This window comes from Nocardioides antri, from assembly GCF_008373765.1.
GTDB lineage: Bacteria > Actinomycetota > Actinomycetes > Propionibacteriales > Nocardioidaceae > Nocardioides > Nocardioides antri.
Genome location: NZ_VUJW01000007.1, coordinates 2,501 through 54,639 on the forward strand (window position 1 = coordinate 2,501; position 52,139 = coordinate 54,639).

The window sequence follows — 52,139 nt, forward strand, 5'->3', positions numbered from 1 at the left end:
TAGCCCCGTAGACGTAAGACGATGACTCCGTGAGTGTTTCCCAAGTAACATGCCACTCCTGGAATGGTGTGTGAATCTGGCGGGACCACCCGTTAAGCCTAAATACTCCTCGATGACCGATAGCGGACCAGTACCGTGAGGGAAAGGTGAAAAGTACCCCTGGCGGGGAGTGAAATAGTACCTGAAACCATGCGCCTACAATCCGTCAGAGCCCTTTGGGGTGATGGCGTGCCTTTTGAAGAATGAGCCTGCGAGTTAGCGGTGTGTGGCGAGGTTAACCCGTGTGGGGTAGCCGTAGCGAAAGCGAGTCCGAACAGGGCGGTTGAGTCGCATGCTCTAGACCCGAAGCGGAGTGATCTATCCATGGGCAGGTTGAAGCGCCGGTAAGACGGCGTGGAGGACCGAACCCACTTCAGTTGAAAATGGAGGGGATGACCTGTGGATAGGGGTGAAAGGCCAATCAAACTCCGTGATAGCTGGTTCTCCCCGAAATGCATTTAGGTGCAGCGTTGCGTGTTTCTTGCCGGAGGTAGAGCACTGGATAGCCGATGGGCCCGACCAGGTTACTGACGTTAGCCAAACTCCGAATGCCGGTAAGTGAGAGCGTGGCAGTGAGACTGCGGGCGATAAGGTTCGTAGTCGAGAGGGAAACAGCCCAGACCATCGGCTAAGGCCCCTAAGGGGCGGCTAAGTGGAAAAGGATGTGGAGTCGCAGTGACAACCAGGAGGTTGGCTTGGAAGCAGCCACCCTTGAAAGAGTGCGTAATAGCTCACTGGTCAAGTGATTCCGCGCCGACAATGTAGCGGGGCTCAAGCCGCCCGCCGAAGCCATGGCATCCACACATCAACCCAAGCCCAGTCCCTTGTGGATGGCGGTTCAGGGGTGTGGGTGGGTAGGGGAGCGTCGTGTGTCGGGTGAAGCCGCAGAGTGATCTAGCGGTGGATGGCACACGAGTGAGAATGCAGGCATGAGTAGCGAATCACGGGTGAGAAACCCGTGCGCCGAATGATCAAGGGTTCCAGGGTCAAGCTAATCTGCCCTGGGTAAGTCGGGACCTAAGGCGAGGCCGACAGGCGTAGTCGATGGACAACGGGTTGATATTCCCGTACCGGCGAAATGGCGCCCATGACGAGCCCGGTGATGCTAACCACCCGAAGCGCCCGCGACCGATCCCTTCGGGGTGAGGAGCGGGTGTGGAGCGTGGGATCCGATCCGGTAGTAGTCAAGCGATGGGGTGACACAGGAAGGTAGCCCAACCACGCCGATGGTAGAGCGTGGGTAAGCATGTAGGACGTGACCTAGGCAAATCCGGGTCACCGCCGCGAGGCAAGTCTGAGATGTGATGCCGACCCCTTTGGGGGGAAGTGGGTGATCCTATGCTGTCGAGAAAAACCTCTAGCGAGCCATGAGCCGCCCGTACCCCAAACCGACTCAGGTGATCAGGTAGAGAATACCAAGGCGATCGAGACAACCATGGTTAAGGAACTCGGCAAAATGCCCCCGTAACTTCGGGAGAAGGGGGACCCGGAGCGTGTACCCACTTGCTGGGGAAGCGTGAAGGGTCGCAGAGACCAGGCCCAAGCGACTGTTTACTAAAAACACAGGTCCGTGCGAAGTTGTAAGACGATGTATACGGACTGACTCCTGCCCGGTGCTGGAAGGTTAAGAGGACGGGTTAGCGCGCAAGCGCGAAGCTCAGAATTTAAGCCCCAGTAAACGGCGGTGGTAACTATAACCATCCTAAGGTAGCGAAATTCCTTGTCGGGTAAGTTCCGACCTGCACGAATGGAGTAACGACTTGGGCGCTGTCTCAACCATGGACTCGGCGAAATTGCACTACGAGTAAAGATGCTCGTTACGCGCGGCAGGACGGAAAGACCCCGGGACCTTTACTATAGTTTGGCATTGGTGTTTGGTTCGGCTTGTGTAGGATAGGTGGGAGACTGTGAAGCCCCGACGCCAGTTGGGGTGGAGTCAACGTTGAAATACCACTCTGGTCGTACTAGATGTCTAACCTAGGGCCATGATCTGGTTCAGGGACAGTGCCTGATGGGTAGTTTAACTGGGGCGGTTGCCTCCTAAAATGTAACGGAGGCGCTCAAAGGTTCCCTCAGCCTGGTTGGCAATCAGGTGACGAGTGTAAGTGCACAAGGGAGCTTGACTGTGAGACAGACATGTCGAGCAGGGACGAAAGTCGGAACTAGTGATCCGGCACCACCATGTGGAAGGGGTGTCGCTCAACGGATAAAAGGTACCCCGGGGATAACAGGCTGATCTTCCCCAAGAGTCCATATCGACGGGATGGTTTGGCACCTCGATGTCGGCTCGTCGCATCCTGGGGCTGGAGTAGGTCCCAAGGGTTGGGCTGTTCGCCCATTAAAGCGGCACGCGAGCTGGGTTTAGAACGTCGTGAGACAGTTCGGTCCCTATCCGCCGCGCGCGTAGGAAACTTGAGAAAGGCTGTCCCTAGTACGAGAGGACCGGGATGGACGAACCTCTGGTGTGCCAGTTGTACCGCCAGGTGCAGGGCTGGTTAGCTACGTTCGGAAGTGATAACCGCTGAACGCATCTAAGCGGGAAGCACGTTTCAAGATGAGGTTTCCCCACCCCTTTGAGGGTGTAAGGCCCCCAACAGACTATTGGGTTGATAGGCCGGAGGTGTACAGCAGCAATGCCCAGCCGACCGGTACTAATAGGCCGAACACTTGCCACACAAACCCCCAACACAACCAACAAACACGTTGGCACGTGCACCAGGGTCACTGTGTCCAGGCAATGACAACACACAACAACAACGACGACACCGTCACACCGCAAACAACGCGTCCACAATCCAACCCCACCCACCCCACACCCCCTCCAAGGGCGGCCACGGGACCGGGCAACAGGGGTTCATAAAGTTACGGCGGCCATAGCGACAGGGAAACACCCGGACCCATCCCGAACCCGGAAGTTAAGCCTGCCAGCGCCGATGGTACTGCAACCGCGAGGCTGTGGGAGAGTAGGACGCCGCCGGACATACTTTGGTAGAGGCCACCCCTCTGGGGTGGCCTCTACTCTATTTCGACTACGCTGCCGAAACGGCTGCGAGGCCGTCCGAGGTCGGCGTGGTCGCGAGTTTTCCCATCTGAAGAGAGTGAGTCGTCGTGGCAGAGCAACGACGGAACAAGCCGGGCGCATCCGGATCGGGTCGCGCCGGCGGACAGCGCCGTACGACCGGCGGATCCGGCCGCGCCGGGGGCCGTCCGCGCACAGGCGCCGGTGACGACAAGCGTCGCGACGGCCGTTCGGCCGGTCAGCGCCGTCCGGACCACGCCAAGGGCGCCCCGTCGCGATCAGCGAAGGCGGCCCCCACGGAGCGCACCGCCTCGCAGCAGGTCTACGACGGTCCGCCGCTGCCGGACGAGATCACCGGCAAGGAGCTGGCGGCCGACGTCCGGGCGCAGCTGAGGAGCCTCCCGGAGAAGCTGGCCCAGCGGGTCGCTCGCCACCTCGCTGCTGCGGGTGCGGTGATCGACGAGGACCCGGAGACGGCGTACCAGCACGCCCTGGCGGCGCGGAGTCGCGCGCCGAGGCTGGCGGTCACCCGCGAGGCGGCGGGTGAGGCGGCGTACGCCGCTGGTCACTACGCGGAGGCGCTGGCAGAGCTGCGCGCGGCGAAGCGGATCAACGGCGCGACGGCGTACCTCCCGATCATGGCGGACTGCCATCGTGCTCTGGGCAACGCGAAGCGTGCGATCGAGCTGGCGAAGAGCCCGTCGGTCGCGAAGTTTTCCGCCGCGGCGAAGGCCGAGATGACCATCGTCGAGGCTGGCGCTCGACGCGACCTGGGTCAGTTCGACGCTGCCCTGCGCACCTTGGAGCTGTCTCCGCTCAACAACAAGAGCCGCGAGTCCTGGGTGGTGCGCCTGCGCTACGCCTACGCCGACACCCTCGAGCAGGCAGGTCGCGAGCGCGACGCCCTGTCGTGGTTCCACCGGACGAACGCGATCGATTCCGAGGAGATCACCGACGCCTCGGACCGCGCGGCGGCGCTCGAGCGGCGGCTGGGGGACTGAGCGAGAGCGGCTCAGGCGTTCTCGCCCTGGCGGTCCTTCTTTTTCTTCTCGTCCTTGGGCTCGTCCTGCTCGTCGTCGCCGGGGCGGTCCCCGGTCTCGTCATCAGGCTCCGGGGTTTCCTCGACGGTGCCGGGAGTGTGGTCGGCGAAGCTGAGGGTCGCGCCCTCCAGGCCGGCCTCCTTGGTGCCGGACCGGATTCCCTCGCGGAACGAGATCTCGATCCTCCCGATCTCGACCGTCGCCGGCTGGTCCGCTGACACCACCAGGACGATCGAGTCGCCGTCGGAGAACTCGGCGTCCTCGGGGTCCACCAGCTCGGGGCACCAGCCGCTCGCGTCGGTGGTCACGCTGAGTGAGCCGTCATGGCAGACCTGGGGCGTCACCTCGACGTCCCCGTCGGCCTCGACGTCGACCGCGACCTCGGAGATCGTCAGTGTGCGCCCGAAGTCGTCGCCCACGGCCAGCATCCCGACGTAGACCTCCTGACCGACGACGCCCTTCGCTTCGGCGGTGCGGTCGGTCGTGGGCAGGTCGTCGGGGGTGCGGAGGAACCAGACGACCCATCCGACGACGAGGATGACCGCGCCGACGATGGCGGCGATCCGCCACATCTTGGAGCGCTTCGCGGGCTGCGAGCGCCGCGGGACCTCGAGCGAGCTGGACGACATGGTCGAACCTTAGGACACGCAGGTCGCTTGCGAGGGGCACGTGTCAGACTCGGCGCCATGCTGCGCCGCGAGCCACCCCGCCGACCCACCCTCGAGGGGAACGTCGCCGTCCGCGAGGGACGGCGGCTGAGCTTCGCGGAGTACGGCTCGCACCGTGGGCCTGCGATCGTCTGGATGCACGGCACGCCGGGCGCCCGGCGCCAGATCCCGCTCGATGCGCGGGCGTACGCCGAGGAGCACGGTCTGCGGATCATCGGCATCGACCGCCCAGGGATCGGGTCGTCGACGCCGTACCTCTATCCGAACGTGCTCGACTGGACCGCTGACCTGGAGCTGCTCCTCGACGCGCTCGGGATCGACGACGTCCGGGTGATCGGGCTCTCCGGAGGCGGCCCGTACGCACTCGCAGCCGGAGCCGGCCTGCCCACCCGCGTGCGGGGCGTCGGCGTGCTCGGCGGGGTTGCACCGACTCGCGGGGACGACGCCGTCGACGGCGGCGTGATCCAGCTAGCGGTGCGCTTCGCTCCGCTGATCTCCGTCGGTCGGGTGCCGCTGGGCGTCGCGCTCACGACGGCGATCCGCACGGTCAGGCCGCTGGCGGGCGCGGGGCTCGACCTCTACGCGCGGGTCCAGCCGCCCGGCGACCGCAACCTGCTGTCGCGTCCGGAGTTCAAGGCGATGTTCCTCGACGACCTCCTCAACGGAAGCCGGTTCCAGACCTCGGCCCCGCTGGCCGACCTGGTCCTCTTCACGCGGGAGTGGGGGTTCCGCCTCGCGGACGTCAAGGTCCCGGTGCGGTGGTGGCACGGCGACGACGACCACATCGTCCCGTTCCGGCACGGGCAGCACGTCGTCGAGCGCCTCCCCGACGCCACGATGTCGGTGATCGACGGCGAGAGCCACCTCGGTGGTCTCGGGATCGCCGCTGCGGTGCTCAGCGAGCTGATGGCGCTGGATTCGATGTGATTTCCGCCCGGCCGCGCTGACTACTGGTGCGCAGGCGCCTCATGGGTCACAATAGGTGTCATAACAACACATGTGTCACTTCGCTCCTACGGGATCGTCCTGACCTCCGAAGAGAGTCCGCTGGGGAAGGCGTAGCTCGCGCCGGAGGAAAGGCAGATCGAGGAGAGTCGTGGTGACCACGAGCAACAGTGCAACCAGGGGCGTTTTCTACGTCCACTCTGCGCCGTCCGCGTTGTGCCCTCACATCGAGTGGGCCGTGGGCGGCGTCCTCGGCGTGCCCGTGAACCTGAACTGGACGCCGCAGCCAGCGCAGTCGGGGTCCTACCGCTGCGAATTCTCCTGGTCCGGCAAGGCGGGATCGGCGGCCGCGATCGCCTCGGCGCTGCGCGGCTGGCTCCACCTGCGCTTCGAGGTGACCGAGGAGCCCACGGCGTCGACCGAGGGCGCGCGGTTCTCGTCGACGCCCGACCTCGGAGTCTTCCACGCCGTGACCGGCATCCACGGCGACATCATGATCCCCGAGGACCGGCTCAAGGCCGCCGTGGTCCGCGCCGCCCTGGGCGAGACCACGATCGAGAACGAGATCGACAAGCTTCTCGGCAAGCCCTGGGACGACGAGCTCGAGACGTTCCGCTACGCCGGCGAGGGCGCTCCCGTCCGCTGGCTCCACCAGGTCGTCTGACGCACGTCGAGGCGCTCTTGTCTCCAAGAGCCGGCTCGAGGTGTTCTGCCGGCCTGATCTCGCGCCTGTCGGCGAGGATCAGAGGGGGATGTTGCCGTGGTGGCCGCGGCGGACGCCCTCGGTCTGCACTGCGTCGGTGATGGCGCGCGCGATGGCGGAGCGGGTGACGTCGGGCGCGACGACCTCGTCGACCACGCCGATCTCGACGGCCTTGTCGACGCCGCCGGCGATCCGCTCGTGCTCGGAGGCGAGCTCCGCCTCCACCCGCGGGCGGAGGTCAGCGGAGACCTCGGCGAGCTTGCGACGGTGGAGGATCCGAACGGCGGCCAGCGCGCCCATCACCGCGACCTCGGCGCCCGGCCAGGCGAAGACCTTGGTCGCACCGATCGAGCGGGCGTTCATGGCGATGTAGGCGCCGCCGTACGTCTTGCGGGTAACCAGGGTGACCCGCGGAACGACGCACTCGCCGAAGGCGTGGAGGAGCTTCGCTCCGCGGCGTACGACGCCGTCCCACTCCTGGCCGACACCGGGCAGGTAGCCGGGCACGTCGACGACGACCACCAGGGGCACACCGAACGCATCGCACATCCGCACGAAGCGCGCCGCCTTCTCGGCGGAGAGCGAGTCGAGGCACCCACCCAGCCGGAGCGGGTTGTTGGCGACGACGCCGACGGTCCGGCCCCCGAGGCGGCCGAGCGCGGTCACGATGTTCGGCGCCCACCGTGCGTGCAGCTCCAGCATGGTGCCGTCGTCGACGAGGCCCTCGATGAGCGGGTGGACGTCGTAGGCCCGCTTGGTGTTCTCGGGGAGGTGGTGCGCGAGGTCGCGGTCCTCGACGTGGTCGAGCACCAGGCTGCCCTGCGAGCCGAGCAGGCCGGCCAGGGTGCGGGCACGGCCCAACGCCTCCTCCTCGGTCTCCGTGACCACGTGGACGACGCCGGAGCGGCGACCGTGCGGCTCGGGGCCACCGAGCCGCAGCATGTCGACGGCCTCACCGGTCACCGACCGCACGACCTCGGGGCCGGTCACGAAGATCCGGCCCTCCGGGCCCAGGATGACGATGTCGGTCATCGCGGGACCGTACGCCGCGCCGCCTGCAGCGGGGCCGAGCACGACCGAGATCTGGGGGATGACCCCGGAGGCCTGGGTCATCACGTGGAAGATCCGGCCCACCGCGTGCAGCGACAGGACGCCCTCGGCGAGGCGCGCCCCGCCGGAGTGCCACAGACCGATGATCGGGACCCGGTCGGTCAGGGCGCGGTGGTAGGCGTCGACGACCACCCGACAGCCCTCGTCGCCCATCGCTCCGCCCATGACGGTCGCGTCGGAGCAGAACGCCACGACCGGCGTGCCGTCGACGGTGCCGACAGCGGCGAGCATCCCGGAGTCGTCGTCGGGGCTGATCAGCTCGAGGGTGCCGTCGTCGAGCAGGGCCGTCAGCCGGTGGACGGGGTTGCGCGGGTCCTCCGCGCGCGGCAGCTTGGCCGGCTTCGCCGGGACGTCGGGACGATTCTCGAGGGCAGTCATCAGCGCACTATCCGTTCGATCCGAACGCGACGGCGACGTTGGCGCCGCCGAAGCCGAACGAGTTGTTGAGGCCGACGATGTCGCCGAGCGGGAGGTCCCGCTGCTTGGTGGCGATGTCGAGGTCGACCTGGGGGTCGAGGTCGTCGAGGTTGATCGTGGGCGGCGCCAGCCGGTGGTGCAGGGCCAGGACCGTCGCCACCGCCTCGAGCGCACCCGCGCCACCGAGCAGGTGGCCGGTCATCGACTTGGTGCTGGTCACGACGACGTCGGTCGCGTGGCCACCGAGCGTGGCGTGCAGCATCAGCGCCTCCGCGACGTCGCCCTGCGGCGTCGACGTGGCGTGCGCGTTGACGTGAGCGACGTTGGCGGGGTCGATGTCGCCGTCGGCGAGCGCGCGGAGGATGGCCCTCGCGCCGCCGCGTCCCTCCGGGTCCGGCTGCGCGATGTCGTGGGAGTCCGCGGTGATGCCGGTGCCGAGCACCTCGGCGTAGATCCGGGCGCCGCGCGCAAGCGCGTGCTCCTCCGACTCCAACACGAGCGCGCCGGCGCCTTCACCGAGCACGAACCCGTCCCGGCCGGTGTCCCACGGGCGCGACACGGTGGTGGGGTCGCCGGTGTTCTTCGACAGCGCCATCATGTTGGCGAACGCGGCGACCGGCAGCGGGTGGATCGCTGCCTCGGTGCCGCCGGCCAGCACGACGTCGGCGCGGCCGAGCCGGATCTGGTCGGCCGCGAGCGCGATCGCCTCGTTGCCGGACGCGCACGCCGACACCGGGGTGTTGACGGCGGCGCGCGCGCCGATCTCGAGGCTGATGGTGGCCGCCGGGGCGTTGGCCATCAGCATCGGCACGGCGAGCGGCGAGACCCGGCGGGGTCCCTTCGCCAGCATGGCGTCGTAGTTGCTGAGGAGCGTCTGCACTCCGCCGATGCCGGACGCCATCGCGACACCCACCCGGTCGCCGTCGAGCTCGCCCGCCTGCTGCGGCACGTCGAGGCCCGAGTCCTTCCAGGCCTCCATCGCCGCGATCAGGGCGAACTGCGACGACCGGTCGAGTCGGCGCGCCCGGATCCGGTCCAGGATCTCGGTGGGCTCGACCGCCGCCGTACCGGCGATGCGGACCGGGAGGTCCGCGAACGCAGGGTCCTCGATCGGGCGCACGCCGGACTCGCCGGCGAGCATCCGGTCCCAGGTGGTGGCGGTGTCACCGGCCAGCGGGTTGGTGGTGCCGAGGCCGGTGACGACGACGCGGGTGCGGGCGGTCACGATCAGGCAGCCGCGCTGGCGCGCTCGATGTAGGCGACGGCGTCGCCGACGGTCTTCAGGTTCTTGACCTGGTCGTCGGGGATGGTGACGCCGAACTTCTCCTCGGCCTCGACGACGACCTCGACCATGGAGAGCGAGTCGACGTCGAGGTCGTCCACGAAGGACTTGTCGAGCTGGACGTCGTCGGCGTCGACGCCGGCGACCTCGTTGACGATCTCGGCAAGGGCTGCGCGGATCTCTTCGGTGCTCATCTGTTCTCCTGCTTCATCTACTGGGTTGGGGGTGGGTGGTTCAGGGGACGGTGACGACCTGTGCCGCGTAGGACAGGCCGGCGCCGAAAGCGACGAGGAGGGCGACGTCACCCGACTTCGCCTCGCCGTCGCGGATCATGCGCTCGAGGGCGAGCGGGATGGAGGCCGCGGACGTGTTGCCCGCGTCGATGATGTCGCGGGCGATCCGGACGTGGGCCGGGAGCCGCATCGCGCGGGCCATGGCGTCGGTGATCCGGTTGTTGGCCTGGTGGGGGACGAAGCAGTCGAGGTCGTCGACGGTCACGCCGGCCCGGTCGAGGGCCTGCTGCGCGACCTTGGCCATCGAGTACGACGCCCAGCGGAAGACCTCGTTGCCCTGCATGACCAGGTGCGGCATCACGGGCTTCTCGGAGGCGAGGACATCGCGCCAGTCCTCGCGGGTGCGGATCAGGTCGAACTTCTCGCCGTCCGAGCCCCAGACGACCGGGCCGATCGCCGGAACCGTCGACGGTCCGACGACGGCAGCGCCGGCGCCGTCGGCGAAGATGAACGCCGTCCCGCGGTCGGTGGTGCTGGTGATGTCGGAGAGCCGCTCGACGCCGATGACGAGCACGTAGCGGGCGCTGCCGCCGCGCACCAGGTCGGACGCGAGCGCGATGCCGTGGCAGAAGCCGGCGCAGGCGGCGGAGATGTCGAACGCCGCGGCCTGGTCGGTGCCGATCTCGTGGGCGACGGCCGTCGCTGCGGACGGCGTCTGGAGCAGGTGGCTGACGGTCGCGACGATCACGCAGTCGACCTGGCGCGGGTCGACGCCCGCCTGCTCGAGCGCCCCGCGGGACGCGGCCACCGACATGGCGATGACGGTCTCGGAGTCGTCGGCGAACCGGCGGGTCTTGATGCCCGACCGCTGCTGGATCCACTCGTCGCTGGAGTCGATCGCCTCGACGATCTCGGCGTTCGGCACCAGGCGTGCGGGGCGGTAGGCGCCGATACCGAGGATGCCGGCGTACGCCGCGCCCTGCTCGGTGTGCAGCGGGCGGCCGGTCGTGCGGTCGGAGCCCGTCACGCCGCGCCCTCGGGGTGGAGGCGCAGCAGCGGCTGACCGGGCGCGACGAGGTCGCCGTCCTCGACGAGCCACTCGACGACCTGGCCGCCGTGCGCCGAGGTGACCTTGATCCGGTCGCGGAGGCTGGCGACGTCACCGATCGGGACGCCGGGGGCGAGCAGGTCGGCGGCGGCCGCCTGCTCGTCGCGGTGGAACACGCCCTTGACCGGCGAGACGACCATCCGCCAGGTGGGAGAGGTCTCCATCGGCGACTGCTCGGCGTGCTTGTCGCAGAACGCGCGGGCGTCGTCGAGCTGGTCGGGGGAGTCGAGCGCGAACGTCTCGACCGTCATCCCGAGGCCGCGGAAGTAGCGCTTGGCGATGCCGGTGAGCGTGCCCGCCGGCGGCATCTCGAGGATGCCGGTGACACCGAGGTCGGCCATCGACTCCAGGCACAGGTCCCAGCGCACGGGACGGGCGATCTGGCCGACGATCCGGCTCAGCACCTCGGCCCCGTCGTGGACGACGCTGCCGTCCCGGTTGGAGATCACCCGGGTGCGCGGGTCGTGCACCGAGACGGAACGAGCGAGCCCGGCCACGTGGTCCACCGCCGGCGCCATGTGTGCGGTGTGGAACGCACCAGCGACCGAGAGCGGACGCAGCTTCGCCTTGGGGGGAGGGTCTGCGGCGAGCGCCGCGAGCTGCTCCATGGTGCCGGCGGCGACCACCTGGCCGGGCCCGTTGTCGTTGGCGGCGACCAGCCCGTGGCGCTCGAGCGTGTCGAGCACCTCTTGGCGGTCCCCGCCGAGCACTGCGGTCATCCCCGTGGGCGTGGCCTTGGCGGCAGCGGCCATCGCCTTGCCCCGCTCGCGGACCAGCACCATCGCCTGCTCGGCGCTGATCACTCGCGCGCCGGCCGCTGCCGCGATCTCACCGACGCTGTGGCCGGTGACAGCACCGAGCTTCGTGTAGGCGTCGGCCGGGTGCGGGAAGAGCTCGAGCGCGGCGACCAGGGTCGCGCCGACGAGCAGCGGCTGTGCGATCGCGGTGTCCCGGATCTCTTCCTCGCCCGCCTCGGTGCCGTAGTGGGCGAGGTCGAGACCGGCGACGGTGGCCAGCCAGTCGAGCCGGGCGGCGTAGGTCGGGTCCTCCAGCCAGGGGCGGAGGAATCCAGGGGTCTGTGCACCCTGTCCGGGGGCAACGATCACGAGCACAGATCCAGCGTGCCTCGCCAGGCGGCCCGATCGCGCCTCCGACGCTGACGAACTCGCCCCCGGTGGTTTGTGGGATCCCTACAAACGACCCAGGGCGAGCGCCAGCTGCAGGGTGAGCGCGTCGCGGGGCCGGGACGGCGTCAGCCCGGTCAGGTCCGCGACCTGGCCGAGCCGGTAGCGGACCGTGTTGGGGTGGACGAAGAGCGCCCGCGCGGTCGGCTCGATCGCCGCCCCGTGGGCGAAGTACGCCGACAGCGTGTCGACCAGCGTCCCGCGCGCCTGGGCCAACGGCTCGAAGACGCGCTCGACAGCCTCCATCCGCGCCCACTCGTCACCGGCCAGGATCCGCTCGGGAAGCAGGTCCTCGCTCAGGACCGGACGTGGAGCCTCCGGCCAACCGACCGCGGCGCGAAGCCCGGCGCTCGCGGCCTGGGCCGACAGGTAGGCGTGACCGAGGTCGGCGGCCACCGGACCCACCACCACCGGTCCCTCGCCGAAGTGGGCGACGATCACTCCTGCGGCCTTCTCCGGGTCGCTCACACCACCCAGGATCACCACCAGGCGATGGCCTTGAACGGCGCCGAGGGCGTCCATCCCGGCCGCCTGCGCGGCATGGCGTACGGCGTCGACGACACCCGCCTCGCTCTGTCCGTCGGGGACCGCGCCCAGCACGACGGCGACGTTTCCGCGCGCGCCCCAACCGACCGCACTGGCCCGGGAAAGCACGTCGTCGTCGGTCTCGTCCCGGAGGACGGCGTCGACGACGAGCGCCTCCAGCCGGGCGTCCCAGGCGCCGCGCACCTCGGCGGCGCGCGCATAGACCTCGGCGGCGGCGAACGCGGCCTCCCGGCCGTAGCGGAGGACCGCGTCGCGCACGTCGGTGAGGTCCTCGGGGTCGATGATGCTGTCGAGGTTCTGCTCGACGACGTCGAAGCTGAGGCGGAGCAGGTCCACCGTCTGGTGCAGCGTGATGATGCCGGCGAGGGCCCGGGGGGCCGGCGCGAACAGCGACGCCTCCCGGGTCTGGCTGAAGGAGAGCGAGGCTCCCTCCTGCTTGTACCAGTCGATGAAGTCGCGGATTCCGGCCTGCACGATCAAGCCGATCCAGGACCGCTCCTCGGCGCCGAGCTCGGCGAACCAGGGGAGGTCGGACTCCATCCGGGTCGTCGCAGCGGTGCTGAGCCGACCCGACGCTCCGCGGAGCTGACGGACGATGCGCGTCCGCGGGTTCGGGGGCATGCCCAGAGCCTACGGATCGTCCCGCCCCTACCGGGAGGGGTGCGTGATCAGGGATTTACAGGCGGTGCCTGTCTCGGTCCGGAGCGCGCGTGGTTGAATCCTTCACCTGCGTTTGGCCATCGGGCGAGGGGGAGCACCATGCCGAAGGACGCGACTGCGCCGGGAGACGTCCAGTTCGTCACCGTGCACGGCAAGCGACGGGCGTTCGTGAAGACGGGGTCAGGGCCGGTGCTGCTGCTGCTGCACGGCCTCGCCTGCGACCGCACGACCTGGGACCGGGTGATCCCGATCCTGGCCAAGAAGTACACGGTGATCGCGCCGGACCTGCTCGGGCACGGTCTCTCCGACAAGCCCCGTGCCGACTACACCCTCGGCGGCTACGCCAACGGGATGAGGGACCTCCTCACCATCCTGGGGATCGACAAGGTCACCGTCGTCGGCCACAGCTTCGGCGGCGGCGTGGCGATGCAGTTCGCCTACCAGTTCCCCGAGCGCACCCAGCGGCTGATGCTGGTGTCGAGCGGTGGCCTGGGCTCCGAGGTGACGCCGCTGATCAAGCTGATCCAGGCCCCGGGCTGGGAGGGGCTGATGCGGGTCCTGACGATGCCCGGCATCCGGCACCTCGAGACCACGACCCTGCGCGCGCTCTCGTCGCGCGGCGGGCCCCTCCGCAAGTACACCCGCGACCTCCACGAGGCCGCCACCATCGTCGAGTCGTGGCGGGATCGCCACACCCGGTTCGCGGTCCGGCACCTGGTGCGCGCGGTCATCGACTGGCGCGGCCAGATCGTCACGATGTCCGACCGCGCCTACCTGAGCGAGTCGATGCCGATGGCCGTCGTGTGGGGGAGGGACGACCAGGTGATCCCGGTCCGGCACTCCAGCAACGTGGCAGCGCTGGCACCGAACGCATCCGTCACCGTGCTCCCCGACAGCGGGCACTTCCCGCACCGCGACCACCCGGAGGAGTTCGCCCGGTTGCTCGACACGTTCGTGTCGTCGAGCGCGCCGTCGGTCTACAACCGTGCGAAGTTCCGCCGGATGCTGCGCCGGGGCACCGCGGAGGCGCCCACCACGCTGGTGAGCGCCGACACCGCCTGAGCGGGTGACTCAGGCGTCGCCGCCCTCCTGGAGGACACCGGAGACCGCGGTCGGGTCGTCGATGCGGTACTGCGTGAACGCCTTCTCCACCACCGCGCTGTCGATCTCGCCGGCGTCGGCGAGCGCCTGCAGTGCCTGGACGACGACCGACTGCGCGTCGATGTGGAAGAACCGTCGCGCCGCCGGGCGGGTGTCGGCGAAGCCGAACCCGTCGGCGCCGAGCACCCGGTAGTCCTCCGGCACCCAGCGGGCGATCTGCAGCGGCACCGCGCGCATGTAGTCCGACACCGCGACCACCGGCCCCGAGGAGCCGGCCAGCCGCTCGGTGACGTACGGCGTCCGCGAGGTCTCGGAGGGGTGCAGCAGGCTCCACTCCTCGGCCTCGACGGCGTCGCGGGCGAGCTCGTTCCACGAGGTGACCGACCAGGTGTCGGCCGCCACGCCCCACTCCTCGCGCAGCATCCGGGCCGCGTCCTCGATCCACGGCACCGCCACGCCCGAGGCGAGCAGCCGGACCCGCGGGCCGTCGCCGTCCGCCGTACCGATCTGGTGGATGCCGCGCAGGATGCCGTCGACGTCGACGCCCTCGGGCTCGGCCGGGTGGCTCACCGGCTCGTTGTAGACGGTGAGGTAGAAGATGACGTCCTCTCCCTGCCCCTCCGGGCCGCCGGTGCCGTACATCCGCTCCAGGCCGCTCCGCATGATGTGGGAGATCTCGTAGGCGTAGGCCGGGTCGTAGTGCACGACCGCCGGGTTGGTCGCCGCGATGAGCGGCGAGTGGCCGTCGGCGTGCTGCAGTCCCTCGCCGGTCAGCGTGGTGCGTCCTGCGGTCGCGCCGATGAGGAAGCCGCGGGCGAGCTGGTCGGCCATCGCCCAGATCGAGTCGCCGGTCCGCTGGAAGCCGAACATCGAGTAGAAGATGTAGAACGGGATCATGTGCTCGCCGTGCGTGGCGTAGGCGGAGCCGGCCGCCGTCGCCGAGGCCATTGCCCCGGCTTCGGAGATGCCCTCGTGCAGCATCTGGCCCTGCGGCGACATCTTGTACTGCAGCAGCATGTTGCGGTCGACGGACTCGTAGGTCTGGCCGGCCGGGTCGTAGACCTTGGCCGAGGGGAACATCGCGTCCATGCCGAACGTGCGGTACTCGTCGGGCGCGATCGGCACGATCCGGTGGCCGATCTCCGGGTCCTTCATCCAGTCCTTGAGCAGGCGGACGAGTGCCATCGTGGTCGCGATCTTGTTCTTGCCCGAGCCCTGCTTGAGCTCGGCGTACGCCTTGTCGCCGGGCAGGGTCAGCGGCGTCGAGCGGACCACCCGGCGCGGCAGCGAGCCCCCGAGCGAGCGCCGACGCTCGAGCATGTACTCGATCTCCGTGGAGTCCGCACCGGGATGGAAGAACGGCGCGGTGCCCGTCTCCTCGTAGGTCGACTCGAGCTCACGGTCGGAGATCGGCAGGTAGAGCCGGTCGCGGAACTTCTTGAGGTCCGCCATCGTCAGCTTCTTCATCTGGTGGGTGGCGTTCTTGCCCTCGAGGGCGTCGATCGTCCAGCCCTTGATGGTGTGCGCCAGGATGACCGTCGGCTGACCCGTGTGCTTGGTCGCGGCGTCGAACGCGGCGTACACCTTGCGGTAGTCGTGGCCGCCGCGCGGCAGCTTCTCGATCTGCCGGTCGCTCATGTGCTCGACCATCTTGCGCAGCCGCGGGTCGGGCCCGAAGAAGTGCTCGCGGTTGTAGGCGCCGTCCTCGACGGAGAACGTCTGGAACTGGCCGTCGGGCGTGGAGTTCATCTGGTTGACGAGCACCCCGTCGACGTCGCGGGCGAGCAGCTCGTCCCACTCGCGGCCCCAGATGACCTTGATGACGTTCCAGCCGGCTCCGCGGAAGTTCGCCTCGAGCTCCTGGATGATCTTGCCGTTGCCGGTGACCGGGCCGTCCAGCTGCTGGAGGTTGCAGTTGATGACCCACACCAGGTTGTCGAGCTCCTCGCGGGCGGCGATCCGGATCGCGCCGAGCGACTCCGGCTCCGCCATCTCACCGTCGCCGAGGAACGCCCACACCGACTGCTCGCTGGTGTCCTTGATGCCGCGGTTCTGCAGGTAGCGGTTGAACCGCGCCTGGTAGATCGAGTTGATGGCCGTGAGGCCCATCGACACTGTGGGGAACTCCCAGAAGTCCCGCATCAGGCGGGGGTGGGGGTACGACGGCAGGCCCACGCCGACGCCGTGCTGGACCTCCTGCCGGAACCGCGAGAGCTGCTGCTCGTCGAGCCGGCCCTCGAGGAACGCGCGGGCGTAGATGCCGGGGGAGGCGTGGCCCTGGATGTAGACCTGGTCGCCACCGCCGGGGTGGTCCTTGCCGCGGAAGAAGTGGTTGAAGCCGACCTCGTAGAGGCTCGCGGACGACTGGTAGGTCGCGATGTGGCCGCCGACCTCGAGGCCCTTGCGGTTGGCGCTGGAGACCATGACGGCGGCGTTCCAGCGGATGAACGCGCGGATCCGGCGCTCGACGTCCTCGTCGCCGGGGAACCACGGCTCGCGCTCCGGCGGGATCGTGTTGATGTAGTCGGTGCTGCGCAGGGCGGGCACGCCGACCTGCTTCTGCCGTGCGCGCTCGAGGAGTCGGAGCATGACGTAGCGGGCGCGCTCGCGGCCGCGCTCGTCGAGGAGCGCGTCGAACGAGTCGATCCAGTCCTGCGTCTCGTCCGGGTCGATGTCCGGGAGCTGGGTCGGCAACCCCTCGTGGATCACCGCCGGGGCGGGCTGGCTGGGGGTGTTGGCAGTGGGGTCTGCGTCTCCGGTCACCCCGCCATCGTGGCACCTAACAGGCGCCTGGAAAATCTACCCAGCGGTAGCCTGCCGGCGGACGACGCCTTGCGTCGCTGCGCCAACTCCGCTGGACTACTCCCACACATCGGGGATCGACCCCGGCGAAGGCAAAAGACTGGAGGACACCCGTGAGCGCGACCGCGGACGGCGGGACCGATTCGAGCGGACCCGCTAGCCGGCTCGGATTCAAGGCGGGCATGGTCGTCCAAGAGCTCGGGTGGGACCAGGACACCGACGACGGGCTGAGGATCGCCATCGAGGACGCCATCGACGGCGACATGGTCGACAGCGACTACGGCAACGTCGTGGAGGCGGTCGTGCTGTGGTGGCGCGCCGAGGACGGCGACCTCGTCGACGGGCTGTTCGACTCGATCACCGACCTCGTCGGAGGCGGCACGATCTGGCTCCTCACGCCGAAGGTCGGCCGTCCCAACGCCGTCGACCCGGCCGACATCGCCGAGGCGGCGCCGATCGCGGGGCTCGCCCTGACGACGACGGCGTCGGTCAGCGCCGACTGGGTGGCGACCAAGCTGATCGCGCCGAAAACCGTCGGATGACGCACGCTGCGTTGTCAGCCGACGACAAGGCTCGCGCCATCTCCTGAGCACCCTCCAGCAGACCCCGGCCGACGTTGTAGCGTCGCTCCCATGGGATCGAAGTCCTCGCGGGTGCGCGACGCCGCCGTCAGCCTGAAGACCCTGACCGCGGCCGGCATCGTCCGGCCCTACGGTCCGCGCACGCTCGCCGGCATGGCGAGCACGCTCCGAAAGTGGGGGACCACGCCGGCCGGCGGGTTCAAGACGCTGGCGCTCCGCAACCCCGACGGGGTGGCGATCATCGACGAGCGGGGCAGGGTCACGTTCGGCGAGCTGCACCGGCGTACCAACGCACTCGCGCGCGCCCTCGAGGCACGCGGCGTCGGTGAGGGCGACGGCGTCGCCATCATGTGCCGCAACCACCGCGGCTTCATCGAGGCATCGATCGCCGTCAACAAGCTCGGTGCCGACGTGCTCTACCTCAACACCGCGTTCGCCGGCCCCCAGCTGGCCGACGTCGTCGCCCGTGAGGAGCCCCGCGTCGTGGTCTACGACGAGGAGTTCGCCGGACTGCTCGAGACCGTCGACATCGCCGAGCGGGTGATCGGCTGGACCGACGGCGACGCCGGCGAGGACACCATCGAGGGGTTGATCCGCTCCGCGGACTCGGACGCCGACCTGACGCCGCCGTCCCACACCTCGCGCACGATCATCCTCACCTCCGGCACGACCGGCACCCCGAAGGGTGCGCCGCGTCCGCAGGGCGGCATCCCGGCCGCGGTGTCGCTGCTCTCGCGGATGCCGTTGAAGTCCGGGTGGACCTGTCACATCGCCGCGCCGCTCTTCCACACGTGGGGCTTCGCGCACTACCAGCTGGCGATGCTGCTCGGCACCACGATGGTCCTGACCCGCAAGTTCGACCCCGAGCACGCCCTCGAGCTGCTGGCCGACAACGAGTGCGACTCGTTCGTCGTCATCCCCGTCATGCTCCAGCGCATCCTGGCCCTCCCGGACGAGGTCCTCGACCGGCACCCGCTGCCGCGGCTCAAGGCCGTGGCCTCGTCGGGCTCGGCGCTGCCCGGCGACGTGCCGACCCAGTGGATGGACCGGTACGGCGACAACCTCTACTCCATCTACGGGTCGACCGAGGTCGCCTGGGCGAGCATCGCCACTCCCGAGGACCTCCGAGCCGCGCCCGGCACGGCCGGCGGCATCCCGCACGCCACGGTGGTGAAGATCATCGACGCCGACGGCAAGGAGGTCCCGACCGGTGAGTCCGGCCGGATCTTCGTCGGCAACGACCTGCAGATCGAGGGCTACACCGGCGGCGGGACCAAGGAGGTCGTCGACGGCCTGATGTCGACCGGTGACGTGGGCCGGTTCAAGGACGACGGCCGGCTCTACGTCGAGGGCCGTGACGACGAGATGATCGTCTCCGGCGGCGAGAACGTCTTCCCGAAGGAGGTCGAGGACTGCATCTCCCGCCTCGACGGGGTCGCCGAGGTCGCCGCGATCGGCGTCGACGACCCGGACTACGGCAAGCGGCTGCGGGCGTTCGTCGTCTGCGCGGACGGTGCCGACCTCTCGGAGTCCGACGTCAAGGACTGGGTGAAGTCGAACCTCGCCCGCTACAAGGTGCCGCGCGAGGTCGTCTTCCTCGACGAGCTGCCGCGCAACGCCACCGGCAAGGTCCTCAAGCGCGAGCTCGCCGAGGTGGACGCTTCGTGACCGACGCCGGTCTGGCACTCGGCGGTCCCGCTCCCGACTTCACGTTGCGGGACCAGTTCGGGCAGGACGTCACCCTCTCGTCGTACCGCGGGACGAAGGCGGTCCTCCTGCTCTTCTACCCGTTCGCCTTCAGCAACGTCTGCACGGGCGAGATGAGCGCGATCCGCACCCGCCTCGACGAGTTCCTCACCTTCGACACCGAGGTGCTCGCGATCTCCTGCGACCCGATCTACGCGCTGCGGGCGTGGTCCGACGCGGACGGGCTCAACTTCCCGCTGCTGAGCGACTTCTGGCCCCACGGCGAGGTGACCCGCTCCTACGGCGTCTTCAACGAGAACGACGGGGGAGCGCTGCGTTCGTCGTACGTCGTCGACCGGGACGGCAACCTCGCCTGGGCCGTGCACCACGCCCTCGCCGACGCTCGCGACATCGACGAGCACCTCAAGCAGCTGCGTGCCGCCGCGGACTGACCGGCGGAGGGGCGGTCGGACAGCGTCTAGTCCTTTCGGATCATTTTGCTTGCTTTCCCTTGGTCCGCCGTTTGCCTGTCGCTAGAGTTCCACTCGTTGAACCGCTGGTGACCCGAGACGCCAGCGGTTCGACTTGTTTTCAGGCCGACCACCATTGCAGGTGGTCCGATGCCGGACGGTAGGCTCACGGCCGCTGAATCCGGGCGTATAGCTCAGCGGTAGAGCTCCTGCCTTACAAGCAGGCGGTCACAGGTTCGATCCCTGTTGCGCCCACCGGTCCGTGCGGGGCTGGCCCTGGCCGGGTCAGTCGCCGACCAGCTCTGCGACCTTGCGGGCGATGGCCAGCTCCTCGTTCGTCGGTACGACGACGACCGCGACCCGCGACGACGGCGCGCTGATCACCGCGGGGCCTCCGCCGGCCTCTCGGTTGCGGTCGGCGTCCACCTCGATGCCGAGCGCGTCAAGCCCGGCCAGCGCGTCCTCGCGCAGGCGCGCGACGTTCTCACCCACGCCGCCGGTGACCACCACGGCATCGGCGCCGTCGAGCACGGCGAGATAGGCACCCACGTACTTGCGGATGCGATGGCAGTAGACGTCGTAGGCCAGGCGGGCTCGGTTGTCTCCCGCGTCGATCGCGGCGACGAGGTCGCGGAAGTCGTTGGTGCCGGCGAGGCCCTGGAGGCCACTGCGGTGGTGGAGGAGGTCGTCGAGCCGGTCGGCGTCGTAGCCACCGTGCCGAAGGAGATGGAGCAGGACGCCCGGGTCGAGGTCGCCGCCCCGGGTGCCCATGACCAGGCCCTCCAGCGGCGTGAGGCCCATGCTGGTCTCTACCGGCCTGCCGTGTCGTACGGCGGCGGCGGACGCGCCGTTGCCGAGGTGCAGCGTGACCTGGTCGATGTCCTGGAGGTCGCGGCCGAGGACCTCGGCGGCGCGCCCGGCGACGTACTCGTGGCTGATGCCGTGCATGCCGAACCGGCGGATGCCCTCGGCGCTCGCGACGTCGTGGTCGATCGCGTAGCTGGTCGCGACCTCGGGAAGGTCGGTGAAGAAACCGGTGTCGAAGACGGCAACCTGGGGGAGGTCCGGGTAGGCGGCCAGGGCGCGCCGGATGCCCTCCACGGCGGGAGGGTTGTGGAGCGGCGCGAGCCTGCCCAGGTCCTCGATGTCGACGAGCACGTCCTCGTCGAGGAGTGTCGGACCCGTGTGGCGCTCTCCGCCGTGGACGACGCGGTGCCCGACGGCGGTCAGCCCATCGGAGAGACCGGCGGCGCCGATCGCCGCGACCACCTCCCGGAAGGCGGCGTCCCAGCCGCCACGGTCGATCCGCTCGACGTGGTCACCGAGCAGCTCTTCACCTGACGGGAGACGGACGACCTGGTACTTCAGGGACGAGGAACCCGCGTTCAGGACGAGGACCACCTCGGATCGGGTCATGGAACGACCTTACGAGCATTGCTGAGGCGACCGCCGGTCGCCGGGCTCCACCTGGGTCACCCCGCATGAGCTCCTGAGACCGGATGACGTCACTGGTTGGTTCCCTGGTGCGCCCACCGACCGGAGAGCTCCGCCGCCCCGGGACGGGGAGCTCCGTCGTCCTGGAACAGCGTGGGGTGTGCCGCCTCGACCCTCCGCCACCGCCGCCCCTGGTCGACCATCAGCAGGGCGAACACTCCGACTGCGACGACCGTGGCTCCGACGCCGATCAGCGGCGGCTCAGAGGTGCGGCCGACCTGGGCGACCAGCGCGTACAGCACCCCTGTCACGACCGACGTCAGGGCCGCGACCGCGGTTGCGGCGTGCGACATGTGGTGCCAGCGGCTGTGCTGCTGGCCCGCCTGCCGCATGACCGCGTGGGGGTCGTCGCCGGCCGGAAGCAGCCAGTACGACACCGCGGCCGGCTCGATGGTGAAGTAGAACGCCCGGATGCGGCCGATGGCCCGGGCGTAGAGCGCGTCCTGGACGGTGAGGTCCGCGAGTCGCACGTAGGTCGTCAGACCGAGCGCGAGAACCGCGGGGAGCAGGGAGAGGGCGAACACGGTGAAGGTGCGCCCGAGCCCCTCGAGCTCGGCCACCAGCGCAAGGGCGACGACGGCGCCCGTGAGCGCGGCGAGGAACAGCTGGCTGCGACCGTTCGCCTCGAGCACCGTCGAGGATCGCGCTGACTGCAGGGTGTAGTGCTCGGTCGTCAGCGCCGACAGCAGCGCGGGATTCGTGGTGGTGGCGCCCTGGTCGTTGCCTTCGGTGGGGTTCATCACTGCTCCGTGGGTCTCGTGGCTTGGCGACTCGAGCCCGACCTTGTCGGTGACCGCTGTCCGACGGCTGTCCCGGTGATGTCGGTCCGAGCCGGGACAGCCTCCGGACAGGACGACCTCGGACAGTTGCTGCGTCAGAACCCGCATCGACCAAGGAGAGAGCAGCAGTGAGCCAGATGACCTTGTACGTCGGCGGCATGCGCTGCCGGCGCTGCGTTCGGGAGGTCACCGCACGGTTGCGGGACGTCCTCGGGGTGGAGACGGTCGCCGCCGACTCCGGATCCTCCACCGTCCGCCTCAGCGGAGCGATGACCGTGGAGGACGTGCTCCGGGCGTTCGTCGGGATGACGTACGAGCCGAGGGTAGTGGCCAACAGCGACGGGACAGGAACCGGACAGGCCCGGCGGTGACGCTCCTGTCACGCAGCCGATCCCGGCTCGCTTGTCACAGAGAAGGGCACACCATGTCGTCGCAGACACCTGCCGCGGAGACCCGGAGCAGCCGACGCTGGCTCGCGCTCGGGCTCATCGCCACAGCTCAGTTCATGGTCATCATGGACACCTCGATCATCGGGGTAGCGCTGCCGGAGATGCAGCACGACCTCGGTTTCACTCCTCAGGACCTCAGCTGGGTCTTCAATGCGTACGTCGTCGCGTTCGGCGGACTCCTGCTCCTCGGCGGCCGGCTCTCCGACCTCTTCGGCGCTCGCCGCGTCTTCGCCACCGGCTGGGCCGTGCTGGCCGTCGGTTCGCTGATGGCCGGACTGGCCGGCAACGTGGCGGTCGAGCTGACCGGTCGGGCCGTCCAGGGCGCAGGTTCCGCGCTCATCGCGCCGGCGGCGCTGACGCTGTTGTTCACGATCTTCGGCGCGACCCCGCAGGAGCTGACCAAGGCCCTCGCGTTGTACGGCGCGGCCGCGCCGGCGGGCGGCACCGCGGGTGTGTTCCTCGGCGGCGTGCTCACCGAGTACGCGTCGTGGCCGTGGGTGTTCTTCATCAACGTGCCCCTGGCGGTGGTCGTGCTGCTGCTGACGCCGTCGGTGATGCCCGCCGGCGCCACCCAGCGAGGCTCGCTCGACCTTGCCGGCGCCGTCACGGTCACGGTCGGTCTCGCCGCCGTGGTCTTCGCCGTCGTCCGCGCACCGGAGGCGGGATGGACCTCGGGCTCCACCCTGCTCGCCGGCCTGGGCGGCCTGGTCCTGATCGCGGTGTTCGTGCTGCTGCAGGCCCGGCTCCGGCAGCCGCTGATGCGGCTGGGGATCTTCAAGGCGCCCAACCTCGCCGCCTCGAACGGTGCGCAGTTCCTCCTGGGTGCGGCCTGGATCCCGATGTTCTTCTTCGTGAACCTCTACCTGCAGCAGGTCCTGGGCCTCGGCGCGTTCGCGAGCGGCGCGGCTCTGCTCCCGCTGACTGTCACCATCATGGTCGGGATGATCGCGGTCGCTCCGCGCCTCATCGCGCGGTTCGGCCCGAAGACGATGACCGTGACGGGGCTCGCCACGCTGGCCGTCGGGCTGGTCTGGCTGTCGCTGATCGATCCGAACGGCAGCTTCGTGGTCGACGTGCTCCCCGCGTCGCTCGTCACCGCCGCCGGGATGGCGATGGCCTTCATCCCGTCGCTCGGGATGGCGCTGTCCTCCGCCGCGCCGGAGGAGGGTGGCCTGGCCGCAGGCATCGTCAACACGAACTACCAGGTCGGCTCGGCTCTCGGCCTGGCAGCGATGACGGCCGTGGCGGCGGCGTTCGGTGCGGACCGCGCCGGAGACGTCGTCGCGCTGACCGACGGGTTCTCCGCCGGCCTCCTCGGCGCGGCCGGGATCGCCGTACTCGGCGCCGTGGTGGCCGCCGCCTGGCTGCGGACTCCGCCCGTCCCCGCTGCGGAGATCCCGCAGGACGAGCCCGCAGCCGCCTAGAGGTCCCGTCGGCACCCGACCGGTGCCGATGACCCCAACCCCGCGCTCCGGCGAGGCATCCCCCCTCGCCGGAGCGCGGTTCCACGTGCCGGCCCGCACGGCCGGGACGCGGTGAACCTCAACATCGGCGCTCGCCTTGGGGGAGGATGGTCCGGACCAAGGACGGAGGGCGGGGGAATGGCCGAGGTGCGGTTCCGGCTGCTCGGGCCGATGCAGGTCCTCGTGGATCAAGCTCCGTCGAAGCTCCCCGGCGCCGCCGAACGTGCCCTCCTGGTGCAGCTGCTGCTCGCGCCGGGTCGCACGATCCCCGCCACCATGCTCGTGGACCGGCTCTGGTCGGAGTCCGCGCTGCCGGTCGACCCGATGAACGCCTTGCAGATCCGGGTGTCGAAGCTGCGCCGCGCGCTGAAGGCGATGGGGATCGAGGACCTGGTGTCCCGCGACGGTGTCGGCTACCGCGCGGACGTCGACCCGTCCCAGGTCGATGCGCTCGACTTCGCGGACAGGATCCGGGCGGCTCGTGCCGACGCTGCTGCTGCGGCGGCGGCGGGCGATGGCTACCACGAGCGCCACCTCCAGGCGTACGACGACGCCTTGGCCCTCTGGCGGGGGGACCCGCTCAGTGACTTCGTCACCGAGCAGTGGGCGACCGCCGAGGCCGCCCGGCTCGCCGAGCTCCGACTCGCCGCACTCACTGAACGTGCGCAGCTGGCGCTGGCCCTCGGCCGGCACCTGGAGGTGGTGGTCGACCTCGAACCGCAGGTCGCCCAGGACCCCACCTTGGAGTCGCTCGCCGGCCTCCTCATGGTCGCGCTCTACCGCAGCGGCCGGCAGGCGGACGCGCTCGCCGTCTACACCCGCACCCGCGAGGAGCTGGACGAGACCCTCGGCCTCGAGCCGTCGGTCTCCCTCCGGTCGCTCCACGAGCGGGTGCTCCGGCAGGACGAGTCGCTGGGCGTCCAGCCCGAGGCGGCGGCGAGCATCCCGGTCTCCCCGGCGCGCAGCACCGCTCACGAGCAGGCGCCCGCACCGACCAACCTCCCGACCGTCGTCCGCCCGCTCATCGGTCGCGACGCCCAGCTCGACACGCTCGCCGGGCTGGTGGGCGAGGTCCGGCTCCTGTCGCTCATCGGCCCCGGCGGAGCCGGGAAGACGTCCCTGGCCCTCGCGACCGTGGTGCGGACGTCGCACAACTATCCCGACGGGGCGTTCGGCGTACGACTCGCGTCCGTGGACAGCGCGGACCAGGTGCCGCTCGCGGTCGCCGACGCCCTCGGCGTCCCGATCGACGGCGCCGCGGCGGACCGGGACGTGCGGCAGCGGCTCGTCTCCTACCTGTCCCGGCGCCGGATGCTGTTGCTCGTCGACAACTGCGAGCACCTCATCGACGCCGCGGCCAGCATGATCGACGACATCCTCGGCCGGTGCCCGGACGTCACGGTGATCTCGACCAGCCGGGAGGCGCTCGCAGTCCCGGGCGAGGTGCAGGTCACCGTCGGTCCCTTGGACACGCCCGGCGACGGCACGCCCCCGGACCGGGTGCTGGAGTTCCCGGCCTCTCAGCTCTTCGCCGAGCGGGCCCGCGCCGCACGGCCGGGGATGGTCTTCTCCGGTGACGACCTCCTCGCCGTCGGTCGGATCAGCCGTGCCCTCGACGGCATCCCGCTGGCTCTCGAGCTCGCGGCAGCCCGGGTGGCCTCGATGTCGCCCGTGGAGATAGCCGACCGGCTCGCGCAGCGGTTCTCGCTGCTGACCTCCGGTGCCCGCACCGCGGAGGCCCGCCAGCAGACGTTGCGGGCGACGGTGGACTGGAGCTACCAGCTGCTCAGCGCGGTCGAGCGGAAGGTGTTCACGAGGCTGTCGGTGTTCCAGGGCGGCTGGACCCTCACGTCTGCGGAGGCAGTCGTCGGGGACCAGACGCTGCCGGCCGGCGAGGTCCTCGACACCATCGGCAGGCTGGTCGAGCGCTCGATGGTCGTGGTGGAGCCCGGGCCCACGACGCGCTACCGGATGCTGGAGACGCTGCGCCAGTACGCCGCCGAGCAGCTGGTTCTCGCCGAGGAGGACGCTGAGCTGGCTGACCGTCACGCCCGCTACTACCGGGGGGTGGCCGAGCAGGCCGAGGTCGACCTTCGCGGGCACGGACAGCGTGAGACGCTCCGGTTGCTCCGTGAGGAGCAACCCAACGTCCGGGCCGCGATCTCATGGCTGTCCCGTCCGGAGGGTGACCTCGACAACCTCGACTCAGCCCTCGTGACGGCCGGTTCGCTGGGGATGTTCTGGCACCTCGGTCGGCACCTCGAGGGCCGCGAGGTGCTCGGACGGCTGGTGGAGGCCGGCACCGGCTCACCCGCCGCGCGGGCCAGGGCACTGCAGGCGGTGTCGATCGTCGAGCGGCCGCGCGGCTGCCTCGTCCACCCGCACCCCCGCTGCGCCGAGACGGCGCAGGAGAGCCTGGCGATCTTCGAGGACGTCGGTGACTCCTGGCATGCGGCCCTGTCGAAGGTCCTCCTCGCGGTGGAGGGCGTCACCGGGGCGCACCCAGAGCGCTCCGCCCTGCTCCTGCGCGAGGCCGAGGAGCAGTTCGCGCGAGACGGCGACCCGTGGGGTCCCGCGGTCATCGGTTTCGTCCGCCTCGAGACCGCGATCAAGGCCGGTGACGTCGACGCCGCCGTGCGGATCGGCCGGGCCACCGCCGCGGCGTTCCGCCAGCTCGAGGACCCCTGGGGACTCTCGGCGACCCTGTACCACCTCGGCTGGGGGCTCCGGCAGTTCGGCCGGTACGAGGAGGGCGCGCGAGCGCTGGAGGAGGCGATCGACGTCGGCGCCTCGGCAGGACTGTGGAACACCGTCCAGTGGGCGCTCGCCGACCTGGCGGTCGAGAAGGTGCACGTCGGCGAGCTCTCCGCAGCGCGAGACCTGCTCGACCGAGCGGCGGCCGCCTCGCAGGAGATCGGCGACGGCGCGGGGGAGGTGCTCGCCGGCTACGGGTACGGGCTGCTCGCGGAGGTGGTCGGCGACTGGGCCGATGCGCGCCGTCGCTACGCCCAGGCGGTGACGCAGTTCCAGCGGCTCGGGACGCCGGTCATGGTGGGCCACGCGCTCGCGGCGCTGGGACGCTGCGACGAGGTCGACGACGAGGTCGACGAGGCGACAGCCCACTTCCAGGAGGCACTCGACCTCGGACGCCAGCTCGGGGAGCCGAGCGTGACCGCTGCGTCCCTGGAGGGTCTGGCACGACTGGTGCGCAGGGCTGATGAGGGCGACGACGAGGCCGACCGGCTGCTGCGCGAGGCGATGGAGATCAGGGAGCGGTTCCACCGTCCCGCGCCGCCACACGAGCGCCGCTAGGAGTGCCCGTCGCGCTGGCTAGCCCGCGTGCGAGAGCGGGACCAGGCGGGAGTGGGTCACGCTCGCGGCGCCGCAACGGCGGCAGTGGCCGGGGTTGGCGTAGTCGAGGATCTGTCCGCACCAGCAGACCGGCGGTGCGTCGTCCCGGTGCGCTCGCCGCTGGGGCGCCCTGTCGATAGTCGTGGGGGTCGAGGTCATCGCTCTCACCGCCTCCGTGGTCCTGGTCGTGGTGCTGGTCTCTTGCGATGTCACGACTCTCGGACAGCGGGCTTGCCCGGAACTGTCCGAGCACTGTCCAGCACCGCCCGGCTCGGACAGCGGCCGGGGAGGAGGGTGCGAGAAGATCCGATCTCCGTCGCGAGCAACCCGGTTGGGGGTCCGTGCGTCCAGGTGTCAGAAAGCCATGACGACAGGAGCAGAGATGAAGCGAGTGTTACTGGCCATCGCGGCCGCGACCCTGGTGCTCGGCGGTACGGCGACGCCGGCCGCGGCGGAGAGCGGGAGCGTGTCCGACCCGAGCGGTGACGCACCGGCCCGGATCGACATCACCAGACTGAAGGTCGACAACGACAAGCGATGGTTCACGATGCGGGTCGACGTCCAGGACCTGCGTCAGAAGGGCATCTTCCACTTCCACTACTGGCGCGGGACCTCCGGCGTGCCCATGCAGTCCCTCATCGTCGTGGTGAAGCGGATCGACGGCGAGACCCGGGCCCGCTTCTTCGCCTGCGGGTTCGAGGACTGCAGGCCCGAGACGTGCCCGCGGCTGCGCGCCCGGTGGCGGTCCGACACCGACTTCGTCCGCATCTCGGCGCCGCAGCGCTGCTACCCGCGCCCGCGGACCCGGCCCGACGCGCCGCCGCCGGCAGCCGGCCAGTTCTTCGTCTACAGCCGGCTGGGCAAGGGCGCCGTGGACGACCACGAGGAGCAGGTCGAGCTCCAGCGGGGCTGACGCCGGTCAGCGGCCGGGCTCGGTCCACACCCGCAGCCCGGCCACCCGGTGCTCGCCGACGGCCATCCCGAGGGCGACGAACCAGCCCACCACGGTCCAGCCGGTGAAGAGGTTGACGGCCCCGATCAGCGGGGCGTTCGACTTGCCACGGGTCGTCGCGATCGCCCACGGCAGGAGATAACCGCAGGTGAAGAAGGTCGCCATCCACGACACCAGGGCCTGGCGGGCACGGTCCTGCTTGTCGGTCACGATCTCCAGGTACATGCGCGCACCCTAGTGGCTCGCGATCGGTGAGAGACCTCTCATCGATGACTCATAGGTGCCTCACCGGTGCTCGGTTTGCTCTTCGTCATCAACCGATGACAACCGAAGGAAGGGCGAACACGATGAAGACCAATCCGCTCCGGATCATGACGCTCGGCATCGCTGGCCTGGTGGCCACGGGCCTGATGGCGTTCCAGCAGAGCGCCTCCGCCGGCACCGACCAGTCCGTCCTCAAGCGGGACGAGGACACCCCGGACGTCGTGCTCGTGAACGACGACGATGACGACGACACCAACGCCCGTGACACCCACTCCGCGAACTCGCGGTCGGGCAACAGCGGCGACGCCTCGCGCACCGGTGCCGGCAGCGGCCGGGACGACAGCCGCAGCGGCCGCCGGGTGAAGGACTGGACCGGCGACAACACCAACACCCGCAAGCGCGACTGGTCGCAGAACCGGACCAACGACCGTTCGCGGCACAACACCCGGTGACGCCGTGACCCCCACCGTCACCGCGCCGGCCGAGAGCTGGCACCTGGGGGAAGGTGACCCGATCACCCCCGAGCTGACCGCGCTGCGGCTGCTCGGGGGTGGCTCGGCGTACGAGGCCTTCCTCGCGTTCGACGAGATCACCTACGGCCCGGTCGTGGTCAAGGTGGTGCGGCCGAACGAGGTCGACGACCCCGAGACCCTGCACGGTCTCGAGCGGGAGGCGAGGGCGCTCGACATCGCCCACCATCCGGTGGTGGTCCGCGGGCTGCGGTACGACGTCGGCGGGCCCCGCCCCCACCTCGTGCTCGAGCACGTCGAGGGTCCGCGCCTGTCCACGCTGGTACGGCGCTACGGCCGGCTGTCGGAGCAGCAGTACCTGCCGCTCGCCGTCGACATCGCCTCCGCGCTGCACTATTTCCGGTACGCCGACGTCTGCCACCTCGACATCAAGCCGAGCAACCTGATCATGGGCTCGCCCGCGCGGCTGATCGACCTCTCGGTCGCCCGGTCGTCGGCGAGCGCCGCCGAGATCACGGGCTTGATCGGCACCGACGCCTATCTGGCGCCCGAGCAGGCCGCGCCGGGTGCGGGCGGGGACGTCCCGGGCTTCGCGAGCGACGTCTGGGGCCTCGGCGCGACCCTGTTCCACGCGATCGCGGGGGAGCGGCCGTTCCGCTCGGGCGACCCGGACGCCACCACACCGCCCGAGCGGCATCCCCAGGTCGTGGAGCCCCCCGGCCCCCTGCCGGCAGGTGTTGCGCCGGAGGTCGTCGAGGTCGTCCACGCCGCCCTCGCGCCCCGGCCCGCCGACCGGCCGCTCCCGCACGAGATCGCCGAGGCGCTCGCGCCCGTGCTCGCGCGCCAGCCGAAGGCGAAGCTCACGTTCAAGGTGAACGCCCGGCCGGTGTGACATGGAGAACTGCGCATCTGCACCCGAGTCCGGACCGGGCGAGCCCCTCCGGGCCGGGCAGCGGTGCAGATGCGCGGTTGTCCACCGCGTCATCAGGCGCGACCGGGGAAGTGCGGCCGCCAGTCGGGCGACGCGCGCCACGGCGTGCCCGGCATGCGGCGCTCGAGCAGCCGGCGGTGGATCTTCGCAACCGCCGGGCCGGGCGTTCGGCAGGTCCCCCTGCTGGTGCGATCCGCCTCAGCCGTTGAAGCGGTAGCCCATGCCCCGGACGGTCGTGATCGTGTCGGCGCCGAACTTCTTGCGCAGGTAGCCGACATAGACGTCGACCACGTTGGAGCCGGGGTCGAAGTCGAACCCCCACACATGGTCGAGCAGCTGCTCACGGGAGAGCACCTGCCCGTGGTTGATCATGAAGACCTCGGCCAGTGCGAACTCCCTCGCCGACAGGTCGACCTCGTCGCCACCGACCGTGGCTCTCCGGGTGCGCAGGTCGAGCCGCACCCCACCGACCTCGACGGCGGACAGGGAGCCTTCGGCGTCGGTGGCGTGGACCTGCCGCAACCGCAGCCGGACCCTGGCGAGCAGCTCGGCGAACCGGAACGGCTTGGGCATGTAGTCGTCGGCGCCGCCCTCCAGCGCGGTCACCGTGTCGGTCACCGAGTCGCGCGCCGTCAGCACGATCACCGGCATCCGCGATCCCTGGGATCGGAGCTGGTCGAGGACGTCGAAACCGTCGAGATTCGGCAAGCCGATGTCGAGCACCATCAGGTCGAACTCGCCGCTCAGCGCATGGTCGAGCCCCTCGCGACCATCGGCGCAGACCGTGGTCTGGAAGCCGTCGGCCCGCAGGCCCTTGGAGACGAACGAGGCGATCTTGACCTCGTCCTCGACGATCAGGATGCGGGCCACGACTGGGTCTCCTCGGGTCGGTTCTGGCGGAGCGGGAGGCTGAGCACGAACCGCGCCCCGCCGCACGGCGCGTCCTCGACGTGCGCCGTTCCGCCGTGACCGGCCGCGATCGCACGCACGATGGACAAGCCCAGGCCGAAGCCCTCGTCGTTCTCGCGGACCGCCCCCCGTCCGAAGCGTTCGAAGATCAGCTCGCGGTCACCCGGCGGCACGCCGGGTCCGGAGTCTCTGACCCAGATCGTCACGTGCCCGGCCGAGAGAGCGGCGCCGATGGCGATCTCGTCGCCGTCCCGGGTGTGCTTGACCGCGTTGTCAGCGAGCTGCAACACGGCCTGGGTGATCCGCTGCCGGTCCATGTCGACCCGGACGGCGGGAGCACCGTCGTGCCGCCAGTCCCTGTCGCCGAGCCCGCGGGCCTTCGCGACCAGGTCCTCGGTGAGCTCGTCGAGGTCGACCCGCTCGATCCGCAGGAAGTCCGGGCGGTCGCTCTTCGCCAGGAGGATGAGGTCGCGGGTGAGCCGGGTCATCCGGTCCACCTCGTCCAACAGCAGCTTGCGGGTCGACTCGACCTCGTCCGGGCTCGCAGGGTCGAGCAGCTCGAGGTGGCCGCTCAGCACGGTCAACGGCGTGCGCAGCTCGTGGCCGGCATCGTCGAGGAACCTCTTCTGGGAGCTGAACGCCGACTCCAACCGCTCCAACATGCCGTTGACCGTACGGGTGAGAGCGGTGATGTCGTCGTGGCCCTTGACCGGCAGGCGCTTCGAGAGGTCGGTGGCGCCGATCCGCTCGGCGGTGGCGCGCAGGGTCCGCAGCGGTGACAGCAGCCGCCCCGACTGCCACCAGCCGATGACCAGGACGAGCAGCAACGACAGGAACGCGACGATCGCGTAGGTGACCATCGTCTCGTGGAGCAGTGCGTCCCGCTCCGAGAGCTCCTGGACCACGACCAGGGCGCCGACCCGGTCGTCGCCCTCGAACTGCACCGACTGCACGGCGATGAGGACCTCGCCGTCGCTCGGGCTCCGCCACAAGCGGTTTCCGTTCTCAGGGGTCAGCTCCTCGACGATCCTGTCGAAGTCGGGATCACCCAGGTAGCGGTCGTCGCCGGGGTCCTGTCCCGGGAGGGCCTCACCGTCGTACCACGCGAGGAACGCCTCGGACGGACTGGGGACGTTGCGCTCCAGGAAGATCTGCAGCAGGGGGACGACACCTTCGAACTGCTCACCCGTGCGCGGGTCGACGCCGTTCTCCTGGAACCGGATGAACTCCTCGATCTCCTGGTTGACCTCGTTCATCGCCTGCTCGCGGTTGCGGTCGTACTCGATCACGTACACGATCGCGCCGGAGCCGGTGAGGGCGAGGGCCACGAGCAACGCCATGGCCAGCGTGATCCGGGTGCGCACGGAAACGCCCGGCCGCTGCGGCCGGGCTGCGGTGCGAGGTCGGGCGTCAGTCGTCGTCTTCCCCACTGTCCTCGTCGTCCGTGTCGCCGGTGTCGTCACCGCCAGCGCCGGTGTTGGTGTCATCATCCCGCTCGTCGGAGTCGTCCGCATCCCCACCACCTCGGGGTGGGCGGCGGTTGCCGTCGTCCGTGTCGTCGTCGGGCTGCGGTGGCGCCGCGTCACGGGTGTCGTCGTCATGGTCGGGCGGCGCGCCGTCGTCAGTCCCGTCTGCACGGCCGGCGTCCGTCTCATCGTCTCCGTCTTCCGTCCCGTCGTCCCCGTCGTCCGTGCCGTCGTCCCCGTCGTCCGTCTCGTCATCGTCGACCTCGCCCACGTCATCGGCGTCGTCGGACCCCGGCTTCCGGCCGGGGTCCCGCTCGCCACCGGGGTCGGGGGGCACCGGGTCGGTCGGAGTCGAGTCGTCCTGGATGATGATCCGCTCGCGCGTCGGCGACGTGTCGGAGGCCGCTACGAGCGACCCGGCGACGAAGCCGGCGAGCGGCAGGGCAACGCCGAGCGCGATCAGGATCTTCAGGACCGTGCTCATGGCGGCGATGCTCCCCGGCCTCCGTGGCACAGCGGTGAGAGGCACGTGAGAGGACTCTTACCCAGCGGCGTCCGGCAACCTCCGGGCAACGTCGCCCGGCCTAGAGTGGCCGACGTCACCACCTCACCGCAGCCGGAGGGACCGATGTTCGTACCGTTCAGCGTCCGTGACTTTCTCGACCGTGCCGTCACCGTGTACGGCGACCGGGTCGGTGTCGTCGACGAGCCGATGCAGCCGGCGCCGAGCCTGGGGGAGCTCACCTATGCCCAGGTCGGGGACCTCGCGCGGCGGCAGGCGGCTCGACTCGACCAGCTCGGCATCGCGCCGGGGGAGCGGGTCGCCATCGTCAGCCACAACAGCAGCCGGCTGCTGACCTCGTTCTTCGGGGTCTCGGGCTGGGGCCGGATCCTGGTGCCGGTGAACTTCCGGCTGCGGCCGGACGAGGTGCAGTACATCGTCGAGCAGTCCGGCTCGCGGGTCCTCTACGTCGACCCGGAGCTGGAGGAGTCGCTGAAGGGCGTCGACTGCGAGCACAAGTTCGTGCTCGGCACGGACAACGACCTCTACGCGGAGCCGGGCGTCGAGCCGGCGCCGTGGGAGCACGACGAGAGCGCGACCGCGACGATCAACTACACCTCCGGCACGACCGCGCGGCCGAAGGGCGTCCAGATCACGCACCGCAACATCTGGACCAACGCGATCACGTTCGGGCTGCACGCGGGCATCAGCGACCGTGACGTCTACATGCACACGCTGCCGATGTTCCACGCCAACGGCTGGGGCATGCCGTTCGCGATGACCGGCGTCGGCGCGCGGCACATCGTGCTGCGGAAGGTCGACGGCGCCGAGATCCTGCGCCGGGTCCGCGACCACGGCGTGACCGTCATGTGCGCCGCGCCGGCGGTCGCCGCAGCGGTGCTCGACGCCCTGCCCGACTGGGAGGGCGAGGTACCCGGCCGGGACCGGGTCCGGATCATCATGGCCGGCGCCCCGCCGCCGACGAAGACGGTCGCCCGGGTGGAGCAGGAGCTCGGGTGGGAGTTCATCCAGATCTACGGGCTCACCGAGACCTCGCCGCTGCTGACGATCAACCGCCGCCGCGCCGAGTGGGACGACCTGTCGCCGGAGGAGCGCGCGCAGAAGCTGACCCGCGCCGGCGCGCCCGCGATCGGCGTCACCCTCAGGATCGACGAGTCCGAGGAGGGCTCCGGCGAGGTGCTCGCCCGTTCCAACGTGGTGCTCGAGGGCTACTGGGAGAAGCCGGAGGAGACGGCGGCGGCGCTCGAGGACGGCTGGTTCCACACCGGTGACGGCGGGATCATCGGCGACGACGGCTACCTCACCATCGCCGACCGGAAGAAGGACGTCATCATCACTGGCGGCGAGAACGTGTCGTCGATCGAGGTCGAGGACACGCTCTTCTCCCACCCTGCGGTCGCCGAGGTCGCCGTCATCGGCGTGCCGAGCGACAAGTGGGGCGAGACGATCAAGGCGCTCGTCGTCCTCGCTCCCGGGCACGAGGCCGAGGGCATGGAGACGGAGCTGATCCAGTGGTGCAAGGAGCGGCTGGCGGGCTACAAGGCGCCGACGTCGGTGGAGTTCCGCACCGAGCTCGCCCGCACCGCGACCGGGAAGCTGCAGAAGTTCAAGCTGCGCGCGCCGTACTGGGAAGGCCGCGACCGGCAGGTCAACTGAGCTTGCCCGAGCGCCGACGGCGGCTTCAGTTGTGCTCCACCGGCCAGCCGGCGGCCCGGAAAGCCGCCGCGACCTGGTCGGTCCACGCGACGGAGGCCTCGTCGCGGCCGGCGACGAGGGTGACCCGGGTGGGCACCTCCGGCGGCGTGGGTACGGCGAGCGGCTGGCCGCTCACCGGGTCGATCTCGCCGTGGGCGTCCAGGCAGGCCACGTGCGCGATCTCGAGGCCGAGGCGGCGCTGGTGGATCGCCAGGCTCAGGACGGCGACGCCGGAGCTGCCGTGACCCTCGAGGTCGAGGGGGCCGGCGGACGCCACCCGGGCGTCGCCGACCGCGGTCAGCAGCTGCTCGCGGGTCAGCCCGTCGACCAGCACGAGCGGCCGAGGGATGGGCTGCGTTTCGGACGACACGGCCCTAACCGTAGGGTCTGCAGCACAGGTCCCGTGGAGCAGGAACCCGGTGTGAGTCCGGGGCGGTTCCGCCACTGTGATCCCGCTGCGCCGCTCGGTGCAGGGGGACAGCCAGACACTGGCCACGGGGCAGCCGACCGATGAGGGGCGCGAACCCCGAGGAGGACCCATGCGCATCGCGCTGCTGTCCACGTCCGACACCGACCTGCTGTCCGCGCGGGCGAGTGGAGCCGACTACGTCCTCGCCAACCCGGCGCGGTGCGAGGTCGCCGACCTGGCGACGCTGGCCGGCTCTGCAGACCTCACCGTGGTGCGGCTGCTCGGCTCGCCGCAGGAGTACGACGCCGAGCTGGCCGCCGTGAAGCGCGCCGGTCGTCCGGTGGTGGTCCTCGGGGGCGAGCAGACGCCGGACGCGGCGCTGATGGCGGTCTCGACGGTCCCGGTCGGGATCGCGGCGGACGCGCACCGGTATCTGGTTGAGGGCGGGCCGGGGAACCTTGGCCAGCTGCACGCGTTCCTCTCGGACACGGTGCTGCTCACCGGCGAGGGGTTCGAGCCGCCGGAGGTGGTTCCGGCGTGGGGGTTCCTGGAGCGCGCTCCGCTGGTCGGGGCCCCTGAGCCTGTCGAAGGGGTCGAGACCGAGCTGCATCTCGACAAGCTCGATGAGCGAGCGCGGGTGGGAATCCTCTACTACCGCGCGCACCAGATGAGCGGGAACACCGCCTTCGTGCACGCCCTGGCGGACGCCGTGGACGCCACGGGCGAGGCGGTCGCCGTACCGATCTTCGCCGGGTCGCTGCGCGCCGCGCCGGACGACCTGTTCGAGGCCCTCGGTTCGCTGGACGCGCTGGTCGTGACCGTGCTCGCGGCCGGCGGCACGGTGCCGGCCGACGTGAGCGCCGGCGGCGACGACGAGACCTGGGACGTGGAGCGGATCGCCGCGCTCGACATCCCGGTTCTGCAGGGGCTCTGCCTCACCAGCAGCCGCGCCGAGTGGGAGGCGTCCGACGACGGCGTCAGCCCGCTCGACTCGGCCAGCCAGGTCGCGATCCCCGAGTTCGACGGCCGGATCATCACCGTGCCGTTCTCGTTCAAGGAGACCGACCCCGAGGACCCGGAGGCGCTGCCGCGCTACGTCGCCGACCCCGAGCGCTGCGGCCGGATCGCCGGGATCGCGGTCAACCACGCGCGGCTGCGCCGTACGCCCCCGGCCGAGCGGCGGCTCGCGCTGATGCTGTCGGCGTACCCCACCAAGCACGCCCGGATCGGCAACGCCGTCGGCCTCGACACCCCGGTCTCGGCGGTCCGGATGCTGCGGCGGCTGCGCGACGCGGGCTACGACCTCGGGGTTTCGACAGGCTCAACCAGCGGAGCCTCGATCCTCGACATCATCGACATGGAGGACGACACCGCCGCGGGGGACGCGCTGATCCATGCCCTCATCGCGGCGGGCGGCCAGGACGAGGAGTGGCTGACCAACGCCCGGCTCACCGAGGCGCACGTCCGGGTCAGCGCGGACCAGTACCGCGCGTGGACCGAGGACCTGCCGGAGGACCTCCGCTCGAGCATGGTCGACGCGTGGGGTGAAGCGCCGGGGAAGCTGTTCGTCAACGAACAGCAGGAGATGGTGCTCGCCACCCTGCGGGCGGGCAACGTGGTCCTGATGATCCAGCCGCCGCGGGGCTTCGGCGAGAACCCGGTCGCGATCTACCACGACCCCGAGCTGCCGCCGAGCCACCACTACCTGGCGGCGTACCGCTGGGTCGAGAAGGGCTTCCAGGCGCACGCGGTCGTCCACCTCGGCAAGCACGGCTCGATGGAGTGGCTGCCGGGCAAGAACGCCGCACTGTCGGCGTCCTGCGCCACCGACGCCGCGATCGGGAACCTGCCGCTGATCTACCCCTTCCTCGTCAACGACCCCGGCGAGGGCGCCCAGGCCAAGCGTCGCGCGCACGCGACGATCGTCGACCACCTGGTGCCCCCGATGGCGCGCGCGGAGTCGTACGGCGACATCGCCCGTCTCGAGCAGCTGCTGGACGAGTACGGCAACATCGCGACGATGGACCCGGCCAAGCTGCCGGCCATCCGGGGCGAGATCTGGCAGCTGATGAAGACGGCGGAGATGCACCGGGACCTCGGGCTCGCTGATGATGCTGCGCGGCCGGACGATGAAGTCTTCGACGACTTCCTGCTCCACGTCGACGGCTGGCTCTGCGAGATCAAGGACGCGCAGATCCGGGACGGCCTCCACGTGCTCGGGGGCGCGCCGACCGGCGAGGCGAGGGTCAACCTGGTGCTCGCGATCCTGCGGGCGGCCCAGGTGTGGGGTGGTCAGGCGCAGGCGGTGCCGGGGCTGCGTGCGGCGCTCGGGCTCAAGGAGGGGACCTCGACAGGCTCGATCACCGGAAGGGCCGACGTCGACGCGATCGAGGCCCAGGCGCGGGCGCTGGTCGAGGCGATGGAGGACGCGGGTTGGGACCCGGCGGTCGTGACGGCACTGCACGACGACCCCGAGGTGCAGCGGGTCCTGGCGTTCGCCGCCACCGAGGTCGTGCCGCGGCTGGACCGGACGACCGACGAGCTCGACGCCGTGCTCCACGCCCTCGACGGGGGCTTCGTGCCCCCCGGGCCGTCCGGCTCGCCGCTGCGCGGCCTGGTCAACGTGCTGCCGACCGGCCGCAACTTCTACACCGTCGACCCGCGCGCGGTCCCGTCGCGACTCGCGTGGCAGACCGGGCAGGCGATGGCCGACTCGCTGCTGCAGCGGTACCTCGACGATGAGGGCTCCTACCCGGAGTCGGTGGGCCTGTCGGTGTGGGGCACGAGCGCGATGCGCACCTCGGGCGACGACATCGCCGAGGTCTTCGCGCTGCTCGGCGTACGGCCCGAGTGGGACGAGGCGTCGCGCCGGGTGCGGGACCTGGTCGTCGTGCCCCTGGAGGAGCTGGGCCGTCCCCGCATCGACGTGACGGTGCGGATCTCCGGGTTCTTCCGGGACGCGTTCCCGCACGTGGTCGGGCTGCTGGACGACGCCGTGCAGCTGGTCGCGGGCCTGGACGAGCCCGCCGACCAGAACTTCGTGCGCGCCCACGCGCAGGCGGACCTGGCGGCCCACGGCGACCAGCGGCGCGCGACGACGAGGATCTTCGGCTCCAAGCCCGGTGCGTACGGCGCGGGGCTGCTGCAGGCTGTCGAGGCGGGCTCGTGGCGCGACGACAAGGACCTCGCCGAGGTCTACACCGCGTGGGGCGGGTTCGCCTACGGGCGCGGGCTCGACGGCGTGCCCGCCGCCGACGACATGCGCACGAACTACCGCCGGATCAAGGTCGCCGCCAAGAACGTCGACAGCCGCGAGCACGACATCGCGGACAGCGACGACTACTTCCAGTACCACGGCGGCATGGTCGCCACGGTGCGGGCGCTGTCCGGTGCGGATCCGAAGGCGTACGTCGGCGACTCGACCTCGCCGGACGCAGTCCGCACGCGGACCCTGCAGGAGGAGACCAACCGCGTGTTCCGGGCCCGGGTGGTGAACCCGCGGTGGATCGGCGCGATGCAGCGGCACGGCTACAAGGGCGCGTTCGAGCAGGCGGCGACGGTGGACTACCTGTTCGGTTTCGACGCCACTGCGGGCGTGGTGCACGACTGGATGTACGAGGCGCTGGCGAAGGAGTACGTCCTCGACGAGACCAACCAGGAGTTCCTGCGCCGGTCGAACCCGTGGGCGCTCCGCGGGATGGTCGAGCGGCTGCACGAGGCCGCGTCCCGCGGCCTGTGGGAGGAGCCCGACGCCGAGGTGCTGGCCGCCCTGCAGGCGGTCTACCTGGAGGTCGAGGGCGACCTGGAGGACCGATGACCGCGCGGCTGCACGTGCTCGGGATGGGCATGGGACCGCAGCACGTGACTCCGGAGGTCGCGAACGCGCTGCGCTCCTGCGACTACGTGCTCGCCCTGGCGAAGCGACCGGACGACGAGCTGGTCGCGGTCCGGCAGGAGGTGTGCGCGGCCCACGGCGTCCCGCTCGTCGTGCTGGACGACCCGGAGCGTGACCGGTCGCCGGGCCTGGACCGCGCAGCCTACGAAGGGGCAGTCGCGGACTGGTACGCCGCCCGGCTGGCCGTCTACCGCCAGGCGATCGAGGAGCGGGGCGGTGTGGCCGGGATGCTGGTGTGGGGCGACCCCTCGCTCTACGACGGCACGCTTCGGGTGGTCACCGACCTGGGCCTGCCCTACCAGGTGTGGCCGGGGATCAGCGCCCCGCAGGTGCTCGCGGCGCGGCACCGGATCGTGCTGCACGAGGTCGGGCGGCCGGTGCACGTGACTCCCGCCCGCCGGCTGCGCGAGGCGGTCGCCGCCGGGCAGGAGAACCTCGTCGTCATGCTGACCGCGGGCGTCGACCTCGACGGGCTCGACGACTGGACGATCTGGTGGGGCGCCAACCTCGGCGGCGTCGGTGAGCGGCTGGTGGGCGGGCGGGTCGGGGACGTGGCCGACGACATCGCCGCCGCGCGTGCGGCGGCGAAGGCCGAGGCCGGCTGGGTGATGGACCTCTTCCTGCTGCGACGGGGCGGGCAGGCGTGAGTGCGCTGCTCGTCGCCGGCATGACGTCCGACGCCGGCAAGAGCGTGGTGGTGACCGGCCTCTGCCGGGCGCTGGCGAGGCGCGGGATCGGGGTGGCGCCGTACAAGGCGCAGAACATGTCGAACAACTCGATGGTGGTCGTGGACGCCGACGGCGTCGCGGGCGAGATCGGCCGTGCGCAGTGGGTGCAGGCGCTCGCGGCCGGGGTCGAGCCGGAGGTGGCGATGAACCCCGTCCTGCTCAAGCCGGGCAGCGACCGCCGCAGCCACGTGGTGCGGATGGGGCGGCCCGACGGGGAGATCTCGGCGCGGGACTTCACGTCGGGGCGGGAGCGGCTGGCGACGTCGGCGTTCGCGGCGTTCGACGACCTGCGGTCGCGCTTCGAACTGGTGGTGGCGGAGGGCGCGGGCAGCCCGGCGGAGATCAACCTGCGGGCGTCGGACTACGTCAACATGGGGCTCGCCCGGCACGGCGACGTGCCGACGGTCGTGGTCGGCGACATCGACCGCGGCGGGTGGTTCGCGTCGGCGTACGGCACGCTGATGCTGCTCGACGAGGCGGACCGGGCGCTGGTCAAGGGCTTCGTGGTCAACAAGTTCCGCGGTGACCTGGACCTGTTGCGGCCGGGCCTGGCGGACCTGGAGCAGCGGACGGACCGGCCGACGTACGGCGTCCTCCCGTGGCACCCCGATCTCTGGCTCGACTCCGAGGACGCGCTCGACCTGGAAGGGCGGCGGTCGGCGGAGGGCGCGCGGACGGTGGCCGTGGTGCGGCTGCCGCGGATCAGCAACTTCACCGACGTCGACGCGCTCGGCCTCGAGCCGGGGCTGGACGTCGTGTTCGCGTCCGACCCGGCGCGGCTGGCCGAGGCCGACCTGGTGGTCCTGCCGGGGACGCGCTCGACGGTCGCCGACCTGGCCTGGCTGCGGTCACGCGGGCTGGACCGGGCGATCGTCGCGCACGCCCGGGCGGGCCGGCCGGTGCTGGGCATCTGCGGCGGCTGCCAGATGCTGGGCCGGTCGATCGCCGACCCTGCAGGGGTCGAGGGTCCGGCCGGGTCGGTGGTCGAGGGGCTCGGGCTGCTCGACCTGACCACGTCGTTCGCTGCCGAGAAGACCCTGCGGCTGCGCGAGCCGGCCGGCTACGAGATCCATCACGGCCGGGTGACGGGGGAGACCCGCGCCGGGTCGGTGACGGGGACGATGGTGCACGGCTCGCTCGAGGACGACGGTGTCCGGTCGGCGTACCTCCTCGAGGCGCTGGGCGTGCAGTCCACCGCGTCGTTCCCGAAGGCCCGTGAGCGGCGGTTGGACGTGCTCGGCGACCTGGTCGAGGAGCACCTCGACGTCGACGCGCTGCTGGGGCTCACGCGGTGACGGTCCTCGTCCTCGGCGGCACGTCGGAGGCCCGGGAGCTCGCCGCGCTGCTGGTGGACGCGGGGGTGCGGGTGGTCACCTCGTTGGCCGGCCGGGTCGCGGAGCCGCGGCTCCCCGTCGGCGACGTGCGGATCGGTGGGTTCGGCGGAGTCGCCGGGCTCCGCGCGGCGCTGGGGGACTACGACGTCGTCGTCGATGCCACCCATCCCTTCGCGACGGGGATGACGGCGAACGCCGCCGCCGCCTGCCCGGCCGAGGGCGTACCGCTGCTCCGGCTCGAGCGGCCCGGCTGGGCCGATCGCTCGCAGCCCTCGTGGACGTGGGTGGACTCGCACGAGCAGGCGGCTGCGACCGCGGCTGGCCTGGGGCAGCGGCCGTTCCTCACCGTCGGCCGCCAGGAGCTCGGCCGGTTCGTGCCGGCGCTCGGCGAGCTGGCGGCGTTGGCGCGGGTCGTCGACGTGCCCCCCGTCGCGCTCCCCGCGACCTGGACCCTGCTGACGTCCCGCGGTCCCTACGCCCTCGACGGGGAACGGGCGCTCATGCGCGACCACGGCACCGACGTGCTGGTCACCAAGGACTCCGGCGGTTCCTACACCTGGCCGAAGATGGAGGCCGCCGCCGAGCTCGGCGTCCCGGTCGTCGTCGTACGACGCGCGCCGGGCCCGGAGGGGGTGGAGACCGTCACCGAGGTCGCCGCCGCTGCCGCATGGTGCGTGGCCACGCTGACCCGCCGCTGAGGCCAGGGAAGAAATGGTCGTCGCGTGACGCTGTACGACCTACAGTTGGGGGAGGAGGCACTCCGATGAGCGTCATGCACATCTCGACCGCGACCCGGTCCTACGTGCGCTCGGTGGAGCGGGTGGCGGCGAAGTCGTCGAACGCCCGAGAGACCGAGCGACTCCTCACCGCGGCGGTGAGCATGCGGATCGCGCTCGAGATGCTTCCCGAGGGCTCGCCGCACCAGCTGTTCGAGCTGCGCCGTCGCGCCGCGGCCATCGCCGCGATCCCGCCGGTCGGGTCGTCCGCCCACACCGCGCTCCTGGCGGCTCACGCCGTCTACGCCGAGCGGGCCGCCGAGTGGGCGCTCGCGCACGGCCTCGGCACGAGGCCGGCGCCGGTCTGAACCGGGTCGAGCCACGGTCCGTCGGTCGCGGTCAGGCGGCGGCGAGGACGGTTCCCGGCAGCGCGTTCACCGGGCAGGCGCAGGTGTCGCTGCACGGCAGGTAGGTGTGCACGGCGTGCCCGCATCCGTGGCACGGCAGGTCGTGGGACAGGTGCTGGGTGCTGGTGCTCTCGTCGGTGATCCACATGGTCTTGCCTCCTGTTCGTGCGGCGGGTGGTGCCTCACCCTGTCGACGAACCAGGTGGGCCGATTTCGACACCCTCCTGAGAAAAGTCCTGACCGATCTCCTGACTCCGCCGGGCTACGGTGTCGGGCATGGCGCGCTACGAGGTCAACGACGCGGCGGTAGCGAAGGCGCGGAGCATGATCGCCGGCCGGCAGTACGTCCTCGACAGCGACTGGGGTGACGTGCAGCCGGGTGCGGAGGAGGGCAACGCCTTCCTCGAGCGCCACTCGTGGGCCGACTACGCCGCCTGGCACCTCGGGCTGACGGTCGGCGCCAACGACGGGACGAAGGCGCGCTACGCCTTCGTGTACGGCGACTTCCGGCGGGTCCACCGCAGCGGTCTCATCGCGTGCGTCTACCGCGCCGCGGAGTGGCGTCACAAACAGGTGGAGCTCGCGGCCCACGACCTCTTGCAGACGCTTGACCGGGCGGCCGGGATCGAGTGAGGGCTGCCCGAACGCAAAGTCTTGTGGTTTACCTCCGGGTGAGTGGGTATCAGGGGCGAGGGGCACAACCTTCCGACGGAGCAACCCATGACTCACTGCGGATGCCACGAGGACTACCACGAGCTGGGAGTCCACCGACCCGGTTACGAACCGAACCACCCGCCCGACGGTCCACCGATCGTCGAGTTCGCGGCTTAGCCGGACCCGCCGTCAGCGGTGCCGGGACGCGTCCCAGATCGAGAGGACCTGGCGCGGCGCGGTGACCTGCATGCGCCGGCGGCTCGGACGGGCGCCGTACTCCACCGTCAGCGCCGTGCCGCCACGGAGCCGGTAGTTGTACCAGCCGGTCATCGTGCCGTGGCAGACGCCGCCGCAGGTGAACGACTTGCGCGGCAGGTTGAGTGCACGCGCCACCCGTCGCGAGAAGGCCCTGTTCTTCGTGGCCGTGTCGACGCCGTACAACGGCTGGTGGAAGCTGAGGATCCACTTCGGCCGGATGCTCCTCAGGAACCGCATGACCGCCCGCGTCTCCGGCTCCGAGGAGGGGCGGGGCCCTGACTCGTAGGGTCCGTCGAGGTCGGTCCAGTTGTAGGGGAAGTTGCGGTTGAGGTCGACACCGCGGGCGTTCTTGCGCGTGCCGCGCACGAGACCGTCGGGGTTGTACGTCGGCAGCACCCAAAGGTTGATCCCGTGGATCGGCCGGCCGTCGCGCAGGCTGGTGAGGATCTGGCGGGTGTGCGGCTCGTCGCCGTGCATGGTCGAGATCAACAGGACCTTCGGCTTGCCCGTCTCGCCGAGGTGCCAGGCGACGATCGGCCGACCGCGGACGGAGCGACCGATCACCCGCTTGCCGATCACCGCCGGCCCGTCCTCGACCGCGCCACGAGCGGTGACGACACCCGGTGTGGCCGGCGTGGCCGGCGCGGTCGGCGCGGCCAGCAGCGCCGATCCGATCATCGCGGTGGTGGCGAGCACGAGCCGGGTGCGCATGGCCGTCGAGCGTACGGCGAAACGGCGGCCCGGTCCTGGAGATCGTCTAGGTTGCGTCGTCGAGGATCCTGCGCGCGGTGGATGACGGCGTGAGACTCGTCGTGTCGATGACGAGGCCGCCGGAAGAGCGCCACGCCTCCTGTGCCGCGATCGCGCCGCCGACGATCTGGCGAAGGTACGCATCATCGGCGCCGACGAGGTCGTCGCCGGCGAGCGGCGCCATCTCTCCGCGAGCGCGAGCGAGAGCCCGGGCCGCGAGGGCGGTCCGGTCGGCTGTGAGCCGGATCGAGGTGAGCGGCGTGCCGTCGAGGAGCGCGGCGTAGGTCGCGGCCTGCGTCGGGTCGTCGGTGGTCCCGTTGAGCACCAGCAGTCGGTTGCCGCGAGCGCGGAAGACTCGCCACAGCGCGCCGACAGCGGCTGCTTGGAGCTCGTGATCGAGGGGACCTCCCGCGCGTCCTCGGAATCCGAGCTGGCGGAGATCGACGAATGCGGTGGGGATGTTCTGATCGCGCGCCAGCACGAAGGTCAGCCAGCCGCTCGTCGACTTGCCGACGACCCGGGACCCGGTGATCAGCGCGGCGCGGCCGAGGGCGGCGGCTGCGGTCGGGTGGGGTTCGTCGGCGCGGCTCGCCGCGGCAGGAAGGATGGCCGCGACGTCGAGCACCCGCCGGGCCACCGCCGCGGGACTGCTCCTGTCGGTGCGGACGACCGGGAGATCGAGAGCCGCCGCTTCGTGCTTCCGAACGTCGAGGCGCACCCCGCACCAGTCCTCGCCGTACGGGCCTCGGGCGTCCATCCGCTGCTGGATCACTGGTTCGTCAGCGGCCAACCGGATCAGGGCCAGGTCGTGATCGGCCAACGCGCGGCGGGTGAACTCGATCTGGTGGGGATCGAGGACCCCTGACACGACCAGGGTCGTCGTGCCGCGCTGCGCGTGCACCCGGCTGATGGCGGCCAGCGCCCAGGTCTTGCTCCGGTGCGCCTCGGCCTCGTCGTCTGAGACCGGATCGGCCATCCCCAGCTGGTCGATGTCGACGTAGCAGGTCGCCTCGTCGTTCTCGCACAGCAGATCGAGCAGCTCCCACGCCGTCACGGACTTGCCGACGCAGGGAGGACCGAACAGCCAGAGGACCCTCACGCCGAGAGATTCCACGCCACCTGCTCGCCTGGGCAAGTCCTTTTCGGCAGACCCGTGCTGGGGGATCCGTCGGCGATACTTGCGCACGCGTGCAGCCTCCGCTCGACGCGGCCCGAGAAGCGGGACGAGACCGCGAACTGCCGCTACCTGGCTGCCGCGCTGGGCGACGTGTTCGCGGAATCCACCGGGCATCGCTGACGCTGTGCGCGGCGCAACCGGTCTCTGTCGGGCTATAACTGGCCCGTGCACCTCTACATCCTCCCGAGCCAGACGTTCCTCTCCTGCCAGATCTGCGGCGGCCTCCGGTTCGGGAGGCGCGAGGTGAAGATGACGACGACCGGGATGACGTTCTTCGACCTGGACTGGATGAACAAGTCGGCCGAGGGGGCGATCTGCGTCAGGTGCGGGTTCGTGCACACCTTCATGGGCAACGCGCACCAGTGGGTCGCGCCCGATCAGGTCGATCCGGCGGACCTGCCGGACGACCCGCTCGCCGAGCGGCCGGCGCAGTGACCGAGGCGCGGAGGTACGGCGGACAGTCGGCCGCCGAGCGCGACGACGCTCGTCGTACGCGCCTGCGGGAGGCGGCGCTCGAGCTGTTCGGCACCCAGGGGTACGCGGGTGTCTCCATCGACCGGCTCTGCTCGGCGGCGAAGGTGTCGACGCGGCACTTCTACCAGCTGCACTCCAACAAGGAGGACATGCTGCTCGACCTCTACGCCTCGCTCACGACGGGATCGCTCGAGGACGTCGTCGCGTCGCTGCGGCGCAACGAGGGGGAGACGATCGCGGTGCGGCTGCGTGACGCGGTCGGCGCCTACCTGCGGCCGCTGCTCGCCGATCCCCGCAAGGCGCGGATCGCGTTCGTCGAGATCGTCGGGGTGAGCGGCCGCGTGGAGGAGCGCCGGCTGCAGTTCCGCAACGGCATCATCGCGCTGGTCGAGGCCGAGACGACGGAGGCGATAGAGCGCGGCGAGCTCACGCGCACGTCCGACATCCGGTTCCGGGCGCTCGCGATGGTGGGGGCGGCCAACGTCATCGTCCACGACTGGAGCATCCACCCCGGCCGGAGGAGTGCCGGCGCGCTCGAGAAGGCGTTCTGCGACCTCGCTGTAGAGCTCGTCGTGGGGCGCGTCGACGCCATCTGAAAATACTAGTTGTCGGATATCTTGTCCGCGACCTAGGGTCGCGGCTATGAGAAAGACTCTCCTTTCGCTTGTCGTCGCCGGCTCGCTGGTCGCAGTCACGCCGCCGGCCCACGCCGCCACGTGGTTCGGCCCCGGCATCGCCAGCCCGATCGACAACGCGATGGGGCCCGGCCCGGCGCCGCGACCGGCCGCCACGGCCGACGTCGACAGTGACGGCCGCGCGGACCTGGTCAGCGTCGGCGACTTCACGGCAGGTGATATCCGGGTGTCGCTCGGCGACGGCACCGGGAGGTTCGCCGCGGCGACGGAGGTCGCGGGCACAGCCCAGACCCAGGGTCTCGACCTCGGCGACCTCACCGGCGACGGGAGGGCCGACATCGTCGCCATGACGACCTCCGAGGCGCGGATCCTCAAGGGCGACGGCGCCGGGGGGTTCACGCAGATCGGGGCCTACCCGCTGACCCTGGGCGGGCAGGTCCAGCCGCTCGTCGTCGACGTGGACGGCGACGGCGACCTCGACGTGGTCGCACCGACGTTCACCGCCGTCCAGTCGCTCGTCAACGGCGGCGCCGGGTCGTTCACCGCCGGCCCGACGACGCAGGTCCCGGGCGCGGGCGCGCTCTCCGCGATCGCCGTCGCCAGGCTCGACCCGGGGAGCACCCCCGACCTGTTCGCGATCGACGGCATGACCGGCACCGCGTTCGCGCTGACCGGCAACGGCGACGGCGGCTTCACCGTGCGTGGGTCGCTCTACGCGACGTCCTTCGTCCCCGAGGACATCGCGGCGATCGACCTCAACGGAGACGGGTACGACGACGCGGCCGTCGTCGGCTCCTTCAGCTTCTCGCTCGCCACCGGCCTGACCGACGGCACCGGCCGCTTCACGTCGCCGGTCCCGCAGTCCTCCCAGTTCGGCGGCCCCGGCCCGACCAGCGCTGCGGTCGCCGACTTCGACGAGGACGGGCGCGAGGACCTCGTCGTCTCCTCGTTGGCCGACCCGACCGCCGGCACCCTCACCGTGCTGGCCGGCAACGGCACGCCGGGTATGCAGAAGATCGGCACGTTCAGCACCGCGGCGTTCCCGCAGAACCCGGTCCTCGCGGACTACGACCAGGACGGAGACACCGACATCGCCGTCGTCAGTCCGGGCACCATCACCGTGCTCCCGAACACGACGCCCTGACGAGATGCGCCGCCGACCGGCACTGGTCCTCCTCGCTGCCCTGCTGCTGACGCTCGGCACGGCAGGGCGGGCAGAGGCCGAGCCGCCTCCGCTGCCCGAGGACGACCCGTACTTCGCCGCCCCGGCCGACCTGCCGTCGTACGCAGCGGGCGAGCTGATCCGCGCCCGTCCGGTCACCGTGAAGTCCTTCGAGGTGCCGGTGCCGGCGGACGCGTGGCAGGTGCTCTTCCGCACCTCGGACCGGCGGGGCACGCCCACCGTCTCGGTGACCACGGTCATCGTGCCGCGCACCGAGTGGCGCCGCGGCGGGGAGCGGCCGCTGGTGAGCTACCAGACGGCCGAGGACGGGGTCTCGACGCGCTGCGCGCCGTCGTACGCACTCTCGGCCGGCATCGCCGGCGGCTTCACGGGCTCCTACAGCGAGTCGTCGATGGTGGTCTCGCTCCTGCTGAAGGGCTGGGCGGTCAGCGTGCCCGACTACGAGGGCATGGAATCGCAGTTCCTCGTGGCCGACGTCGCCGCGAAGGGCGTGCTCGACGGGCTGCGTGCCGCGCAGAGCTCCGCGGCGCCGGCCTCGCGGACTCGCCGATCGGGATGTGGGGCTACTCAGGGGGCGCCTTCGCGACCGCGAACGCCGCCCAGCTGCAGCCGCGCTACGCGCCCGAGCTCGACATCGACGCGGTCGCGCTGGGTGGCCTCCTCGGCAGCGTGCGCAAGACGATCGACGCGTTCTCGGGCAGCGTCGTCGGCGGTGCGATCCCGATGGGGATCCACGGGCTCGACCGCTCCTATGCACGGGACCTCCGGTCCTACCTCAACGCCTTCGGCCGGCGTGAGTACGACGCCAGCGCGGACCTGTGCATCTTCGAGGCCGTGCAGCGACGCCCCTTCCTGGACATCTCCGACATCGAGGCCTTCCCGGGAGCCCTGGACCGCCCGGAGATCTCCGCGATGCTGGCGGAGAACAGCCCGGTGAACCGACTCGGTGTGCCGACAGCGCCGGTGTACGAGTACCACGCCCGCTACGACCAGATGGCGCCCGTGCGACCGGCCCGCGCTGTGCTCCGGAACTACTGCCGGGCTGGGGCGGTGGTGGAGTACCGCGAGGCGCTCGCGGCCGAGCACCTGAGCGAGATGGTGCTGGGCGCTCCGGGCGCGGTGGCGTTCCTCGACCGGATGTTCCAGGGCCGGGCGCCGGTCGACCGGTGCGGGGCGATCCCGCGATGAGGCCGTGGCTGGTCGACCGGCTGGTCGCCGGGCTGGTCGTCGGGCTGGTCGTCGGGCTGGTCGGTGTGGTGGGACTCGGCACGCTCGCTGCTCCGGCGAGCGGGAGCGGGCCCACGACCTGGTTCGTCCGGGCCGGCGCATCCTCCGGCGACGGGTCCCGGGCGGCGCCGCTCGGCTCCCTCCGCGCGGTCGAGCGGCGCTCGGAGGCGGGCGACCGGATCGTCGTGCTCCCGGCCGCGAGGCCGCTCGACGGCGGCATCCGGCTCAAGCCCCGGCAGGTGCTGGTGGGCGGCTGGCTCACCAACACGACCACCCGTCTCGACGGCGACGGGGTGCGCCTGGCCGACGGCGCGCAGGTGCGCGGCGTCCGGATCACCGAAACCCGCCGGGGTGCGGTCTACGGGTTCGACGTGAGCGGGGTGACCGTGGTCGGCAACGACATCTCGGGCCAGAACTCCGCGTGCGTCCCGGGCTTCCTGATCCCGCCGTTCAACGCGCCGACCAACCTGCCGGGTGTGGGGATCCCGATCTCCCACGGCCTCCAGAACGGCTGGGCCGCGATCCAGGTCGACGCCGAGCGCCGCCGCGACGTCACCGCCGTGATCGCCCGCAACCGGATCCACGACGCGGAGTGCGGCGACGGCATCGACGTCCGGTTCTCGGGCGACGCGCGCGGCTCGGTGGTGATCAGCGGCAACGACATCCGGATGCTGCGGCAGGGATCCGGCTTCCAGTCACTGCTGGCGATCGGTGTGCAGGCCCGCGACACCGCGTCCGTCCGGGCGACCATCAGCGGCAACGTCCAGGCCGACCTCGGCAACGCCGACGACCCCAACCTGCTGACGGCCGGCGCCGACTCCGAGGGCGTCTTCCTCAACGCGGTCGGCCCCGCCTCGCTCGAGGCCGTGGTCGAGGAGAACGACTACACGAACGAGGAGGGGATCGGTGGGTTCTCGGCCAACGGCCTCGAGATGGTCTCGATGGGGAAGGGGGCGCGGATGCACGCCGTGGTCCGCGACAGCACCTTCTCCGGCGCACCCGGCGACCTCATCGAGCACGGCGCGCTCGGCACCGACGCAGTGATGACGATGCGCCTCGTGCGCGTCGTGGCCGAGCGGTCCACCGGCTTCGGCCACACCGTCCTCCTGCCGTTCAACAACGGGGACTGCGTCCTCGCCGGGAGTCTCGGCGCGCGCAACACCGTGCGGCTCGTCGTACGCCGCAGCGTGCTGCGCGACTGCGCCAACAACGGGCTCGCCCTCGGCAGCAACGTGGTCAACGGCGAGGGTGCGACGAGCGAGGTCTCCGCCGACGTGCGCGGCAGCGTGATCACCGGCAACCGCGGCGGCAACGTCGGCATCCGCAACTTCACGAGCCTCGACACCCTGACCTTCCGGATGGAGCGCACGGACCTCCAGCGCAGCAGGAGCCTGGGCTCGGGTGTCGCCGACTTCTCCGCCGAGGACGTCGGGACCACCGCCCGCCACACGATCGACATCGGCGGCGGTCGGCTGGGGAGCGCGGGGGAGAACTGCCTGCGCGGCGGCCTGCTCGCCGCCGACGTCGTCCGCTACCGGGTCTCCGCGCGACGCAGCTGGTGGGGGCGGCCGGGCGGCCCCGGGCCGCTCCGGACGTTGGTCGTCCAGGGCTCCCTCGACACCCGTGACGCGCTGGCTGCCGCCCCGCCGGCCTGCTGATCCGGAGCCGCGCGAAGCCATAGGGCAGGCTTCGTCCCATGTACTTCGTCGGTGTCGACCTCGCATGGGGTGAGCGCAGGCCCACCGGCCTGGCCGTCCTCGACGAGCAGGGCCAGCTGGTGCACGTGTCCGCCGCCACGTCGGACGGCGAGATCGTGGCGGCGCTGACGCCGTACGTCGAGGACGCGTGCCTGGTCGCGATCGACGCACCGCTGATCGTCACCAACACCACCGGCAACCGCGCCGCCGAGGCCGCGCTGAACAAGGACTTCGCGCGCTTCGACGCCGGGGCGCACCCGTCCAACACCGGCAAGCCGGAGTTCAGTGAGCAACCGCGCGGCGCCCGGATCGCGGCGCGGCTCGGGCTCGACATGAACCCGCGGTCGCGGCGTGCCCGACGGGCGATCGAGGTCTACCCGCACCCCGCGACGGTGGCGCTGTTCCGGCTGGGCCGGACGCTGAAGTACAAGAACAAGCCCGGGCGTGACCTCGAGCAGCTCCGCGCCGAGCTGATGGTGCTCATCGGTCGGGTGGAGGGGCTCGCGGCCGCGGATCCGCGGCTCGTGGTGGAGGGCGCCCCGTGGACCGCGCTGCGGAGTGCCGTCGAGAGCGCCCGGCGCAAGAGCGAGCTGCGCATCGTCGAGGACCAGGTCGACGCGGTCGTCTGCGCCTACGTCGCCCTGTTCGCCACCCGACGGCCCGAGCTGACGACGACGTACGGCGACTTCGAGACCGGCTACATCGTGACGCCGACGCTGCCGGACGACCTGACCGCGACGCCGCGCGGGCGGGCCGCTCCCGAGACCAGGGACCCGGTCGCCGCGGTGCGGGAGTACGCCGAGCACCACCAGGAACTCCAGCTCGCCGCCGACCAGTACGTCCGGTTGGTCACCTCGATCCTCGACGAGGCGGGCATCAACTACCTGACCGTCACCGGGCGGGCGAAGTCGGTCGCGTCCTTCGCGGCCAAGGCGGCGCGCACCGTCGAGGGCCGTCCGCTCTACGCCGACCCGCTCCGCGAGATCACCGACCAGATCGGCATCCGGGTGATCACCTACGTCCTCAGCGACGTCCAGGCCGTGGCCGACCTCTTCGAGGACCAGGTCGTCGTCCACGACGACCGGGACCTGGGCCAGGAGACGGCGGGAGAGGGCCGCTTCGGCTACGCCAGCCGCCACCTGCTCGTCGGCCTCGACCCGGCGCGGGAGCGCCAGGGCGGCTACGAGCTGCTGCGTGGCCGGCAGGCGCAGATCCAGATCCGCACCGTCCTCCAGCACGCGTGGGCGGAGTTCGAGCACGACATCCGCTACAAGGGCACCATCCCCGACGAGCACGTGCCCGACTTCGACCGCCGCTTCACGCTCGCGGCCGGGCTGCTCGAGCTCGCCGACCGCGAGTTCTCCACGATCAGGGACCGGCTCCGGGAAGGCGTGACCGGCCCCGTCGCCGAGGCCGAGGACGACGACCCGCGACTCAGCCCGCGCGAGCTGGCGGCGTTCCTGGCCGGGCAGTACGCCGACGCCGGCTGGTCGCGCACCGACCACTACGCCTGGATCGCCGGACTGGTCCTCGAGCTCGGCATCTCCTCACTCGCCGAGCTCGGTGAAGCGCTTCGGTCGGTCGACGCCGAGGCGCTCAAGGAGCGGATGGAGTACCGGTACCCGCCGGGCGCCGTACGCCGCCTCGACGACGCTCTGCTCTGGGTGTACGGCGACACCTACGTCGACCTGCGCGGCAACGCGCACCGGGCTCCGGCGCTGCGGGCCAGGCTCGCGAAGATGGGCCGGGCGGGCTGAGCGCACGCACTGAGGGCACCGTCGGTCGCCCGACGGTCAACGGCACGCCGCGCTCGGTGGTTGAGGTGCGAGGCGCGCCAGCGCCGAGCCTCGAAGCCACCCCCGGATGTCCTGTGGATGCGCTTGTCCGGGTCGATCAGATGTTCTATTATGAACTCAACGTTGGTCGTTGTCTCGGGAGGTGCCGTGGTCGCGCAGCTGATGCCCCGGCCGCACCCGATCACGGCCTGCGCCGACCAGCTGTCCGCCGCGCTCGCGGATGTCGCTGGGGTGCCGGCGGTGTACATGAGCCCCGCCGACAAGCGCGCCGCGCTGCTGGCGCTGACCGCCGCCGAGCGGAGGCTGGCGGAGCTGAGGCTGCGGGTGATGGCCGCGTCGGCCGACGTCGCCGACGCCGTCGGCGCCCGGGACGTGGAGGCGTGGCTGGCGTCGCGAACCCAGGCCGAGTCCGCCGTGGCCCGCGCCGCGCAAGAACTCGCCAACGCTCTGGACTGCCGG

The 52,139-nt window shown here is 70.8% G+C and carries 45 protein-coding genes, 1 tRNA gene, 2 rRNA genes, 2 pseudogenes and 1 riboswitch (1 of these 51 cut by a window edge); of the genes and pseudogenes, 31 read left to right on the forward strand and 19 right to left on the reverse strand.

Going from position 1 to position 52,139, the window contains the following annotated elements; genetic code table 11:
• From F0U47_RS12910 to F0U47_RS12920, 3 genes are all read left to right on the forward strand, one after another.
• Positions 1–2,714, forward strand: a 23S ribosomal RNA gene (locus F0U47_RS12910); it begins 413 nt to the left of the window's first position.
• A gap of 188 nt (positions 2,715–2,902) precedes the next feature.
• Positions 2,903–3,019, forward strand: a 5S ribosomal RNA gene (gene rrf, locus F0U47_RS12915).
• 128 nt (positions 3,020–3,147) lie between these two features.
• Entirely contained in the window at positions 3,148–4,059 is a 912-nt protein-coding gene (locus F0U47_RS12920) for a tetratricopeptide repeat protein (RefSeq protein WP_149750898.1), read from the forward strand.
• A gap of 11 nt (positions 4,060–4,070) precedes the next feature.
• Here the strand turns inward: F0U47_RS12920 and F0U47_RS12925 are convergent, their stop codons facing one another.
• Positions 4,071–4,727, reverse strand: a complete 657-nt coding sequence (locus tag F0U47_RS12925; RefSeq protein WP_149750899.1) for a hypothetical protein — start codon at positions 4,725–4,727, stop codon at positions 4,071–4,073.
• Between the two features lie 57 nt (positions 4,728–4,784).
• Here F0U47_RS12925 and F0U47_RS12930 point away from each other — a divergent pair, with 57 nt between their 5' ends.
• Positions 4,785–5,693 (forward strand): alpha/beta fold hydrolase, encoded by a 909-nt coding sequence (locus tag F0U47_RS12930; RefSeq protein WP_149750900.1) that lies wholly within the window; start codon positions 4,785–4,787, stop codon positions 5,691–5,693.
• Between the two features lie 172 nt (positions 5,694–5,865).
• Positions 5,866–6,375, forward strand: coding sequence for a DUF3145 domain-containing protein (locus F0U47_RS12935; RefSeq protein ID WP_149750901.1), 510 nt, complete (start codon positions 5,866–5,868; stop codon positions 6,373–6,375).
• A gap of 78 nt (positions 6,376–6,453) precedes the next feature.
• On the opposite strand, the gene F0U47_RS12940 is transcribed toward F0U47_RS12935, so the two are convergent.
• The 6 genes from F0U47_RS12940 to F0U47_RS12965 all read right to left on the reverse strand — a co-directional run bounded on the left by F0U47_RS12940 (position 6,454) and on the right by F0U47_RS12965 (position 12,915).
• Positions 6,454–7,902: an acyl-CoA carboxylase subunit beta gene (locus F0U47_RS12940; RefSeq protein WP_149750902.1), complete on the reverse strand. Its 1,449-nt coding sequence runs from the start codon at positions 7,900–7,902 to the stop codon at positions 6,454–6,456.
• 7 nt (positions 7,903–7,909) lie between these two features.
• Complete coding sequence (locus F0U47_RS12945) at positions 7,910–9,166, reverse strand: beta-ketoacyl-[acyl-carrier-protein] synthase family protein (RefSeq protein ID WP_223162767.1); 1,257 nt, start codon at positions 9,164–9,166, stop codon at positions 7,910–7,912.
• 2 nt (positions 9,167–9,168) lie between these two features.
• Positions 9,169–9,417, reverse strand: coding sequence for an acyl carrier protein (locus F0U47_RS12950; protein ID WP_149750904.1), 249 nt, complete (start codon positions 9,415–9,417; stop codon positions 9,169–9,171).
• 40 nt (positions 9,418–9,457) lie between these two features.
• The gene (locus F0U47_RS12955; protein ID WP_438362068.1) at positions 9,458–10,483 is read right to left on the reverse strand and encodes a beta-ketoacyl-ACP synthase III; all 1,026 of its coding nucleotides are present in this window, start codon (positions 10,481–10,483) and stop codon (positions 9,458–9,460) included.
• A complete protein-coding gene (locus F0U47_RS12960; protein WP_149750905.1) occupies positions 10,480–11,676 on the reverse strand; it encodes an acyltransferase domain-containing protein in 1,197 nt (398 codons plus the stop codon). Before F0U47_RS12960 ends, F0U47_RS12955 begins: the two co-directional genes overlap by 4 nt.
• A 78-nt stretch (positions 11,677–11,754) precedes the next feature.
• On the reverse strand, positions 11,755–12,915 hold the full coding sequence (locus F0U47_RS12965) for a PucR family transcriptional regulator (protein WP_149750906.1): 1,161 nt from the start codon (positions 12,913–12,915) through the stop codon (positions 11,755–11,757).
• 138 nt (positions 12,916–13,053) lie between these two features.
• Here F0U47_RS12965 and F0U47_RS12970 point away from each other — a divergent pair, with 138 nt between their 5' ends.
• Positions 13,054–14,016, forward strand: coding sequence for an alpha/beta fold hydrolase (locus F0U47_RS12970; RefSeq protein ID WP_149750907.1), 963 nt, complete (start codon positions 13,054–13,056; stop codon positions 14,014–14,016).
• A 9-nt stretch (positions 14,017–14,025) separates the two neighbouring features.
• Here F0U47_RS12970 and aceE read toward each other — a convergent pair whose 3' ends face one another.
• Complete coding sequence (gene aceE, locus F0U47_RS12975; RefSeq protein WP_438362070.1) at positions 14,026–16,764, reverse strand: pyruvate dehydrogenase (acetyl-transferring), homodimeric type; 2,739 nt, start codon at positions 16,762–16,764, stop codon at positions 14,026–14,028.
• 206 nt (positions 16,765–16,970) lie between these two features.
• Here aceE and F0U47_RS12980 point away from each other — a divergent pair, with 206 nt between their 5' ends.
• The 4 genes from F0U47_RS12980 (at position 16,971) to F0U47_RS12995 (ending at position 19,849) form a co-directional block, all read left to right on the forward strand.
• Positions 16,971–17,399 carry a DUF3052 domain-containing protein gene (locus tag F0U47_RS12980; RefSeq protein WP_149750909.1) on the forward strand — a complete coding sequence of 143 codons (429 nt, stop codon included), beginning with the start codon at positions 16,971–16,973 and terminating at the stop codon, positions 17,397–17,399.
• A gap of 90 nt (positions 17,400–17,489) precedes the next feature.
• Positions 17,490–19,106 carry an AMP-binding protein gene (locus F0U47_RS12985; RefSeq protein WP_149750910.1) on the forward strand — a complete coding sequence of 539 codons (1,617 nt, stop codon included), beginning with the start codon at positions 17,490–17,492 and terminating at the stop codon, positions 19,104–19,106.
• Positions 19,103–19,576 carry a peroxiredoxin gene (locus F0U47_RS12990; protein WP_149750911.1) on the forward strand — a complete coding sequence of 158 codons (474 nt, stop codon included), beginning with the start codon at positions 19,103–19,105 and terminating at the stop codon, positions 19,574–19,576. Before F0U47_RS12985 ends, F0U47_RS12990 begins: the two co-directional genes overlap by 4 nt.
• Positions 19,577–19,777: 201 nt before the next feature.
• Positions 19,778–19,849: transfer RNA gene (locus F0U47_RS12995), tRNA-Val, on the forward strand.
• Between the two features lie 30 nt (positions 19,850–19,879).
• Here F0U47_RS12995 and F0U47_RS13000 read toward each other — a convergent pair.
• Together F0U47_RS13000 and F0U47_RS13005 are read right to left on the reverse strand one after the other, a co-directional pair.
• Entirely contained in the window at positions 19,880–21,010 is a 1,131-nt protein-coding gene (locus F0U47_RS13000; protein ID WP_149750912.1) for an acetate/propionate family kinase, read from the reverse strand.
• A gap of 89 nt (positions 21,011–21,099) precedes the next feature.
• Positions 21,100–21,828, reverse strand: a complete 729-nt coding sequence (locus tag F0U47_RS13005) for a hypothetical protein (protein WP_149750913.1) — start codon at positions 21,826–21,828, stop codon at positions 21,100–21,102.
• Positions 21,829–22,004: 176 nt separating this feature from the next.
• On the opposite strand from F0U47_RS13005, the gene F0U47_RS13010 reads away from it, so the two are divergent.
• The 3 genes from F0U47_RS13010 to F0U47_RS13020 all read left to right on the forward strand — a co-directional run bounded on the left by F0U47_RS13010 (position 22,005) and on the right by F0U47_RS13020 (position 27,091).
• On the forward strand, positions 22,005–22,238 hold the full coding sequence (locus tag F0U47_RS13010; protein ID WP_246159610.1) for a cation transporter: 234 nt from the start codon (positions 22,005–22,007) through the stop codon (positions 22,236–22,238).
• 53 nt (positions 22,239–22,291) lie between these two features.
• Positions 22,292–23,740, forward strand: a complete 1,449-nt coding sequence (locus F0U47_RS13015; RefSeq protein ID WP_149750915.1) for an MFS transporter — start codon at positions 22,292–22,294, stop codon at positions 23,738–23,740.
• Between the two features lie 177 nt (positions 23,741–23,917).
• Positions 23,918–27,091 carry an AfsR/SARP family transcriptional regulator gene (locus F0U47_RS13020; protein ID WP_149750916.1) on the forward strand — a complete coding sequence of 1,058 codons (3,174 nt, stop codon included), beginning with the start codon at positions 23,918–23,920 and terminating at the stop codon, positions 27,089–27,091.
• 18 nt (positions 27,092–27,109) lie between these two features.
• Here F0U47_RS13020 and F0U47_RS13025 read toward each other — a convergent pair whose 3' ends face one another.
• Positions 27,110–27,289, reverse strand: a complete 180-nt coding sequence (locus tag F0U47_RS13025; RefSeq protein WP_149750917.1) for a hypothetical protein — start codon at positions 27,287–27,289, stop codon at positions 27,110–27,112.
• A 223-nt stretch (positions 27,290–27,512) separates the two neighbouring features.
• On the opposite strand from F0U47_RS13025, the gene F0U47_RS13030 reads away from it, so the two are divergent.
• Complete coding sequence (locus tag F0U47_RS13030; protein WP_149750918.1) at positions 27,513–28,043, forward strand: hypothetical protein; 531 nt, start codon at positions 27,513–27,515, stop codon at positions 28,041–28,043.
• 6 nt (positions 28,044–28,049) lie between these two features.
• On the opposite strand, the gene F0U47_RS13035 is transcribed toward F0U47_RS13030, so the two are convergent.
• Entirely contained in the window at positions 28,050–28,307 is a 258-nt protein-coding gene (locus F0U47_RS13035) for a superinfection immunity protein (protein WP_149750919.1), read from the reverse strand.
• Positions 28,308–28,429: 122 nt separating this feature from the next.
• Between F0U47_RS13035 and F0U47_RS13040 the strand changes: the two genes are divergently transcribed.
• Together F0U47_RS13040 and F0U47_RS13045 are read left to right on the forward strand one after the other, a co-directional pair.
• A complete protein-coding gene (locus tag F0U47_RS13040; protein ID WP_149750920.1) occupies positions 28,430–28,798 on the forward strand; it encodes a hypothetical protein in 369 nt (122 codons plus the stop codon).
• A gap of 4 nt (positions 28,799–28,802) precedes the next feature.
• Entirely contained in the window at positions 28,803–29,708 is a 906-nt protein-coding gene (locus F0U47_RS13045; protein ID WP_149750921.1) for a serine/threonine-protein kinase, read from the forward strand.
• Positions 29,709–29,945: 237 nt separating this feature from the next.
• Here the strand turns inward: F0U47_RS13045 and F0U47_RS13050 are convergent, their stop codons facing one another.
• The 3 genes from F0U47_RS13050 to F0U47_RS13060 are packed head-to-tail and all read right to left on the reverse strand — an operon-like array spanning position 29,946 to position 32,606.
• Positions 29,946–30,617: a response regulator transcription factor gene (locus tag F0U47_RS13050; RefSeq protein WP_149750922.1), complete on the reverse strand. Its 672-nt coding sequence runs from the start codon at positions 30,615–30,617 to the stop codon at positions 29,946–29,948.
• On the reverse strand, positions 30,602–32,020 hold the full coding sequence (locus tag F0U47_RS13055) for a sensor histidine kinase (protein WP_246159608.1): 1,419 nt from the start codon (positions 32,018–32,020) through the stop codon (positions 30,602–30,604). The genes F0U47_RS13050 and F0U47_RS13055 overlap by 16 nt, the downstream gene beginning before the upstream one ends.
• Before the next feature lie 46 nt (positions 32,021–32,066).
• A complete protein-coding gene (locus F0U47_RS13060) occupies positions 32,067–32,606 on the reverse strand; it encodes a hypothetical protein (RefSeq protein WP_149750924.1) in 540 nt (179 codons plus the stop codon).
• A gap of 45 nt (positions 32,607–32,651) precedes the next feature.
• Here F0U47_RS13060 and F0U47_RS13065 point away from each other — a divergent pair, with 45 nt between their 5' ends.
• Positions 32,652–34,301, forward strand: a complete 1,650-nt coding sequence (locus tag F0U47_RS13065) for an AMP-binding protein (protein ID WP_246159609.1) — start codon at positions 32,652–32,654, stop codon at positions 34,299–34,301.
• Positions 34,302–34,326: 25 nt separating this feature from the next.
• Here F0U47_RS13065 and F0U47_RS21210 read toward each other — a convergent pair whose 3' ends face one another.
• Positions 34,327–34,710 (reverse strand): hypothetical protein, encoded by a 384-nt coding sequence (locus tag F0U47_RS21210; protein WP_188111335.1) that lies wholly within the window; start codon positions 34,708–34,710, stop codon positions 34,327–34,329.
• A gap of 14 nt (positions 34,711–34,724) precedes the next feature.
• Positions 34,725–34,834, forward strand: a riboswitch (cobalamin riboswitch).
• Between the two features lie 45 nt (positions 34,835–34,879).
• Between F0U47_RS21210 and cobN the strand changes: the two genes are divergently transcribed.
• The 5 genes from cobN (at position 34,880) to F0U47_RS13095 (ending at position 41,790) form a co-directional block, all read left to right on the forward strand.
• Positions 34,880–38,566 carry a cobaltochelatase subunit CobN gene (gene cobN / locus F0U47_RS13075; RefSeq protein ID WP_149750925.1) on the forward strand — a complete coding sequence of 1,229 codons (3,687 nt, stop codon included), beginning with the start codon at positions 34,880–34,882 and terminating at the stop codon, positions 38,564–38,566.
• Positions 38,563–39,291, forward strand: coding sequence for a precorrin-6A synthase (deacetylating) (gene cobF, locus F0U47_RS13080; RefSeq protein ID WP_149750926.1), 729 nt, complete (start codon positions 38,563–38,565; stop codon positions 39,289–39,291). The genes cobN and cobF overlap by 4 nt, the downstream gene beginning before the upstream one ends.
• Positions 39,288–40,667: a cobyric acid synthase gene (locus F0U47_RS13085; protein ID WP_188111336.1), complete on the forward strand. Its 1,380-nt coding sequence runs from the start codon at positions 39,288–39,290 to the stop codon at positions 40,665–40,667. The genes cobF and F0U47_RS13085 overlap by 4 nt, the downstream gene beginning before the upstream one ends.
• Positions 40,664–41,404: a cobalt-precorrin-6A reductase gene (locus F0U47_RS13090; RefSeq protein ID WP_149750927.1), complete on the forward strand. Its 741-nt coding sequence runs from the start codon at positions 40,664–40,666 to the stop codon at positions 41,402–41,404. The genes F0U47_RS13085 and F0U47_RS13090 overlap by 4 nt, the downstream gene beginning before the upstream one ends.
• A gap of 65 nt (positions 41,405–41,469) precedes the next feature.
• On the forward strand, positions 41,470–41,790 hold the full coding sequence (locus F0U47_RS13095; protein ID WP_149750928.1) for a hypothetical protein: 321 nt from the start codon (positions 41,470–41,472) through the stop codon (positions 41,788–41,790).
• A gap of 31 nt (positions 41,791–41,821) precedes the next feature.
• Here the strand turns inward: F0U47_RS13095 and F0U47_RS21215 are convergent, their stop codons facing one another.
• Positions 41,822–41,977 carry a hypothetical protein gene (locus F0U47_RS21215; RefSeq protein ID WP_188111337.1) on the reverse strand — a complete coding sequence of 52 codons (156 nt, stop codon included), beginning with the start codon at positions 41,975–41,977 and terminating at the stop codon, positions 41,822–41,824.
• Positions 41,978–42,105: 128 nt separating this feature from the next.
• Here F0U47_RS21215 and F0U47_RS13100 point away from each other — a divergent pair, with 128 nt between their 5' ends.
• Positions 42,106–42,462, forward strand: coding sequence for a hypothetical protein (locus F0U47_RS13100; RefSeq protein WP_149750929.1), 357 nt, complete (start codon positions 42,106–42,108; stop codon positions 42,460–42,462).
• A 210-nt stretch (positions 42,463–42,672) separates the two neighbouring features.
• Here the strand turns inward: F0U47_RS13100 and F0U47_RS13105 are convergent, their stop codons facing one another.
• Together F0U47_RS13105 and F0U47_RS21220 are read right to left on the reverse strand one after the other, a co-directional pair.
• Positions 42,673–43,452, reverse strand: coding sequence for a M14 family zinc carboxypeptidase (locus F0U47_RS13105; protein WP_188111338.1), 780 nt, complete (start codon positions 43,450–43,452; stop codon positions 42,673–42,675).
• A gap of 46 nt (positions 43,453–43,498) precedes the next feature.
• A complete protein-coding gene (locus tag F0U47_RS21220) occupies positions 43,499–44,590 on the reverse strand; it encodes an AAA family ATPase (protein WP_188111339.1) in 1,092 nt (363 codons plus the stop codon).
• Between the two features lie 243 nt (positions 44,591–44,833).
• On the opposite strand from F0U47_RS21220, the gene F0U47_RS21225 reads away from it, so the two are divergent.
• From F0U47_RS21225 to F0U47_RS13140, 8 genes and pseudogenes are all read left to right on the forward strand, one after another.
• On the forward strand, positions 44,834–45,103 hold the full coding sequence (locus F0U47_RS21225; RefSeq protein WP_188111340.1) for a hypothetical protein: 270 nt from the start codon (positions 44,834–44,836) through the stop codon (positions 45,101–45,103).
• Complete coding sequence (locus tag F0U47_RS13110; RefSeq protein ID WP_188111341.1) at positions 45,100–45,738, forward strand: TetR/AcrR family transcriptional regulator; 639 nt, start codon at positions 45,100–45,102, stop codon at positions 45,736–45,738. The genes F0U47_RS21225 and F0U47_RS13110 overlap by 4 nt, the downstream gene beginning before the upstream one ends.
• Positions 45,739–45,784: 46 nt before the next feature.
• On the forward strand, positions 45,785–46,921 hold the full coding sequence (locus F0U47_RS13115; protein ID WP_149750932.1) for an FG-GAP repeat domain-containing protein: 1,137 nt from the start codon (positions 45,785–45,787) through the stop codon (positions 46,919–46,921).
• Positions 46,922–47,351: 430 nt separating this feature from the next.
• A pseudogene (locus F0U47_RS22115) lies at positions 47,352–47,438 on the forward strand (lipase family protein); the annotation flags it as partial.
• Positions 47,414–48,148, forward strand: coding sequence for a lipase family protein (locus tag F0U47_RS21850; protein ID WP_368666142.1), 735 nt, complete (start codon positions 47,414–47,416; stop codon positions 48,146–48,148). The pseudogene F0U47_RS22115 and the gene F0U47_RS21850, both read left to right, overlap by 25 nt.
• The gene (locus F0U47_RS13130) at positions 48,145–49,845 is read left to right on the forward strand and encodes a right-handed parallel beta-helix repeat-containing protein (RefSeq protein WP_149750935.1); all 1,701 of its coding nucleotides are present in this window, start codon (positions 48,145–48,147) and stop codon (positions 49,843–49,845) included. The genes F0U47_RS21850 and F0U47_RS13130 overlap by 4 nt, the downstream gene beginning before the upstream one ends.
• 38 nt (positions 49,846–49,883) lie before the next feature.
• Positions 49,884–51,641 (forward strand): DUF429 domain-containing protein, encoded by a 1,758-nt coding sequence (locus F0U47_RS13135; RefSeq protein WP_149750936.1) that lies wholly within the window; start codon positions 49,884–49,886, stop codon positions 51,639–51,641.
• A gap of 150 nt (positions 51,642–51,791) precedes the next feature.
• Positions 51,792–52,139, forward strand: a pseudogene (locus tag F0U47_RS13140) (hypothetical protein); the annotation flags it as partial.

Coding starts and splice junctions, on each gene's coding strand:
- F0U47_RS12925 (WP_149750899.1), bottom strand. CDS start 4,727: ATGTCGTCCAGCTCGCTCGAGGTCCCGCGGCGCTCGCAGCCCGCGAAG.
- F0U47_RS12930 (WP_149750900.1), top strand. CDS start 4,785: ATGCTGCGCCGCGAGCCACCCCGCCGACCCACCCTCGAGGGGAACGTC.
- F0U47_RS12940 (WP_149750902.1), bottom strand. CDS start 7,902: ATGACTGCCCTCGAGAATCGTCCCGACGTCCCGGCGAAGCCGGCCAAG.
- F0U47_RS12950 (WP_149750904.1), bottom strand. CDS start 9,417: ATGAGCACCGAAGAGATCCGCGCAGCCCTTGCCGAGATCGTCAACGAG.
- F0U47_RS12965 (WP_149750906.1), bottom strand. CDS start 12,915: ATGCCCCCGAACCCGCGGACGCGCATCGTCCGTCAGCTCCGCGGAGCG.
- F0U47_RS12970 (WP_149750907.1), top strand. CDS start 13,054: ATGCCGAAGGACGCGACTGCGCCGGGAGACGTCCAGTTCGTCACCGTG.
- F0U47_RS12985 (WP_149750910.1), top strand. CDS start 17,490: ATGGGATCGAAGTCCTCGCGGGTGCGCGACGCCGCCGTCAGCCTGAAG.
- F0U47_RS13000 (WP_149750912.1), bottom strand. CDS start 21,010: ATGACCCGATCCGAGGTGGTCCTCGTCCTGAACGCGGGTTCCTCGTCC.
- F0U47_RS13005 (WP_149750913.1), bottom strand. CDS start 21,828: ATGAACCCCACCGAAGGCAACGACCAGGGCGCCACCACCACGAATCCC.
- F0U47_RS13010 (WP_246159610.1), top strand. CDS start 22,005: ATGACCTTGTACGTCGGCGGCATGCGCTGCCGGCGCTGCGTTCGGGAG.
- F0U47_RS13015 (WP_149750915.1), top strand. CDS start 22,292: ATGTCGTCGCAGACACCTGCCGCGGAGACCCGGAGCAGCCGACGCTGG.
- F0U47_RS13020 (WP_149750916.1), top strand. CDS start 23,918: ATGGCCGAGGTGCGGTTCCGGCTGCTCGGGCCGATGCAGGTCCTCGTG.
- F0U47_RS13025 (WP_149750917.1), bottom strand. CDS start 27,289: ATGACCTCGACCCCCACGACTATCGACAGGGCGCCCCAGCGGCGAGCG.
- F0U47_RS13030 (WP_149750918.1), top strand. CDS start 27,513: ATGAAGCGAGTGTTACTGGCCATCGCGGCCGCGACCCTGGTGCTCGGC.
- F0U47_RS13035 (WP_149750919.1), bottom strand. CDS start 28,307: ATGTACCTGGAGATCGTGACCGACAAGCAGGACCGTGCCCGCCAGGCC.
- F0U47_RS13040 (WP_149750920.1), top strand. CDS start 28,430: ATGAAGACCAATCCGCTCCGGATCATGACGCTCGGCATCGCTGGCCTG.
- F0U47_RS13060 (WP_149750924.1), bottom strand. CDS start 32,606: ATGAGCACGGTCCTGAAGATCCTGATCGCGCTCGGCGTTGCCCTGCCG.
- cobN (WP_149750925.1), top strand. CDS start 34,880: ATGCGCATCGCGCTGCTGTCCACGTCCGACACCGACCTGCTGTCCGCG.
- cobF (WP_149750926.1), top strand. CDS start 38,563: ATGACCGCGCGGCTGCACGTGCTCGGGATGGGCATGGGACCGCAGCAC.
- F0U47_RS13095 (WP_149750928.1), top strand. CDS start 41,470: ATGAGCGTCATGCACATCTCGACCGCGACCCGGTCCTACGTGCGCTCG.
- F0U47_RS21215 (WP_188111337.1), bottom strand. CDS start 41,977: ATGTGGATCACCGACGAGAGCACCAGCACCCAGCACCTGTCCCACGAC.
- F0U47_RS13100 (WP_149750929.1), top strand. CDS start 42,106: ATGGCGCGCTACGAGGTCAACGACGCGGCGGTAGCGAAGGCGCGGAGC.
- F0U47_RS13105 (WP_188111338.1), bottom strand. CDS start 43,452: ATGCGCACCCGGCTCGTGCTCGCCACCACCGCGATGATCGGATCGGCG.
- F0U47_RS13115 (WP_149750932.1), top strand. CDS start 45,785: ATGAGAAAGACTCTCCTTTCGCTTGTCGTCGCCGGCTCGCTGGTCGCA.
- F0U47_RS13130 (WP_149750935.1), top strand. CDS start 48,145: ATGAGGCCGTGGCTGGTCGACCGGCTGGTCGCCGGGCTGGTCGTCGGG.
- F0U47_RS13135 (WP_149750936.1), top strand. CDS start 49,884: ATGTACTTCGTCGGTGTCGACCTCGCATGGGGTGAGCGCAGGCCCACC.